Annotated in this window: 52 protein-coding genes and 1 pseudogene (2 of these 53 running past the window's edge); 32 read left to right on the plus strand and 21 right to left on the minus strand. The window is 59.6% G+C overall.

The window, feature by feature from the left end:
* The 5 genes from ACYZTZ_RS14945 to ACYZTZ_RS14965 all read right to left on the minus strand — a co-directional run.
* Positions 1–193, minus strand: partial view of an HlyD family secretion protein gene (locus tag ACYZTZ_RS14945; protein ID WP_056745169.1) — the start only. The gene continues 923 nt to the left of window position 1, outside the view; 193 of the gene's 1116 nt are visible here — the first part of the coding sequence; it begins with the start codon at positions 191–193; the stop codon falls past the left edge of the window.
* A gap of 6 nt (positions 194–199) precedes the next feature.
* Positions 200–1048, minus strand: a complete 849-nt coding sequence (locus ACYZTZ_RS14950) for a hypothetical protein (RefSeq protein ID WP_461998766.1) — start codon at positions 1046–1048, stop codon at positions 200–202.
* A gap of 2 nt (positions 1049–1050) precedes the next feature.
* Positions 1051–2379, minus strand: coding sequence for a glycosyltransferase family 2 protein (locus ACYZTZ_RS14955; protein ID WP_461998767.1), 1329 nt, complete (start codon positions 2377–2379; stop codon positions 1051–1053).
* 5 nt (positions 2380–2384) lie between these two features.
* Positions 2385–3722, minus strand: a complete 1338-nt coding sequence (locus tag ACYZTZ_RS14960) for a TackOD1 domain-containing metal-binding protein (RefSeq protein WP_461998768.1) — start codon at positions 3720–3722, stop codon at positions 2385–2387.
* A gap of 534 nt (positions 3723–4256) precedes the next feature.
* Positions 4257–5147, minus strand: coding sequence for a LysR family transcriptional regulator (locus ACYZTZ_RS14965; protein ID WP_461998769.1), 891 nt, complete (start codon positions 5145–5147; stop codon positions 4257–4259).
* Between the two features lie 134 nt (positions 5148–5281).
* Between ACYZTZ_RS14965 and ACYZTZ_RS14970 the strand changes: the two genes are divergently transcribed.
* A complete protein-coding gene (locus tag ACYZTZ_RS14970; RefSeq protein WP_461998770.1) occupies positions 5282–6712 on the plus strand; it encodes an MFS transporter in 1431 nt (476 codons plus the stop codon).
* Between the two features lie 13 nt (positions 6713–6725).
* Here ACYZTZ_RS14970 and ACYZTZ_RS14975 read toward each other — a convergent pair whose 3' ends face one another.
* From ACYZTZ_RS14975 to ACYZTZ_RS15005, 7 genes are all read right to left on the minus strand, one after another.
* Entirely contained in the window at positions 6726–7166 is a 441-nt protein-coding gene (locus ACYZTZ_RS14975) for a cupin domain-containing protein (RefSeq protein WP_461998771.1), read from the minus strand.
* 561 nt (positions 7167–7727) lie between these two features.
* Positions 7728–8663 (minus strand): Ppx/GppA phosphatase family protein, encoded by a 936-nt coding sequence (locus ACYZTZ_RS14980; RefSeq protein WP_461998772.1) that lies wholly within the window; start codon positions 8661–8663, stop codon positions 7728–7730.
* A 192-nt stretch (positions 8664–8855) separates the two neighbouring features.
* Entirely contained in the window at positions 8856–9674 is an 819-nt protein-coding gene (locus tag ACYZTZ_RS14985) for a CHAD domain-containing protein (RefSeq protein WP_461998773.1), read from the minus strand.
* A 73-nt stretch (positions 9675–9747) separates the two neighbouring features.
* Entirely contained in the window at positions 9748–10596 is an 849-nt protein-coding gene (locus ACYZTZ_RS14990; protein ID WP_461998774.1) for a sugar phosphate isomerase/epimerase, read from the minus strand.
* A 1-nt stretch (position 10597) separates the two neighbouring features.
* A complete protein-coding gene (locus tag ACYZTZ_RS14995; protein ID WP_461998775.1) occupies positions 10598–11839 on the minus strand; it encodes an NAD(P)/FAD-dependent oxidoreductase in 1242 nt (413 codons plus the stop codon).
* A gap of 18 nt (positions 11840–11857) precedes the next feature.
* On the minus strand, positions 11858–12178 hold the full coding sequence (locus ACYZTZ_RS15000) for a MocE family 2Fe-2S type ferredoxin (RefSeq protein ID WP_461998776.1): 321 nt from the start codon (positions 12176–12178) through the stop codon (positions 11858–11860).
* 37 nt (positions 12179–12215) lie between these two features.
* Positions 12216–13328 (minus strand): fatty acid desaturase family protein, encoded by a 1113-nt coding sequence (locus ACYZTZ_RS15005; protein ID WP_461998777.1) that lies wholly within the window; start codon positions 13326–13328, stop codon positions 12216–12218.
* Between the two features lie 180 nt (positions 13329–13508).
* Here ACYZTZ_RS15005 and ACYZTZ_RS15010 point away from each other — a divergent pair, with 180 nt between their 5' ends.
* Entirely contained in the window at positions 13509–14558 is a 1050-nt protein-coding gene (locus ACYZTZ_RS15010; protein ID WP_461998778.1) for a substrate-binding domain-containing protein, read from the plus strand.
* On the opposite strand, the gene ACYZTZ_RS15015 is transcribed toward ACYZTZ_RS15010, so the two are convergent.
* Positions 14538–16547 carry a sigma-54 interaction domain-containing protein gene (locus tag ACYZTZ_RS15015; protein WP_461998779.1) on the minus strand — a complete coding sequence of 670 codons (2010 nt, stop codon included), beginning with the start codon at positions 16545–16547 and terminating at the stop codon, positions 14538–14540. The two genes, ACYZTZ_RS15010 and ACYZTZ_RS15015, sit on opposite strands and share 21 nt — an antisense overlap.
* Positions 16548–16740: 193 nt before the next feature.
* On the opposite strand from ACYZTZ_RS15015, the gene ACYZTZ_RS15020 reads away from it, so the two are divergent.
* The 3 genes from ACYZTZ_RS15020 to ACYZTZ_RS15030 all read left to right on the plus strand — a co-directional run bounded on the left by ACYZTZ_RS15020 (position 16741) and on the right by ACYZTZ_RS15030 (position 19723).
* Positions 16741–17763 carry a Gfo/Idh/MocA family oxidoreductase gene (locus ACYZTZ_RS15020; protein WP_223433065.1) on the plus strand — a complete coding sequence of 341 codons (1023 nt, stop codon included), beginning with the start codon at positions 16741–16743 and terminating at the stop codon, positions 17761–17763.
* Positions 17760–18548, plus strand: a complete 789-nt coding sequence (locus ACYZTZ_RS15025; RefSeq protein ID WP_461998780.1) for a TIM barrel protein — start codon at positions 17760–17762, stop codon at positions 18546–18548. Before ACYZTZ_RS15020 ends, ACYZTZ_RS15025 begins: the two co-directional genes overlap by 4 nt.
* Positions 18549–18796: 248 nt before the next feature.
* On the plus strand, positions 18797–19723 hold the full coding sequence (locus ACYZTZ_RS15030; protein WP_056745199.1) for a sugar ABC transporter substrate-binding protein: 927 nt from the start codon (positions 18797–18799) through the stop codon (positions 19721–19723).
* Between the two features lie 57 nt (positions 19724–19780).
* Here ACYZTZ_RS15030 and ACYZTZ_RS15035 read toward each other — a convergent pair whose 3' ends face one another.
* From ACYZTZ_RS15035 to ACYZTZ_RS15045, 3 genes are all read right to left on the minus strand, one after another.
* Positions 19781–21184, minus strand: coding sequence for an MFS transporter (locus ACYZTZ_RS15035; protein ID WP_056745201.1), 1404 nt, complete (start codon positions 21182–21184; stop codon positions 19781–19783).
* A gap of 625 nt (positions 21185–21809) precedes the next feature.
* Positions 21810–22247 (minus strand): DUF1801 domain-containing protein, encoded by a 438-nt coding sequence (locus ACYZTZ_RS15040; protein ID WP_462000678.1) that lies wholly within the window; start codon positions 22245–22247, stop codon positions 21810–21812.
* A 42-nt stretch (positions 22248–22289) separates the two neighbouring features.
* Entirely contained in the window at positions 22290–22526 is a 237-nt protein-coding gene (locus ACYZTZ_RS15045) for a hypothetical protein (protein WP_046049268.1), read from the minus strand.
* Positions 22527–22698: 172 nt separating this feature from the next.
* On the opposite strand from ACYZTZ_RS15045, the gene ACYZTZ_RS15050 reads away from it, so the two are divergent.
* The gene (locus ACYZTZ_RS15050) at positions 22699–24462 is read left to right on the plus strand and encodes an L-lactate permease (protein WP_461998781.1); all 1764 of its coding nucleotides are present in this window, start codon (positions 22699–22701) and stop codon (positions 24460–24462) included.
* 840 nt (positions 24463–25302) lie between these two features.
* Here ACYZTZ_RS15050 and glcC read toward each other — a convergent pair.
* Complete coding sequence (gene glcC, locus ACYZTZ_RS15055) at positions 25303–26070, minus strand: transcriptional regulator GlcC (RefSeq protein WP_461998782.1); 768 nt, start codon at positions 26068–26070, stop codon at positions 25303–25305.
* Positions 26071–26304: 234 nt separating this feature from the next.
* On the opposite strand from glcC, the gene glcD reads away from it, so the two are divergent.
* The 6 genes from glcD to yghX all read left to right on the plus strand — a co-directional run bounded on the left by glcD (position 26305) and on the right by yghX (position 33904).
* Positions 26305–27804, plus strand: a complete 1500-nt coding sequence (gene glcD, locus ACYZTZ_RS15060) for a glycolate oxidase subunit GlcD (RefSeq protein WP_461998783.1) — start codon at positions 26305–26307, stop codon at positions 27802–27804.
* Positions 27804–28868, plus strand: coding sequence for a glycolate oxidase subunit GlcE (glcE, locus tag ACYZTZ_RS15065; protein WP_461998784.1), 1065 nt, complete (start codon positions 27804–27806; stop codon positions 28866–28868). Before glcD ends, glcE begins: the two co-directional genes overlap by 1 nt.
* A gap of 3 nt (positions 28869–28871) precedes the next feature.
* The gene (gene glcF / locus ACYZTZ_RS15070) at positions 28872–30089 is read left to right on the plus strand and encodes a glycolate oxidase subunit GlcF (protein WP_461998785.1); all 1218 of its coding nucleotides are present in this window, start codon (positions 28872–28874) and stop codon (positions 30087–30089) included.
* A gap of 20 nt (positions 30090–30109) precedes the next feature.
* Positions 30110–30511, plus strand: a complete 402-nt coding sequence (locus ACYZTZ_RS15075; RefSeq protein WP_008157093.1) for a heme-binding protein — start codon at positions 30110–30112, stop codon at positions 30509–30511.
* A gap of 55 nt (positions 30512–30566) precedes the next feature.
* Entirely contained in the window at positions 30567–32747 is a 2181-nt protein-coding gene (locus ACYZTZ_RS15080; protein WP_461998786.1) for a malate synthase G, read from the plus strand.
* A gap of 269 nt (positions 32748–33016) precedes the next feature.
* Positions 33017–33904 carry a YghX family hydrolase gene (yghX, locus tag ACYZTZ_RS15085; protein ID WP_461998787.1) on the plus strand — a complete coding sequence of 296 codons (888 nt, stop codon included), beginning with the start codon at positions 33017–33019 and terminating at the stop codon, positions 33902–33904.
* Here yghX and mug read toward each other — a convergent pair.
* Together mug and ACYZTZ_RS15095 are read right to left on the minus strand one after the other, a co-directional pair.
* Positions 33901–34422: a G/U mismatch-specific DNA glycosylase gene (gene mug / locus ACYZTZ_RS15090; protein WP_461998788.1), complete on the minus strand. Its 522-nt coding sequence runs from the start codon at positions 34420–34422 to the stop codon at positions 33901–33903. The genes yghX and mug overlap by 4 nt on opposite strands.
* An 8-nt stretch (positions 34423–34430) precedes the next feature.
* Positions 34431–35057, minus strand: coding sequence for a TetR/AcrR family transcriptional regulator (locus ACYZTZ_RS15095; RefSeq protein ID WP_461998789.1), 627 nt, complete (start codon positions 35055–35057; stop codon positions 34431–34433).
* Between the two features lie 226 nt (positions 35058–35283).
* Here ACYZTZ_RS15095 and ACYZTZ_RS15100 point away from each other — a divergent pair, with 226 nt between their 5' ends.
* From ACYZTZ_RS15100 to ACYZTZ_RS15120, 5 genes are all read left to right on the plus strand, one after another.
* Positions 35284–36420 (plus strand): HlyD family secretion protein, encoded by a 1137-nt coding sequence (locus tag ACYZTZ_RS15100; protein WP_461998790.1) that lies wholly within the window; start codon positions 35284–35286, stop codon positions 36418–36420.
* Entirely contained in the window at positions 36420–37904 is a 1485-nt protein-coding gene (locus ACYZTZ_RS15105) for a DHA2 family efflux MFS transporter permease subunit (protein WP_461998791.1), read from the plus strand. Before ACYZTZ_RS15100 ends, ACYZTZ_RS15105 begins: the two co-directional genes overlap by 1 nt.
* Positions 37905–37923: 19 nt before the next feature.
* Positions 37924–39414: an efflux transporter outer membrane subunit gene (locus tag ACYZTZ_RS15110; RefSeq protein ID WP_461998792.1), complete on the plus strand. Its 1491-nt coding sequence runs from the start codon at positions 37924–37926 to the stop codon at positions 39412–39414.
* A gap of 23 nt (positions 39415–39437) precedes the next feature.
* Entirely contained in the window at positions 39438–40388 is a 951-nt protein-coding gene (locus tag ACYZTZ_RS15115; protein ID WP_461998793.1) for an aldo/keto reductase, read from the plus strand.
* Positions 40389–40454: 66 nt separating this feature from the next.
* Entirely contained in the window at positions 40455–41393 is a 939-nt protein-coding gene (locus tag ACYZTZ_RS15120; RefSeq protein WP_461998794.1) for a LysR family transcriptional regulator, read from the plus strand.
* A 63-nt stretch (positions 41394–41456) separates the two neighbouring features.
* Here ACYZTZ_RS15120 and ACYZTZ_RS15125 read toward each other — a convergent pair whose 3' ends face one another.
* Positions 41457–41729: a DUF2790 domain-containing protein gene (locus tag ACYZTZ_RS15125; RefSeq protein WP_461998795.1), complete on the minus strand. Its 273-nt coding sequence runs from the start codon at positions 41727–41729 to the stop codon at positions 41457–41459.
* A gap of 238 nt (positions 41730–41967) precedes the next feature.
* Between ACYZTZ_RS15125 and ACYZTZ_RS15130 the strand changes: the two genes are divergently transcribed.
* The gene (locus ACYZTZ_RS15130) at positions 41968–42420 is read left to right on the plus strand and encodes a hypothetical protein (RefSeq protein ID WP_461998796.1); all 453 of its coding nucleotides are present in this window, start codon (positions 41968–41970) and stop codon (positions 42418–42420) included.
* A 23-nt stretch (positions 42421–42443) separates the two neighbouring features.
* On the opposite strand, the gene ACYZTZ_RS15135 is transcribed toward ACYZTZ_RS15130, so the two are convergent.
* Entirely contained in the window at positions 42444–42761 is a 318-nt protein-coding gene (locus ACYZTZ_RS15135; protein ID WP_095132606.1) for a carboxymuconolactone decarboxylase family protein, read from the minus strand.
* A 212-nt stretch (positions 42762–42973) separates the two neighbouring features.
* Between ACYZTZ_RS15135 and ACYZTZ_RS15140 the strand changes: the two genes are divergently transcribed.
* The 14 genes and pseudogenes from ACYZTZ_RS15140 to kdpD form a co-directional block, all read left to right on the plus strand.
* Positions 42974–44347: a glutamine synthetase family protein gene (locus ACYZTZ_RS15140; RefSeq protein WP_461998798.1), complete on the plus strand. Its 1374-nt coding sequence runs from the start codon at positions 42974–42976 to the stop codon at positions 44345–44347.
* A gap of 10 nt (positions 44348–44357) precedes the next feature.
* Entirely contained in the window at positions 44358–45749 is a 1392-nt protein-coding gene (locus tag ACYZTZ_RS15145; protein WP_461998799.1) for an aldehyde dehydrogenase family protein, read from the plus strand.
* 3 nt (positions 45750–45752) lie between these two features.
* Positions 45753–46913 carry an iron-containing alcohol dehydrogenase gene (locus ACYZTZ_RS15150; protein ID WP_461998800.1) on the plus strand — a complete coding sequence of 387 codons (1161 nt, stop codon included), beginning with the start codon at positions 45753–45755 and terminating at the stop codon, positions 46911–46913.
* 154 nt (positions 46914–47067) lie between these two features.
* Positions 47068–48633: an amino acid permease gene (locus ACYZTZ_RS15155; protein WP_056745251.1), complete on the plus strand. Its 1566-nt coding sequence runs from the start codon at positions 47068–47070 to the stop codon at positions 48631–48633.
* 217 nt (positions 48634–48850) lie between these two features.
* On the plus strand, positions 48851–49306 hold the full coding sequence (locus ACYZTZ_RS15160; protein WP_461998801.1) for a VOC family protein: 456 nt from the start codon (positions 48851–48853) through the stop codon (positions 49304–49306).
* A gap of 156 nt (positions 49307–49462) precedes the next feature.
* Positions 49463–49621: a cellular communication/signal transduction gene (locus tag ACYZTZ_RS15165; protein WP_461998802.1), complete on the plus strand. Its 159-nt coding sequence runs from the start codon at positions 49463–49465 to the stop codon at positions 49619–49621.
* A 54-nt stretch (positions 49622–49675) separates the two neighbouring features.
* Positions 49676–49837, plus strand: a complete 162-nt coding sequence (locus tag ACYZTZ_RS15170) for a DUF2986 domain-containing protein (RefSeq protein ID WP_461998803.1) — start codon at positions 49676–49678, stop codon at positions 49835–49837.
* 349 nt (positions 49838–50186) lie between these two features.
* Entirely contained in the window at positions 50187–50792 is a 606-nt protein-coding gene (locus ACYZTZ_RS15175; RefSeq protein ID WP_461998804.1) for a hypothetical protein, read from the plus strand.
* Positions 50793–50851: 59 nt separating this feature from the next.
* Positions 50852–50917: pseudogene (locus ACYZTZ_RS15180) on the plus strand (hypothetical protein); the annotation flags it as partial.
* Positions 50918–51128: 211 nt separating this feature from the next.
* Positions 51129–51221 (plus strand): K(+)-transporting ATPase subunit F, encoded by a 93-nt coding sequence (gene kdpF / locus ACYZTZ_RS15185; RefSeq protein ID WP_103316005.1) that lies wholly within the window; start codon positions 51129–51131, stop codon positions 51219–51221.
* A complete protein-coding gene (gene kdpA / locus ACYZTZ_RS15190) occupies positions 51218–52990 on the plus strand; it encodes a potassium-transporting ATPase subunit KdpA (protein WP_461998805.1) in 1773 nt (590 codons plus the stop codon). Before kdpF ends, kdpA begins: the two co-directional genes overlap by 4 nt.
* Before the next feature lie 10 nt (positions 52991–53000).
* Positions 53001–55079, plus strand: a complete 2079-nt coding sequence (kdpB, locus tag ACYZTZ_RS15195) for a potassium-transporting ATPase subunit KdpB (RefSeq protein ID WP_461998806.1) — start codon at positions 53001–53003, stop codon at positions 55077–55079.
* A 12-nt stretch (positions 55080–55091) separates the two neighbouring features.
* Positions 55092–55664, plus strand: coding sequence for a potassium-transporting ATPase subunit KdpC (gene kdpC, locus ACYZTZ_RS15200; RefSeq protein WP_461998807.1), 573 nt, complete (start codon positions 55092–55094; stop codon positions 55662–55664).
* 26 nt (positions 55665–55690) lie between these two features.
* Positions 55691–57671, plus strand: the 5' portion of a protein-coding gene (kdpD, locus tag ACYZTZ_RS15205) for a two-component system sensor histidine kinase KdpD (RefSeq protein ID WP_461998808.1). Its footprint extends 719 nt past the window's final position; 1981 of the gene's 2700 nt are visible here — the first part of the coding sequence; it begins with the start codon at positions 55691–55693; its stop codon lies off the right edge, out of view.

Raw genomic sequence — 57671 nt, forward strand, 5'->3', positions numbered from 1 at the left:
GCGCCGGTGCGTCGATCATCAACATGCCGTAAGCCAGCTTCCCTCCCAGCCAAAGCAAGGGACTCGCGACCAGGAACAGGATTAAATACCAACGCACGCGAAACGCCATGCGTTTGCCCGGCGCGTAGAGCACAGTCAAACCCTGTTCCTGGGTGGGGTTCAGTTCTTTGCGACTGTCGAATCGAATCTTCATGACGGCTCACCGTTTTGGAAAGTCTCGCCAGGCTTGCCAGTCAATGCCGGCAATCCCCCGTGGTTGCAGCTGTTCGCGCCAGACACTGGTCTGGTGCTGCAACTGCTCAGGTGACGCGCCGGCCCAGGATTCTGTGGCATCCAGTTGCGGCTCCGTGCTTTGCGCCAGGCGAAACTGCAGATCAGGCCAACGTTGGGCGATCTGTTCTGCCATTCGTGCGCTGTTTTTCGGGTTACGGGTGTAGATCATCAAGCTGACCTGACGCACGCCCGCCTCGGGAAGCGCGCACGGCAGACAGGTTTTTCCGGGTTTTGCCTCAGCGAACCAGCGATGGTGGCTGGAAATCTCTACCGGCCAAGGGCTGGCTGCGGAGGCGGCGCGCAAGGTGTCGAGCAAGTCTTTCACGCGCTGATCCGGGACCGGCACGCCCAGTTGTTCGAGTTCCAGGTCCAGGTGCAGGCTGGTGAATGAAAGCCCCTTCAGCTTGGCCAGTAAATCGGTGAGCTGATGGCGGTCCTGCGGTTCGATCCAGGCCGAATCGCCGAGCAACAGGCTGACTTGCACCCCCTTGCCGGCCGCGTCCTGCAGCAATTGCTCCAGCCGTTGGCGCGTCGTTGCAAGGTCTTTCAACTGGGCGGACTTGAGGCCAAGGTAGATCTTGTCCATCCCGGCTTTACGCAGTTGCTCGAGCTCCGCCTTACGTTGATCGGGATCGAGCAACGCTTCGCTGTCCCAGACATAGCTGGCCTGGGACCATTGGCTCGACGGCGCCCCCACCGCCTGAACCGAAAGGGGTTGTGCGGCCAGTATCGTCGGGGGCAACGACAGCGTCAGCAGCAGAAGTATCGATCGCATAATCAAAACCTCGTGGCTCGTTTAAGCACCCACCACGGTGCCATAGAGCTTTCTTCGTGGCCCCGGCGAAAGATCTCGTTGAGCATGGCCACTGCGCTCCAGCACCGCAGGAGTAGCATGAACAGCGGAAAAAAAGGCACCAACAACCCCAGGACCATGTCCTTTGCAGGTCGGTCGGACACCATCAACAACATGGCGCTGAACAACATCGCGGTGATCGTCAGGTACAGCGCATAAATCAGTACAAACAGAAACAGCAGCGTCTTGCCCGGCAGAACAAACAACGCCAGCAAGGTGTAGCTGAAGATGAGGAACGGCAGCACCAGCTGAAAAAAGAAGCCGCTGAGCAGGATCATCAGAAAGGTCGGCCAGCCCAACAAGTTGGGGTTGATGTTGCGGTTGTGCTTTCTGATGTACAGAAAAAACAGGTCGCCATCCCAGCGCAAGCGCTGCATCAGAAACTGACTGAGCGTCGACGGTGCATCGGTGTGTCCAATCGCTTCCGGTTCGAAGGGAATCCTCAAGTCGTGTCGCTTGAAGTAACTCTTGATGCGCAACGTCAGGTCCAGATCCTCCGCGGTGTGCGTGTTCCAGCCACCGATTTTCACCAGAAAGCTGCGGCGGAATGCCCCGAAGGCCCCCGAGACGTTATTGACCAGGTTCCATTCGGCCAGACCGATTTTCGACATGTGGATGGACAACAGGTATTCCAGCGCCTGCATTGCGGTCACCCACGAAGCCCAGACATTGCGCACTCGCAGGCTACCGGCGACCGCAGGCACCGACGGGTCCGCGAAATGGCGCACGATGGAGCTGACCATGTTGTTGTCGAAGGACGTGTCACCGTCGAGCGCCATCACGATTTCACCGCTGGCAAGCGACAGGCCGGCGTTCAACGACGACACCCGCCCGCCCCTCTGCCACTTGGCAATCGGGCGCAAATGACGCCGGGGGTACAACTGCGGATCCACGTTGAAACTGCGCACGGCGCTGAGCGTCGGCTGGTTCACCGTGGCCCCGTCCACCACCGGAATCATCTCGATGTGGCCGGGGTACGTCTGCTCGCACAGGCTTAACAGCGTGGTCTGAACGTCCATCCCTTCGCTGTAACAGGTAATGATGCAAGAGACCTTGGGCCGATAGAGACTGATCTTCGGTACACGGGTGCGCCGACGTGTGAACCAGCGCAAAACACCCAGCATCACCATGATCATCAGGGGCAATTCAAAGATCAGAAACAAAGGGAAAAGCATGAAAAACACCCGGCTCAAACCATCCGGTCCCATGATCCCGCTGAGTGCGTTGAGGAGTTGCTCCAGGAAAGGGCTCATGGCGGTCACGCCAACTCACTGGCCAGACGGGCCAGTAGTAGTTCGCCATCTTCCTGCTCGAGCAGATCCTGGGGCGCCGTGATGCTGACGACACGCAAGGAAATGTCGCTGACCTCCGGTGCTGAAAACAACTCGGCGACCCGGCTCAAGCGTTGTTTGACGGTTTCCAGGCCGTTGCCATCGGTATGGGGAAGCATGATCCAGAAGTACTCTTCGGTACTTCGAGAGCAGCGGTCTGTATCCCTGACGGTTTCCTTCAATCGCTCAGCCACGCTATCGATGAAGGCATGGCCGTGGTGTTCACCCAGGCGAGTCAACGTACCGGCCAGGTTGACGAAGCGCAGACCGAGCAGTGAGAAGGCAGGCGACTGGTAGCGGCGTACGACCTGCATCTGCCAGGTCAGCAGGTCATAGAAATCCTTGCCGCCTAACAGATTGAGTCGACCGAAGTGATGGGCCTTTTGATCGCTGAACTCCTGGCGGCAGCGGAAACGGCCGGCCTCGGCCAGGCGGAAATCTCTGACCTCGCGTACTCGCAACTTGTCAGGCGTGTGTGACAGGCCGCAGTCCAGGCAGCGCGCCTGCACGTCGGCATCGACAAAAAACGCCTGACATGACCGACAGCGATAGTTCTCCATCGGGCGGTCGTAATCAGTGCCGATATGGCGCAACCGGTTCAAGCAGTTGGGGCACAACAACACCCCGTCTTTGAGAAAGGATTCCTGTGGCCCCACATGCCCACAGGTAAAGCAGTGCAATGAAGGCTGCCGTGAAATGTCCAGGGCCTGACATTCGGCACACACATCAATGTAATTGAGCCGGCCCGAGCCACACTCCGAACACAGGCGAACGCGATCGACCAGAACCCCCTCTTCCAGCCAGTCCTGCTGCACCATCAAACTGAGCCAGACAAACGAGTTGACCTGCTCGTTATCAGCCAGGGCGTCCAGCAACGGATAACGATAATGCTGAGGCACCTCCGGGTCTCGAAGGGCATAGATGTGGGCGTTGTCGCGCAACCACAACCATGAAAGCACCCGACTTTCAAAATGCTCGGGGGCAGAACCCTGTTTGAACAACCTGTAGCGTTCTCGCCACACCCCCCAGAGGGCTCTTGTTTCGCTGGAATCGACAGGGCATGCGCCATCACCCAAGGCTTCACACCAGCCGTTCTGATCACGGCAGCAGTAAATGAGGCTGTAGCGATAAGGGGGAATGGCGCGCAACTTTCGAAGCACCCGCCCGGCATAAACCGCTGGCAGGTCCAGCAGCAGGACATCAAAGGCGGGTGCAGCCAACAAGCGGCCCATTTCGGCGAAGTGCTCAAGCTCCGGAAGATTCAAGCTTGGAACTCTATTACCCAGTATCGCAATCCGTGGAGTTGGAGTCGGCATGACGCATGGCCTCTGCAGACAGGCAAGTACGATTAAAAGGAGTTAGAAACACTAGCACCGCATCAGAAAAACGTCAGCATTATTATGAAGTTATTTTTTGATATATAGACCGCCAATATATCGCCATTGATTTTAATTGGATCCCGCCTTGTTCATCGAGTTTCGGCGCGATAACGCGCCTTATCACCAGAAAAAATAATTACTTATATTTCATAAAGTTATACACACTAAGTAACTTAATCATTACAGCTATACTCACTACTAGTTAATGGCCACCATTGATAGCGTTGCGCCATTTAATGGTATCAGCAGTTAATTCCCATTTGCGACAAATGGCTTTAGCTACCGTCTGGACATTAACAAGTTCAAAGTATTTTTATACCAAAATTACTCACTTATAGAACCAGAATAATCATGCAATAGTTACACGAGTGAAACATCCCTGTTTCAACAATGAACAATAGATCAAATCTGCCAACTTTCTTACTCGGCACAAACCTCCCGAAGGCAACCCCGCAACCAGCGATGCACAGGGTCGGCATCCAGCCGCGGATGCCAGAGCATGGCGACGGTGAATGCCGGCAAAGACAACGGCAGTGCAAAGCTGTGCAGGCCGGCGCGCAGGCTGGCAGTGTGGCGTTCGGGAACGCTGGCGATGAAGTCAGTCGCTCGGGCGAGCGCCAGCGCAGTGGAGAAGCCTGCAACGATTGTTGCTATGTGCCGATCCAGTTCCAGGAGCTCAAGGGCTTCATCAATGGGCCCCTTGTCGAGCCCCCGCCGAGAGACGCTGATATGGCTGCCCGCCGCATAACGCGCGGGGGTTATCTCGCCTTCGCTCAACAGATGCCCCATTCGCACGACGCCAATAAATCGATCCCGAAACAAGCCCTGGGTACGCAACTCCGGGCCAGCGGCTGTCCCCACCACACCCGTTTCCAGATCGACCGTGCCGTCGCGCAGTGACGCACTGTCTTTGTCGGGTTTGTGCATAAAGCGCAGCCGCACGCCAGGGGCCTGCTCGGCGACGCGGGCAATCAGGTCCGCGCCAAAATTCTCGACAAAGCCTTCACTGGTGCGCAGCGTGAACGTGCGGCTCAGCTGGCTGAGGTCGGGTTGCTCGGCAGGCCGAAGGACCGCTTCGGCGTCCTGCACCAGTTGGCTGACCCGCTCGCGCAGTTCGAGCGCTCGCGGAGTGGCAACCAGCCCCCGCCCGGCCCTGACCAACAGCGGATCGCCGGTGGTTTCACGCAATCGCGCCAATGCCCGGCTCATGGCCGACGGGCTCAGGCGCAAGCGCTTGGCGGCGCGTGCCACGCTGCCTTCGGCGAGCAGCACATCAAGGGTGATCAGCAAGTTGAAATCGGGAGTGGACATGCGGCGCCCCGTGGCAGAGTGATATGGCGTTGAACGCACGTATCAAGTGCAAACGGTGCGCCTTCCGCCATGTTAGGCCGGGGCGTAGATTTCTGATAGCTCCGCTTCGGGAGTGGCCAGAAAAGAGGAACAGCATGAAATCAATCAGTGCAGTCGCAGAGCGTGCACAACAGACACCGTCGGTTCGGTGGGCGCTGGCCAGTCTTTCGCTGTCGATGTTGCTGTCCTCGCTCGGCACCAGCATCGCCAATGTGGGTTTGCCGACCTTGGCCCAGGTGTTCAACGCCTCCTTCCAGCACGTGCAGTGGATCGTCCTCGCCTACCTTCTGGCCATTACCACCCTGATTGTCAGTGTCGGTCGGCTCGGTGACATCACTGGCCGTCGGCGGCTGCTCTTGACCGGCATCGGCTTGTTCACCCTGGCGTCGGCCCTGTGCGGCTTTGCGCCCACGCTCTGGCTGCTGATTGGCGCCCGGGCGCTGCAGGGAATCGGTGCGGCAATCATGATGGCGCTGACCATGGCCTTTGTCGGTGAGACGGTGACGAAGGCAAAAACCGGCAGCGCCATGGGCTTGCTCGGGACGATGTCGGCGATTGGCACCGCGATGGGGCCGTCGCTCGGTGGCCTGCTGATTGGCGGGTTTGGCTGGCGGGCGATCTTCCTTATCACCGTACCGCTGGGCTTACTGACGTTAGTGCTCGCGCATCGCTACTTGCCCGCCGATCGCCAAAAGCCCAAGACCGATCGCGCCGGCTTCGACCCGCTGGGCACGCTGCTGTTGGCGTTGACGCTCGCCGCTTATGCGCTGGCCATGACCCTTGGGCGAGGCAGTTTCGGTCCGTTCAACATCGCCTTGCTGTTGGCGGCGGGCGGCGGCGCCTGCCTCTTTGTATTCACCGAGGCTCGAGTCACCTCACCGTTGATTCGATTGGCGATGTTCCGTGATCCCGTGCTCAGTGGCAGCCTCGCCATGAGCCTGCTCGTCGCGACAGTGATGATGGCGACGCTCGTGGTCGGCCCCTTCTATCTCGCGCATGGGTTGGGGCTCGATGCCGTTCTGGTTGGACTGGTCTTGTCAGTCGGGCCGTTTGTCGCGGCACTGACGGGTGTGCCCGCCGGCCGGATTGCCGACCGCTTTGGCGCCCAACGCATGACCCTCGCCGGGCTCATCGCCATGGCGACCGGGTGTCTCACGTTATCGGTATTGCCAGAGACGTTCGGCATCGGTGGCTACCTTTTGCCGATGGTCGTGATGACCCTCGGCTATGCCCTGTTCCAGACAGCCAACAACACGGCGGTCATGGCGGATGTTCAGCCGGACCAGCGAGGCGTCATCTCCGGCCTGCTCAACCTGTCGCGCAATCTGGGACTCATCACGGGGGCGTCCGCCTTGGGCGCGGTGTTCGCGCTCGCATCGGCCTCGGTCGACATTGCAACGGCGCGACCCGAAGCGGTTGCCAGCGGTCTGCGGATCACCTTCGCCGTGGCGCTGGTGCTGATCGCTGTCGCACTGGCCATCGCGTTGGGAAGCCGCGCGCTGGCAGTGCGTCGTGACCGTCGGTAAGTCGACAGGTCGTTTACTTTTTCAGCACGACCAGTGGCGTGTCTTTTTTCACAATGTACGTCGCCAGCTCAGACGCTTTGTTCGCGCCGATATTCTTCGCGACGTGCGCAGTGCCTGCGGGGATGTACAAGGAATCGCCAGCCTTGAGCGTTACAGGAGGCTGACCCTCGAGTTGATATTCAAACGTGCCCTCGATCACGTGGGCCACTTCCACCCCGGGATGAGAATGCTTGGGTGATACCACACCCGGCTCAAAATCAACGAGAACCTGGATCACTTCACGCCCCGCGACATCGAGATCCTGGCGCAGCAGATCGGTACGGTGAAGACCCGCCTGCCAGCTTTTTGCTGGAGGCGCCTCTTGTGCTTGAGAGAGACCCGCGAAGGCGGTGAGTGCCGCGGCAACGGCGACGCCGAGCATGCCAGCAGAAATACGGCGGTTGAAACGGGACATGGCATTTCTCCAATCAGTGCGCGGGAATGCGCGCGGAGCTTGCCGCGGATGCGGTGGCTCTATTTGGAGGCCGCCGTGTATCGCGCAAGTGTCGCCAATGCCCTGGTTTTGTAAGCGAAGGTAGCTGCAGGTGCGCGGGATACGTTCCGATACAAACAGATCCTGCGGACACGAAAAAGCCCGCACAAGGCGGGCTTCGTAAATCGAGTAGGTGGCCGGCGCTGGTCTCCGGCTTACAAGGTTTATCAGGCCTCCCACAGAACAGTTTTGTGCTGTCCTGCTTCACACGGCATAAGGGCTGGATCTCAGCGCGGAGATCTTTCTAACCGTGTACCCTTCGGAACGCGCCCCACGTTTCCTCGCCATCCGCTTGCGCATCAGTCTGCGTCTTCACCTACATCTTCAAGAGTAGTCCAAAGTCCAAAGCGCAAGGCGGGCTTTTTAGAACGATTTTGCCCTTTGGGAAGCGCGGCAGGATGGAAAAACACTAACTCCAGTGACACACCTCACTGGGGCCAATGACGACCGGGCCTTCATCGAGGCAAGGTTGCTACGGGCTGATCAGTGTTTACTCATCAGGCCATGCAGAACGCCGAACCTCAGACCCGGCTCGGAAGGCGTCATCTGCGAGACACCAAACACCTTGAATGCCGCCAGCATGAGCACCAGACCGCCTGGCAAGATGCTCTGGCGATGGGTTTGCAAGCCCGCCAGGCCGAGCTGTTTGACATGCCCCACTTCAAGCAGGCGCAACGACAAACGCAACAGGCCGCTGTAGGTGATGCCGCTTTCGCCATCGTCGTTCAACCCGTTGGCCTTGAGGACTTTGGCCAGCATCCGTGCGGTGCCTGAAGAGCCAATCACCTGCTGCCAACCCAGCGCGCGATAACGACGCGCCACTTTTTCAAATTGTAGAGTGGCTACGCGCTCAGCTTCCAGGAGCGCCTGAGCCGTGATACAGCCACCCTGAAAGTAGCGTGCGCCGAAGTTGCCGCTGCCTATGGCAATACTCTCGGTCATCAAGGGCTGAGCGCCCTGCCCCAGAATCAATTCAGTGGACCCGCCACCGATATCCACGACCAGTCGCCTGTTTTCGGTACCGGGTATCGTATGGGCAACACCGGCGTACACCAGTCGGGCCTCTTCATGCCCAGAGATGACATCAATCCGAAACCCCAGGTGCCGCTCCGCGCTGGCTAAAAACAGTTGCGCATTGTCGGCTTCACGGACGGCGCTGGTCGCCACCGCCCGCACTCGACCGGCCTCGAAGCCGCGTAACTTTTTGCCAAATCGCGCGAGCGCTTGCCATCCCCGATCCAGAGCCAACTCGTCCAGCGCGCCACCTTGAAACCCCTCTGCCAAACGGACAGGTTCACGCAGGGTTTTCACTTCCTGGATCACGAACCCCTTACGCCCTCGGACTGACTGGCCGATCATCATGCGAAACGCATTAGAACCAAGGTCAATGGCTGCAAATAGAGAGGCGTCTCCTTTCATGGGGCGATTCCTTGCAAGCTGAGCGCGCTAGGCGGTTTGCGAGGATCTTGCCATGGGGTCGATGACGCTAAGATGACACCCGCTGCCCTTTACGAATGAGCAGACATCAGGATCGCGGGTCTTGAGGATGTGATCTTCGAAGGACGCAAAAAATCTGTCATCGTGCTGTAACCTTCGACAGCCATACTCAGGCTATACAACGCGTGCTTGTTCTTCTGCTGCCCCTTTAGGCGGCTTTTTTTTGCCTGATGATTTTGGCAGCCGTTTTGACAGATCGACCAATTGGATCTCTGCTTTTTCGAGAGCGGTTGCCGCGCAGTCTTGCCAAACCTTTTCCAGCGGACGCAGGTCGGATTCGATCAGCGCCTTTTGGCACCATTGATAATGGTCATGCCAGGCGCCCAAAGCCGATTGCAGTGCCTTGAGCGCACTCGCAGCTTTACGCGAAAGCGGTGAAAGACTGGGAAACGCTTCCGTGAGGTAGCGCGTTCGCTTTACCAGAATTCTCAACTCGTGCCGATCAAACCCAACGTCATCCACAGCCGCATGCAGCCGGTCAATCTGCTTTCTCAGCGCTTTTTCGATTTGAGGCTGGATGTGTTTTAAACCGCCGCTGACTTCAACTGAGCGAAAAGTGGAAGGCCACATATCCAATTGAATGAACAGGTTCTTGAGGGCCGGGCTTTTTAGAATCCTGGAGTAGTGAGAAGCCAAGCGCGCTTTTCTGGGTTGAACCAGGCCAGGAAAGCCCCTGTCCTCCAGTTCCTGAATCATCACCTCCAGATCGCGAGCTGGTGTAGTCAGCCTTCCCACTTCAGCCGCAGCATTATTCAGAGCCACCACCGCGCTCAGGGTGCGCATCGGTCGAAGCAAACTCCTGATACGCCTCACGGCGATCCGGAGATCATGCAAAGCTTCGCTATCAGTTCGTGCCTCCAACCGAGCACGGGCGTGATACAGGGCAACCTGAAGCGCCAGTATCTCGGCAACGAACTTGTCGACGAACGCCATTGGGTCATCTCATTGAAACGGAATTGACACGAGCTTAGCACTGGCCAGTGCGTTCGACCGGTCTTGCATTAAATCAGTGCCCCTTGTGTGGTCGCACCTGACACTCCTTCCAGACCTTGCGTATCAACTCCTTGAGCATCAACGCCTCGGCCCAACGATCGGTAATATCGCCTCCGTCGGCACCCGTAATTGCATACGGCGGTGGGCCGAGTTCACAGGTGAAGGACAGGCTGGCGGGTGTGTTCGGTCGGGCCAGCCAATCCTCGATCCCATAGCGCCACCAGCCGAGGAAACGCTCCAGCCAGGGTCGATGCTGGGCGAAGCTCAACGGCACCTGGACCTGTTCGCCGTTGGCGACGCGACCATGGAAACCCCAACTGTGACGCAGGATGGTATGGATCTGCTCGTCGTCCTCGGCGGTGGCCAGCTCTGGCAGTTCGCGGCCCACGACATAGTGGGACAAGTCGGCCAACAGTTTGAGATCGGGCATTTCAGCGAGGATGTCGAGGGTGAACAACAGGTCGCTGGTGAGGCGATAACGGTGGGTTTCCAGCAGGATCGGAAAGTCCACCTGTTCGGCCAGTCGCTGCCAGCCTTCGATCAACTTGATCGCTTGCGTCAACGTACGCGGCCGGACGTCGGCTTGCAGCGTGAGGTGGTGGCAGCCGTAGCAGGAAGCGACATCAATCGCCGCCGCCAGATCATCCACCGTGCGGGGGAACAGCTGACCTTCGATTTGCAGGCCCTGCGCCTTGGCGGCGGCACTCAGGCGTGCCGCATGTGGCGCGACCCAGAAATGGTCGGTGATCCCATCGAAGCCGGCGGCGGCGATTTTCTCCAGCTGCGCTTCCATGGGAAGGTCGCATTGGCCATGTTGATTTTGCATGGCCCACAGGGACTGAAATACCAGAAATTCACGCATGTCAGCTCCTGAGCAGTTGTTTGAGCGGCACACCGGCATCGGCCAACGCGTCCACCGAGAGGGGGTTATGGTTGGCGATCAGCCTCTCGCACAATTTGATGTCCTTCGCGACGCTATTGCCCTGGCCCCAACCGCAAGCACCTTGCAGACGTTGCTCGGCATCGAGGTAGAACAACAGGAATCCGCCATCCGGGGTTGCCCGGCTCGCCGTGGGTTCGGCGTTCGAAATCACGCCCACGATCTGCAATCCCCAGTCGTACTGATCAGACCAAAAACCGGGAATGACCTCGAAAGGTTGCTCGCCGCCCAAGAGATTCAGGGCGGCGTGATGGCCTTGGGTCTCGGCGTTGCGCCAGGTTTCCTGACGCTGGAAAACCCCTTGCGGGTGCAGCTGAAATTCACAGACATCGCCCGCCGCAAAGATGTCGAGCGCGCTGGTGCGCAACTGAGCATCGACACGGATGCCCTGCCCGACCTCGATCCCAGCGGCTGCGGCCAGTTCAATGTTGGGTTGCATGCCGATGCCCACTACCACCAGGTCGCAAGGCAGAGGCTCGCCGTCGACCAGTTGCACCGCCTCGACGCAAGCGTTGCCTTGCACCGCCTCAATGACCACGTTCAAGCGGACATCCACGCCCTGGCGGCGATGCAGTTCCAGCAGGACACTGGACAGTTGCTCCGGCAACACCCGCCCCGCAAGGCGCGGTCCGGCCTCAAGCAAGGTTACCGAGCACCCCAAGGCACGGGCAGTCGCGGCGACTTCGAGTCCGATGAAACCACCGCCGATGATCACCAACCGAGCACCGGGCCGCAACGAAGCGCGCAGTGCCAACGCTTCGTCATGGGTCCGCAGATAAAGCACGTTGCCCAGATGTTCGGGCATAGAGCTCAGTCGCCGCGAGCGCCCTCCCGTCGCGAGCAACAGACGCGCATAGGCCAGCCAGCTACCGTCGGCCAACTGCAGACGATGCTGCTGCGGGTCCAGGTTTTTCACCGGATTGCCGGCCAGGTGTTCGATGTCCAGTTCGGCGAGTCGAGCGCTGTCGCACAAGCTGTAGCCCGCCAGATCTACCGTGCCCTGCAACAATCCCTTGGACAGCGGCGGACGTTCATACGGAGGGTGGGACTCGTCGCCTATCAGAATCAGGCGACCGCTATAACCTTCAGCACGCAGGGTCAGCGCGGCGCGGCCACCCGCATGCCCGGCGCCGACGATGACCAGTGGAGCATTGGTAGAATTCATGGCACAGACTCCCTGCAATTAAACCGTAATGGCGAGCAGGACACGCCCCGCCTCGACCCGCACCTGATAGGTCTTGAGGTTGACGCACACCGGTGCGCCAAGGGCTTTGCCGGAGCGGTAGTCGAAACGCCCGTTGTGCTTGGGGCACTCGATGACATGCTCCATCACCAGGCCATCGGCCAGGTGAATGGATTCGTGGGTGCACAGGCCTGCGGTGGCGAAGAACTCGCTGTCGGCGGAGCGGTAGACGGCATAGGTGTGCTGGCCATGGTTGAAACGAATGACATCTTCTTCATTAATCTCGCCCACGGCACATACATCGATCCATTGATCGGTCATGGCGTTTTCTCTTGTTAGGGGTACAGACAGGACGGTGTCAGGCCGGCGTTACTTCAGCTTCCGCCCGGGCGGTTGCGGCAGGCTCTGCGCGTTGTGGCAAAGGGCGACGGATGAAATAAGTCGGGTCTTTGCGCTGCTTCCAGATGGTCGGGAGGATTTCTTTGAAGGCCTCGAACAGGCTGGTGTAAGGCGGCGGGCAGTCGTGGCGAATCTCTTCGTGAAGCTGCGCCAGCGCATGAAAAGGCACCATCGGATACATGTGATGTTCGAGGTGATAGTTCATGTCGAGGTACATAAAGCGCAGCACTGGGTTCATGTAAATCGTGCGGCAGTTGCTGCGGTGATCGAGTACGTCTTCAGCAAGGCCGACATGCTGCGTCAGGCCGAACAGGTAGGACAGCCAGCCGCCGTAAAGGGTTGGCAGACCGATAAACATCAGCGGCAACCAGCTTTGCAAATACAGTGCAGTGCCCACGACAAGCCCATAAATCACCAGCCAGACGCGCGCGTCCCTCACCACCTTGGGCCACTCGGATTCCGGGATGAACGTCTGCTCTTCTTCATCCATCCGCCCCATTGCATGCCGGCAGACTGACCCCATCGTCTTCAACGCGTAAGGCATCCTGAACAGGCTCAACACCATATTGATCAGGCTCGGCGGACGCGGCTCGACGATCTCAGGATCGCGGCCGACGATGATGGTGTCGGTGTGGTGCCGCGCGTGGCTCCAGCGCCAGACCTGGGGTTCGAACATGAACATGAAGCTCGACAGCTGGTAGACCGCATCATTCATCCAGCGGGTTTTGAACGCCGTACCGTGACCCGCTTCGTGCCAGCGGGCATTGGACGCCGTGCCGTAAAGCAGCCCATAGACGAAGAAGAATGGAACGCAGGCCCAAGAGCCCCAGAACCAGTAACCGCCTAAGCCGGTGACGACCATCGACAGCAACCAGATCGCGGTATCGCGCAAGGCCGGGCCGTCCCGGCGCTGCATCAGTTCCTTCATGCGTTTACGGGAAATGGGCGATTGGTACCAGTTGGCCGACACCAAGCCTTTTTGCGCCGCTTTGGCGGCTTCGGGACCGATCAATCGATAATCCCGAGGCACGGGTTTACCGCGGTGTTCATAGGCTGCGTTTTGTTCAGGCATTTTATTGTTCTCCGCAAGCTTGATGGTTTCAGGCACTTTTCGACGCGGGATCACATCGTTGGAGAAAAGATAGAGAGCCCAATGATTACCCTCAAGCCCTTGAATACATTCCCTATCAAGCTATCATCCAGGCCCAGCAAGGCTTGATAGTTTTCTATCAAGGCGTTTTCGGGACCCGCCATGACCAACACTAAACGCCCCACCATCGCCACGGTCGCCGAGCACGCTCACTTGAGTGTCGCCACCGTCGACCGGGTACTCAACGCCAGGGCGCCGGTCAACCCGGCCACTGCCGAGCAAGTATTCCAGGCCGCCGAAGCCGTTGGTTATTTCGCCGCCAGGCTGATCGGTCAGCGGATCCGCGAACGGCGTCCCAGCTATCGTTTCGGCATCCTGCTGCTCGGTACTGCCCAGGCGTTCTATTCCAATGTTGCCGCCGCCATTACCGAGGCGGCGCAGCGTCAGACCGGCGCCAACCTGAGCTGTCAGTTCGAGTACGTATTCGATCGCACACCGAGCGCCATCGTTGCTCAGATCGAACAACTGGCGGTGCAGTGCGATGGCCTGGCGGTGGTCAGCTTCGCTCACCCGCTGATCAATGCCGCCATCGCCCAGATCAGAGAGGCCGGCGTGCCGGTGATCGCGTTGCTGTCCAACATCGATGAGGCCGCGAATGAGCCTTACGTCGGCCAGGATAATCATGAGGTCGGCCGCACCATGGGCTGGCTGATGGCTCACACCTGCGGTGCGCGCAAAGGCAGCATCGGGGTCCTGCTCGGCGGCCACCGTTTTCTCGGCCATCAGGCGCGAGTCGAAGGGCTGCGCAGTTACCTGACGGAACACGCACCGGGGTTGCGGATGCTTGAAGCGGTGATCAACCTGGACAACTGCGACATCACCGAAGAAGCGACGCTGGAACTGCTGGCACGGCATGACGATTTGCGGGGTTTGTGCGTGGTCGGCGGTGGCGGCGACGGGATCATCAGTGCGCTGTCGCAGTTACCGAAGCGGCCGTCGCTGTGCTGCATCCTGCAGGAATCGACCGAGCTGTCGCGCCAGGCTTTGTCGCAGGGCTTGATCAGTTTGCTCATCGATTCCCAGCCGCGATTGTTGGCGGCGGCGCTGGTCGACTTGCTGGTGGAATTGCAGACCGCGCCGGACTTCGATCCGGCCCGGCATCGCATCCATATTCCCTTGCAGATCGTCACGTCAGAGAATGCCCGGCCCTGAACGGAAAGCCTCGGCACTCAGTCCGAACCGATTCATTTTGTTGTACAGCCCGCCACGAGAAACGTTCAGCTGTTTGGCGGCCAGGCGGATGTTGCCGCGGGTATCCTTCAGGGCCGCAATGATCGCATTCATTTCATGGGCGCCAAGGTCCAGGGCGGCCCGGGGTTCGGGCACATTTCCCGACGCTGACGGCCGCTGCCTTTGCTTGATTTCAAGCGGTAGATCACCCGGCTGGATCAGTTCGGTAACGGCCAGGTTGGTCGCCCGTTCAATGGTGTTTTCCAGCTCGCGAACATTACCCGGCCAGTGGTAGGCCGACAGAATATCCAGTGCCTCTGGCGAGATGCCCTGCACCGACTTGCGCAGGGAGCGGGCGCAGCGGCTGAGAAAATGTCGCGCCAGCAACGGCACATCGTCCCGGCGCATTCGCAGCGGCGGAACCGTCAGGTTCAGGACGTTGAGCCGGTAGTAAAGATCCTCGCGGAAGGCACCCTCGGCCACTGCTTGGCTCAGGTTACGGTGAGTGGCGGCGATGATGCGAACGTTCACCTGCTGCGATTTTTTCGCGCCAACGCGTGTCACCTCGCCTTCTTGTAAGACGCGCAGCAGGCTGACCTGGGCATCAAACGACATGTCACCGATTTCATCGAGAAAGATCGTTCCGCCATCGGCCAATTCGAACTTCCCGGCAGAGCCTCCGCGCGCCGATCCGGTGAAGGCGCCTTCGACATGACCAAACAGTTCGCTCTGCACCAGATCTCGCGGAATGGCCCCGCAATTGACGGCCACGAAAGGACCGCTGCAACGGTCACTGGCGTTATGAATCGCCTGAGCGAATAGCTCTTTGCCGGTACCGCTTTCACCCAGAATCAGCGTGGTCGAATCACTGCGACTGGCAATCCGCCCCAGGTGCAATGCATCCTGTATCGCTCGCGAACTGCCCTGAATGGTCTCGAAGGTGTAACTGGCCTGGGTGCCGATGATTCGCCGGGTAATTTCCCGGATGCGTCGGTTCTCCCGCAACGAGACGATGCGTCCACCCTGCTCCAACGAGCACACGGACACCAGGCACGCCAGTTGACTGCGATCATGCAATTCAAACGTGCAGTCCAGGTCCCGTAGCCCTTCCCCGCCGCGCAGCAGAATCTCATCGGTCAGTTCACTCTGGCCCAGACGCTGGAACGGGCTGCCCAGCAGATCCCGGCCCACGCGGAACAATTGGCGGGCATAACGGTTGAGCGCCTTGATGCAGCCCCGCTCATCCAGCACCACCAGTCCTTCGTTGAGGACTTCAAGCACAGTTTGTTGCTCTTCCAGCAATGCTTGCAGCGCCATCTGCCGCGAGACCGCTTCGGCCGCTGCCTGCACGGTGCCCAGCGTATGAAAATGAAACCAGCCCGGCTCTGCGGTCAGGGTCAGCATGGCCTGTGTCCGGCCCTGCGCATCCCGGATCGGCGCAGCAGCACAATGCATGCGCCGCCGACGCAGGCCGATCCCGAAGTTTTCCTCGGCCAGCACATACACCAATCGGTCTTCGGCAAGCGCCAGCCCCGTGCAGTTGGTGCCCTGCACCGACTCCAGCAGCCGGCTGCCCACCGGCGTGAGATCGAGGCCGCAGAAATACAGCGTCGTCCCTTCGGCATCGGTCAGATTGATATGGCCCCGGGGGTTGTAGGCCAGCAACCCGCGCATGACCTCCGCCGCCGCCGTGATCAACACACGATTGGCCGCCAGTGTTGCGGTCAGCACGTCGGGGCTGACAAATCGGTACTGACCATCATCAGGGTCGAGGCCGGCACTGACGCTGCGTAGCCAGGAGTCCCAAATCACCTGCCTGACCTCGGCAGGTCGATCGGTGCGACCGTTCAGACACGCCAGCCAGGCCTGCTCCAGCTCAGCGATCGGTCCTTCGTTCAGCGACGCCGGACCGAGCGCCGTAATGTAATCGAGGTCTTGCACGCTGAAGGCCATTGGCTGTGGGATCACCATTTGCTCCTATGTTCATATTTTCGACATGTCAGTATAGACATGTCATAAAAATGAACACTTATTACAAACACCTTTAAATATTCCCTTAAGTATCAATGATTTAAATATTGGCACAGCCCTTGCTCCCTGCTTTGTACCAGCGAGGACATTCCTGCTGTCGAGTCATTGAACAACAATAAAAGGGAGTCATTTCATGAGTACGTCCAAGATCATCCGCCTGGGTCTCATCGGTGCTGGCCGCATGGGCAGCTTTCACGGCCTGACTGCCGCCCGGCACATTCCCGGTGCCTGTCTGGCCGCCATCGCCGACCCGACACCCGGCCAGGCCGCCCGCCTCGCGGCAGAGTTGGGTGTGCAGCGGGTCTATACCGATCCACAGCAATTGCTCGATGACCCGGAAATCGACGGCGTGTTGATCGCTGCCCCAGCCCGCAGCCACGCCGAACTGGTGATCAGTGCAGCCCGCGCCGGCAAAGGCGTGTTTTGTGAAAAACCCATGGCCATCACCCTCGACGAGGCCGACCGCGCCATCGCCGCCGCTGCCGACGCACGGGTGACGCTGCAAGTCGGTTTCAACCGGCGCTTTGCCAAAAGCTTCCGCACGGCTCATCTGGACGTGGTCGCCGGTCGTATCGGTACGCCGCAACTGCTGCGCTCGCTGACGCGCGACCCGGCGCTGAACAATCCGGCCGCCTCGCCGCAGTGGGTGATTTTCCTCGAAACCCTGATTCATGACTTCGATACCCTGCGCTACCTGAATCCCGGTGCCGAAGCGGTCGAGGTTTTTGTCATGGCCGATGCGCTGATTGCACCGGACTTCAAGGACAAGGGCTTCCTCGACACCGCAGTGGTGACAATCCGTTTCGACAACGGCGCCATCGCAACGGCCGAGGCCAATTTCCAGGCGGTCTATGGCTACGATGTTCGGGGGGAAGTGTTCGGCAGCGCGGGCATGCTGACCATGGGCAGCGTCAATGAGTCTGACCTGGTTCGCTATTTGGCCAATGGCATCCAGGCCGACACCCAGCGCCTGGACACCGACCTGCTGCGTGATGCGTATGTAGCCGAACTCAACCACTTTGTCGACTGCCTGCGTACCGGCGAAAAACCACTCGCCAGCGGCGAAGATGCCCGGGCGGCATTGGCCATTGCCCGCGCGTGCATCGAGTCCTTCCAGCAAGGCAAAGCGGTGCGCGTGCAAGGAGCCCGCTCATGAGTTTCATACCGTTCAAACTGGCGATCAGTGCCGAGATGGTCTTCCTCGACCTGCCGTTCACCGAACGCGTCAAACAGATTCACGCGTTGGGCTTCAGCGCCGAACTCTGGGACTGGACGCAGAAAGACATTCCAGCCCTTGTTGCCACGGGTGCTGACTTCACCTCCATGACCGGCTACATCTCGGGCAACCTGACCGATCCCGACGACATCCAGCACCTGCTCGACAGCGCACGGGAATCTCTAGCCGTCGCCGCCCAACTGAATTGCCCGAGCCTGAACCTGCATGGCACCGGCCTGGGCGACAAAGGCTTGCCAGTCAAACCCGTGGCCCTTACCACTGGACGCATGTGGTTGAGCGCCTGCAAGACCCTGGAAAAAATCGCCCGTCTGGGCGAAGAGGCAGGCCGGGTATTCTTGCTGGAGAACCTCAATACCGAAGTGGACCACCCCGGCACCCCGTTCGCTCGCGCCGACGATACCCTGGCGTTGATCGAGGCCGTTGGCAGCCCGCATTTGAAGATGAACCTGGACCTTTACCATGCGCAGATCGGCGAAGGAAACCTGATCGAACTGATCCAGCGCGCAGGCAGCGCCATCGGGGAAATTCAGGTCGCCGACGTCCCCGGCCGCATGGAACCGGGCACCGGTGAAATCCATTATCCGGCCATTGCCAAAGCGTTGTTTGGCATGGGATACACCGGAGTCGTCGGGCTCGAGGGCTGGGCCAGTGGCGACAGCGAAGCGGCACTCGAACGCTTCCGACAGGCCTTCACGCTGGATTGAGCCTTAAGCGACGCACTCTTTGTAGCAGCTGTCGAGCCTGCGAGGCTGCGTTCGGCTGCGAAGCAGTCGTGAATCCGGCTGATGCGGTCTGTCTGATACACCGCAAGTTCTGGTTTGACGACTGCTTCGTCCGAACGCGGCCCGAACCGAACGCAGCCTCGCAAGCTCGACAGCTGCTACAGATCGCATTACGGCTTGACTGACTGAACTTGATGAATTTCAACTCATAACAAAAAAGGAAAACCATCATGCGTCGTTGCACACTGCTTTTTGCCACGCTGTTACTACTGTTCAGCCAATGGGCCGCCGCCAGCTATCGCATCGGCGTCAGCATTGCCAGGGTCGATGACAACTTCATGACCTACGTGCGCAGCGGCCTGGAAGAGGCCGCGAAAAAGGAGAATGTCCAGATCCAGTTCGAGGACGCCCAGGGTGATGTGGTTCGCCAGCTCAATCAGGTCGAGGGCTTCCTCAGCCAGAAAGTGGATGCCGTCATCGTCTTGCCGGTGGACACCGCCGCCACCGCCAACATGACGCGCGCCGCCGTCGAGGCGAAGACACCGCTGGTCTACGTCAACCGCCACCCGGATGAGCGTGTCCTGCCCAAAGGCGTGGTCACGGTGGCGTCCAATGACATTGAGGCCGGGCAACTGCAGATGCGCTATCTGGCCGACAAGCTGGGGGGCAAAGGCAACATCGCGATCATCATGGGCGACCTGGCGCAAAACTCCACGCACGACCGTACCGAAGGCGTCAAACAGGTACTCAAGGACTATCCGGGGATCAAGATCGTCGAACAACAAAGTGCCGAATGGCAGCGCAACAAAGGGATGGACCTGACCAGCAACTGGCTGCTGGCGGGCACCAGTTTTGATGCCATCGTTGCCAACAATGACGAGATGGCCATCGGCGCCGCCATGGCATTGCAGCAAGCCGGCAAAGCCAAGGGCGAGATTGCGATTGTCGGTATCGACGGCCTGCCCGACGGCCTGGCGGCCATCAAGCGCGGGATGCTCGTCGCCTCGGTATTTCAAGACCCCAAAGCGCAAGCGACGAGCGCGCTGCAAGCGGCCATCAAAATGATCAAAGGGGAGCCGGTCGAGACGGATGTCTGGGTGCCCTTCCAGCTGATCATGCCGGAGCAAGTGGCCGTGTTTGAGCAACGCTACAAATAGCGTCAAACAGGCGCATGACCTGCCGACAGGACGTCAGCAGGTCAATCGCGTCGCCGTTTACAGGTCGGTGATTTCCTTATGGCGCGGCACCAGCGCCTTCATCACGCTCCACGCCACCAGATAGGCCAGCGCACAGATGGCAAACATGATCATGTAGCCGGTATGGATATCGCCGATCAGTTTGTAATGGTCGATCACCCAACCGCCGGTCTTGGTCATCACCACGCCGCCCAAGCCGCCGGCCAAACCGCCAATGCCGACCACCGACGCGATGGATTTTTGCGGGAACATGTCAGACACGGTGGTGAAGATGTTGCACGACCACGCCTGGTGCGCCGATGCGCCGACGCCGATCAGCAGCACCGGCACCCAGAAACTGATGTAACCGAATGGCTGCGCCAGCAGCACCAGCAGCGGGAAGAAGGCGATCACCAGCATGGCTTTCATACGGCCGTCATACGGCGCATCGCCGCGTGACATGAAATAGCTCGGGAACCAGCCGCCGCCGATGCTGCCCACCATGGTCATGCTGTACAACACGGCCAGTGGTAACACGATGGCCTGGCCTTTCATGCCGTATTGCGCCGACAGATAGGTCGGAAGCCAGAACAGGAAAAACCACCAGACGCCGTCGGTCATGAACTTGCCGAAGGCAAAGGCCCACGTCTGGCGGTAGGTCAGCAACTTGAACCACGATACTTTTTTGGCAGCTGCACCCGAGTCTGTGCCGGTGAGCGCTTGTGCGCCCTGATCGCTGCGGATGTAGGCCAGCTCTTGCACCGACAGACGCTTTTGCTGCTCAGGTTTTTCGTACAGCGCAATCCATACCGCCACCCAGACGAAACCCAACGCACCGATCACGATGAACGCCGCTTCCCAGCCCCATATACCGGCGATCAGCGGCACGCAGATCGGTGCCAGGACCGCGCCCACATTGGCGCCGGAGTTGAAGATACCGGTGGCGAAGGAACGCTCCTTCTTCGGGAAATATTCGGCGGTGGCCTTGATCGCAATCGGGAAGTTACCCGCTTCGCCGATCGCCAGCACGGCGCGCGACAGCATGAAACCTGCGATCGAAACCGGGATGACGGCAAGGCCCAAGGCGCTGCTGATGCCGGCAATACCCTCGCCCATCGGCACCGCAAAGGCGTGCATGATCGCGCCGGTCGACCAGATGCCGATCGCTACCACATAGGCGGTCTTGGTGCCGATCTTGTCAACGAAGCGGCCGGCGAACAGCATGGAAATCGCGTACACAAACTGAAAGACGGAGGCGATGTTCGCGTAATCGGTGTTACTCCAGCCAAATTGCGTCGACAGATCCGGCGCCAACAGACTCAGTACCTGGCGGTCCAGGTAATTGACGGTGGTGGCAAAAAACAACAGCGCGCAAATCGTCCAGCGGTACTTGCCGACGGCCTGGCCGATTCGTTGCGGATTGATGGGCTCGTTCAGATTCATGGCATCACTTTATTGTTGGATTATGGTGATGATCTCTCGGTTTCAAGCGAGATCGATTGTGTCGTAGAGCATCGCCAAAACGCGATGAGTCCACACCACTGTATTGCGGGCTCGAAAATGGGTACTCCATGCTCAGTGGCTGGAGTCGGACATTTGGCAAGAGCTATCGGGCGTTTGGTGGGACAGTCGTATGCAACAGGCCTGACTGTGGGGATGGGCAAGCAGTCAAGGTCGAACCATAGGAAGCGGCATTCAGGGCGATGCGCGGGCGGGTTGTGTTCATGATAGGCCGACACTCTTTTTTATTTTTAGGGTTCAACAGTCGGTGATCGTCTGTCGTCGTACAACTGCGCCTTTTATATCGAGTTCACTACCGGGCTGTCAATCTGAAAAAACAGCCGTTCGTCTCGACAAAGGCTGCTCGATAGAAATTCGATCAGGTCCAGAGGACGTAGTCTGTGGGCCAGTTAGCGCTGGGATGTATCGGGTGTTGTCAGCGAGATATGAAGGTTTTGAAGATTAAACATTGTTGTACGACAACGCACTTAAAAAGCTCATGACGAGAGACATCGATAGCAGTCATCTCGTCAGAGTGGTTTTCGACTGCCAGGTCGGCGAAGACGGATCAGGATTTCGCAGCCGGTTTGGTGCGAGCGGCCGCTGTCGATGTGTTGAGCGCCACGGCAGCGAGAATGAGCGCCTTCAAGGCTTTCTCATCGGGCGTGTCGCCCTCATGCAAATCAATGGCACGTCGGGTGTTGCCTTCGAGGCTGGCGTTGAAAAGGCCTGAAGGGTCGTCCAGCGAGGCGCCCTTGGCGAACGTCAGCTTCACGACCTGCTTGTAGGTCTCACCGGTGCAGATGATTCCGGCGTGCGACCACACTGGAACGCCCCGCCACTTCCATTCCTCGACCACGTCGGGGTCGGCCTGCTGGATGAGCGTTCGGACCCGAGCGAGCGTCTCGCCTCGCCAATCGCCCAGCTCCTTGATTCTCGCGTCTATCAGCTGAGTGGCCGAAACGCCTCCCTCTTCTTCCTTTGCACCGACCTGCTCTTTCTTCATGGTGGTTGTCGCCTGCTTCATGAGGGTGTCCAAAACCGGGCTTTACAGCGTTTTTTGACTGTTGCCGAGGGTCTTGGCCTTTTCGATCCCCCAGTCAAAGGCAGCCTCCATGTCCAGCAGATGCGGTTTTGGATCATGGTCCTCAAAAATGGCCGTGCCGTCCGGCCGGTAAACACCGATGAACATCCCCAGTGAGCCGTCCTTCAAGATCTCGGTTTTGACCTCGATCTTGCATCCGTTCGACAGCGTTTCCTTGTGGTGCATATGGCGTTCAGTCATGGCTGCATTTCTCCCGTCGTTGAAGTCCGAGTAGCACATTTACCCATTGGCCATGTTAGCTCAGTACGGCCCACTCAAAGGCCTGCCAGGACAGCGGCGTAATGCCACCTATACTAGAAGCCACCGCCCCCACGGGGTCTGCACTCCCAACAATAAAAAGCAGAGGTGGAACATGGTCTGGCAGCAAATCTACGATCCGTTCGGTAACCCGATACTTTCAACCCTCATGGCAGCAGTGCCGGTCGTGGTGATGTTGGCAGCCCTGGCGTTTTTCCATGTCAAGGCGCATCTGGCCGCATTGATGGCCCTCGCGTCTGCACTGGTGATCGCGATCTTCGCCTTCGGCATGCCGGCGAACATGGCTGGCTCGGCCGCACTTTACGGCGCCGCCAACGGCTTGCTGCCCATAGGCTGGATTGTGCTCAACATCATCTTCCTGCATCGGCTGACCACCGAGAACGGCTCGTTCAAAGTGCTGCAGGATTCCCTGGCGCGCATCACAGACGATCGACGCCTGCAACTGCTGCTGATTGCCTTCTGCTTCGGTGCTTTCTTCGAAGGGGCTGCCGGATTCGGCACGCCGGTGGCGGTGACCGGGGCGATTCTGATCGGGCTGGGCTTCTCGCCTCTGGCCGCGTCTGGCCTAGCGTTGATCGCCAACACCGCGCCCGTGGCGTTCGGTGCGCTGGGCACGCCGATCATCACCCTGGCCAAGGTGACCGGGCTAGATGAAATGGAGCTGTCGATGATGGTCGGCCGGCAATTGCCGTTCTTCTCGGTGATCGTGCCGTTCTGGTTGATCTGGGCCTTCGCCGGCTGGCGCAAGATGCTGGAAATCTGGCCGGCGATTCTGGTGGCCGGGGTCAGTTTCGCCGTGCCGCAGTTCCTGGTGTCCAACTACCACGGACCGATGCTGGTGGACGTGATCGCCGCGCTGATTTCCATGGCCTGCCTGACCGGCTTCCTCAGGGTCTGGAAACCGGCCACCGTGCACACCTCCGCCGCGCTGTCCGGGCGCGTCGACAACTCCAAAATAGCCGAAGAGCATGACGAAAAACCCGTCGCCAGCGCGACCTTTGCCAGCGATGCCAAGCCTGCGGTAATGCGCGCGTGGATGCCGTGGATCATCCTCACCGTGTTCGTGTTTGCCTGGGGCACCCAGGGTTTCAAAAACATGTTCGATACCCGCCCGGCGATTGATCCGGCCACCCACTCGGCCAAGCTCGACCCTCAAGGCAAACCGATGCGCGAAGCAAACCCGATCTTCGCCCCGGTCGTGACGTTCACCACGATTCACCAGCAGATCGAGAAGGTTCCGCCGGTGGTGCCCGCGCCTAAAACCGAGGACGCAGTCTACAAGTTCACCTGGTTCACCAGCACCGGTAGCGGCATCCTGCTGTCGGCGATCCTCGGCGGGTTGCTGATGGGTTATTCCATTCCTCAACTGATCCACCAGTACCTGCGAACGCTGTGGGTGGTGCGCTATTCACTGATCACCATTACCGCCATGCTCGCCCTCGGTTTCCTCACCCGTTATTCGGGTCTGGACGCGACCATGGGCCTGGCCTTCGCCGCGACGGGCATTTTCTACCCCATGTTCGGCACCCTGCTCGGCTGGCTCGGCGTGGCGTTGACCGGCTCGGACACGGCGTCCAACGTGCTGTTCGGCGGCTTGCAACGGGTGACCGCCGAGCAACTGGGCCTCAGCCCGGTGTTGATGGCTGCCGCCAACAGTTCCGGCGGGGTCATGGGCAAGATGGTCGACGCGCAGTCGATCGTGGTGGCCTCGACCGCCACGCGCTGGTATGGGCATGAGGGGGAGATCCTGCGTTATGTGTTTTTCCACTCGATCATCCTGGCCATTCTGGTCGGTGGTTTGGTGACGTTGCAGGCGTATGTGGCGCCGTTCAGTCATATGGTTGTTGGGGGGCATTGATTGATGTAGTTCGGGGTGGGATGGGATGGGGGGCATATCCGTTTCTGCGGTGATGGCGACTTAGGGTTCCGCCCTGACGGCGGGTCACTTGGAAAAGCGCCAAGTAACCAAACGCTTTTGCCCCTGACGTACGGTGCCTCGCCTTGGCTCGGCATGCCCTCGCTCCGGTCCTGCTCCGTGGGCCCGCCGCCATCGGCCATCCATGGCCGGGGGCGGCTACCGCGGCATCCTTGCCGCGGTGCCCACTGCGCAGAACCTGCGCTCGGCCTTCCGACGGGGCAGATCAAGATCAAGAGCCAACGCGAGGCGGCCTGATAGCCGACCTGATGTCTGTCAAGGTCATTGGCGGTGGACACTTATGTCATGCCTGCCAAAAATCCAACTGTGGGAGCGAGCCTGCTCGCGAAGGCGGACTTACATTCAACATTGATGTCGACTGACAGGGCTTCATCGCGAGCAGGCTCGCTCCCACAGGGGGAATGCGTACGCTTTGAAGAGACAGGCCGGCCGGGAGGCCGCCTCGCAGTGTTTTTGCGGTACTCGCCCCCTCGAGAGGCCGAGTGGAGGTTCTGCGCAGTGGGCAACCCGGCATGGATGCCGGGTTAGCCGCCCCCGGCCATGGATGGCCGATGGCGGCGGGCCCACGGAGCAGGACCGGAGCGAGGGCATGCCGAGCCACAGCGAGGCACCGAACGAAAGGGGCAAGAACCCTTTGGTTACTTTGGGGTTCTTTTCCAAAGTGACTCGCTGTAAAAGCGAAACCGCCAGCAGCCGTGACCGCAGAAACGGATAAACACCCCAATCAAAGCCCCCCTGTAGCTACGTCTAAAGACCGGGCCCTTACGCCCACCCCTCAAGTCGCAGCGTGGCCCGAACCAATCGTTGTTCCTCGCTTTCGATTTCCTTGAGGTTCTCGCAGATGCTCTGGATATGCGCGATGGCCGCCTTGCGTGCTTGTTCCGGCATTCGGCCGGTGACGGCGTTGTAGAGCCGTGCATGTTGACGGTCGATCTGACGCTTTTGTGGCTCGCGGTGATAAAGGTTATTGACCGAGGCAAACACCGTGCTCAGCAGCAAGTCCGTCAGTGAGCGCAAGGTCTGCACCAGCACCGGATTGTGCGAGGCCTCGCAAATCGCCAGGTGAAACGCATGATCGAGCCGGGCATGTTCGGACGCCTCCAGCGAACGGCTGTGAGCATTGAGCAACGCCTCGTAGCTGCGGGTGATGAGGACAAAGTCGGCGTCGGTCCCGCGCAACGCCGCCAGGCGTGCGGATTCGCCTTCGAGCAGGCTGCGAACCTCGAACAAATCGTAAAGCGTGCGTGGCTGTGAGCTGAACAAGTGCATCAACGGTGACGCGGCACCGTGACCCGAAAGGTCGGCCACAAATGAACCTTTGCCCTGCTCTGTCTTGATAATCCCGCGAGCGCGCAACAGCTTCAGGCCCTCGCGAAGTGCCGTGCGGGAAACGCCGAGTTTTTCGGTCAGACGACACTCCGACGGCAACAGTTGCCCGGTCTTGAGCACCCCGTCCACGATCAGCCGTTCTATGCGTTCACAGACCACGTCTGCGACTTGCGGATTACGGCTCGTTTCTGCCCTTTCCATCGACTCTCCAACTGGTATGACCAGCCTCGCCACCAAAACCACAAATGTTCAAACACAAACATAAGCTTATGTTTTAAAACTGTTTTTTTACACCAATAAAAAACCATCGAATAAAAAACTGGTTCGACCAGCCAAACAACACATAGACAGTAGAACGCCTCAGGCCAATGATGCAAGTCAGTGGTAAACGGACACAGACCTCCTATAAAAACAACTGAGGGTCGTCAACCGACTATGAACATTCTTTACGATGAACGCGTCGACGGCGTCCTGCCTGACGTCGACAAAACTGCCCTGCTGCAAGCCCTGCAAACGCAGTGGCCGGATCTGGAAGTCCTGCATCAACAGGAAGAGCTCAAACCGTACGAATGCGACGGACTTTCTGCTTACCGCACCACGCCGATGCTGGTGGTGCTGCCGCGCCACATTGACGAGGTGCAAGGCGTGCTTCGACTCTGCCATGAGCGGCAGGTCGCGGTGGTCGCCCGCGGTGCCGGCACCGGTTTATCTGGCGGCGCCTTGCCGTTGGAAAAAGGCGTGCTGCTGGTGATGGCGCGCTTCAACTCTATTCTGCACATCGACCCCGCTGCCCGCACGGCTAGGGTTCAGCCGGGGGTGCGCAACCTGGCGATTTCCCAGGCTGCTGCGCCGTTTGGCTTGTACTACGCGCCGGACCCTTCCTCGCAGATCGCTTGTTCAATCGGCGGTAATGTGGCGGAAAACGCCGGTGGCGTGCATTGCCTGAAGTACGGGCTGACCGTGCACAACCTGCTCAAGGTCGACATCCTCACCGTCGACGGCGAACACCTGACCCTGGGTTCCCAGGCGCTCGATTCTCCGGGCTTCGATTTGCTGGCGTTGTTCACCGGTTCCGAAGGCATGCTCGGTGTCATCACCGAGGTCACGGTCAAACTGCTGCCCAAACCCCAGACCGCCAAAGTGCTGCTGGCGGCATTCGATTCCGTCGAGAAGGCCGGCCGTGCGGTCGGTGACATTATTGCCGCCGGCATCATCCCCGGTGGCCTGGAAATGATGGACAACCTGGCCATTCGCGCCGCCGAAGACTTTATCCACGCCGGCTATCCGGTCGACGCCGAAGCCATTCTGTTGTGTGAGCTCGATGGCGTTGAAGCCGACGTTCATGATGACTGCGACCGCGTACGCCAGGTGCTGGAACAGGCCGGCGCCACCGAAGTGCGCCAGGCCAAAGATGAAGCCGAACGCGTGCGCTTCTGGGCAGGACGCAAGAATGCCTTCCCGGCGGTGGGCCGTCTCTCTCCGGATTATTACTGCATGGACGGGACGATTCCGCGTCGCGAGTTGCCCGGTGTGCTGCAGGCGATCGCCGCGTTGTCGGCCGAGTACGGCCTGCGGGTGGCCAACGTTTTTCACGCCGGTGACGGCAACATGCACCCGCTGATTCTGTTCGATGCCAACCAACCGGGCGAGCTCGATCGCGCCGAAGCCCTGGGCGGCAAGATCCTCGAATTGTGCGTGAAGGTCGGCGGCAGCATTACCGGTGAACACGGCGTGGGCCGGGAGAAAATCAATCAGATGTGCGCGCAGTTCAATAGCGATGAATTGACCGTGTTCCATGCCGTCAAAGCCGCCTTCGATCCGAGCGGCCTGCTCAACCCCGGCAAGAACATTCCGACGCTGCATCGATGCGCCGAGTTCGGCGCCATGCATGTTCACATGGGTCAGCTACCCTTCCCTGAACTGGAGCGTTTCTGATGCGCAGCGAACACGATATCGACGACAGCGCCTCGCTGCTGGAACAGGTCAACCAGGCGCTGCAAAATGCTACGCCGTTACGCATTCAAGGCTCCAACAGCAAGGCATTTCTTGGGCGCATCGTGGCGGGCGAAGTGCTCGACACGCGCAGCCACCGAGGCATCGTCAGCTACGACCCGACCGAGCTGGTGATCACCGCCCGCTGCGGTACCCCGTTGGCAGAACTGGCTGAAGTGTTGGACGCGGCACAGCAGATGTTGCCCTGCGAACCGCCCTCCTTCGGCGACGGCGCGACTGTCGGCGGCATGATCGCCAGCGGGCTGTCGGGGCCACGGCGTCCTTGGTCTGGGTCCGTCAGGGACTTCGTCCTCGGAACACGGGTCATCACCGGCCACGGCAAGCATTTGCGCTTCGGTGGCGAAGTCATGAAAAACGTCGCCGGTTACGACCTGTCGCGCTTGATGGCCGGCAGTTACGGCTCGCTCGGCGTGGTGACCGAAGTCTCGCTCAAGGTTCTGCCCAAGCCGCGTCAAGCTTTAAGCATCAGACTGGAAATGGACAGCGATCGCGCCTTACTGCGCCTCGCCGAATGGGGGCAACAGCCGCTGCCGATCAGCGCCGCGTGCCACGATGGGCAGCGCCTGCACCTGCGGCTTGAGGGTGGCGAAGGCTCGGTGGCGGCGGCTCATGACCGACTCGGCGGCGAGTTGCTGGACGCTTCCTATTGGGAGGATCTCAACGAACATCGATTGAGCTTCTTCGATGAGGACCAGGCACTTTGGCGCCTGTCCGTTCCTCACAACACGCCTCGGCTTTCCCTGCCTGGCCGTCAGTTGCTCGATTGGGGCGGTGCCCAGCGCTGGCTCAAATCCGACGCAGAGGCAGGTTTCATTCGCTCGATCGTCGAAGAAGTCGGCGGGCATGTGACCTGCTATACCCATGGTCTGATCGACAGCCCGTTCCAACCGTTGCCTGCCGCATTGATGCGCTACCACCGGAACTTGAAGCAACAACTCGATCCCCGGGGCATCTTCAACCCCGGGCGCCTGTACGCGGAGCTTTGACCCATGCAGACCACTTTGAGCGAACACGCCCGCCAACTGCCCCGCGCCGAAGAAGCCGAAAGCATCTTGCGCACCTGCGTGCACTGCGGTTTCTGCAATGCCACCTGCCCGACCTATCAATTGCTCGGTGATGAACTGGACGGACCGCGGGGCCGCATCTACCTGATCAAGCAGGTTCTGGAAGGCAACGAAGTCACGCAAAAGACCCAACAACACCTGGATCGCTGCCTGTCGTGCCGTAACTGCGAAACCACCTGCCCTTCCGGTGTCGACTACCACAACTTGCTGGACATTGGCCGGGCGGTGGTCGATGCGGCGGTGCCGCGCCCACTCGGTCAGCGCCTGTTGCGCGAAGGGCTGCGCAGCGTCGTGCCCAATCCTGCGCTGTTCAAAGGGCTGGTCAGCAGCGGTCAGGTGTTCCGGGCGCTGTTGCCCAACACTTTGCAGATAAAGTTGCCTCGCCGCGTCTATCCGGCCAAACCGCGCCCGGTCACTCGCCACACCCGGCAGGTGCTGATGCTTGAAGGTTGCGTGCAACCGAGTCTGTCGCCCAATACCAACGCGGCCGCCGCCCGAGTACTGGATCGACTGGGGATCAGCGTCACGCCGACCCGCGAGGCGGGCTGTTGCGGCGCCGTGGATTATCACCTCGACGCTCAGGCGGCCGGTCTGGATCGCGCCCGCCGCAATATCGATGCGTGGTGGCCGAGCATTGAAAACGGTGCCGAAGCCATCGTGCAAACCGCCAGCGGTTGCGGCGCCTTTATCAAAGATTATGGCCACCTGCTCAGCACCGATCCGGCCTATGCCGAGAAGGCGAAAAAGGTCAGCGCGCTGGCCAAGGATCTGGTCGAAGTGCTGCGCGACGAGCCGCTGGAAAAGCTCGGTATCCACAGCGCTCAACGCCTGGCCTTTCATTGCCCCTGCACCTTGCAGCACGCGCAGAAACTGGGCGGTGCGGTTGAAGCTATTCTGACCAGTCTGGGCTTCAACCTCACGCCTGTTGCCGACAGTCACCTGTGCTGCGGCTCGGCGGGCACCTATTCGCTGACCCAACCCGAACTGTCCCGGCAACTGCGCGACAACAAGCTCAATGCGCTGGAAAGCGGACATCCCGAAGTCATTGTCACGGCCAATATCGGCTGTCAGTCCCACCTCGACGGTGCGGGCCGAACCCCTGTCAGGCACTGGATCGAACTGGTCGAAGCCGCCTTACCCTAATCGAGCACTGGAGAGTCCCCATGAAAAGCAAAGCCGTACTGAGCCAGACCGAAGTCAGCCAAATCCTCGCGGCGGCACGCACCGAAGCGCAGAACAACCAATGGGCCGTGACCATCGTGATTGTCGATGACGGTGGCCATCCCCTGGCTCTCGAGCGCCTAGACGGTTGCGCTCCGATTGGCGCCTACATCGCCACCGAAAAGGCCCGCACTTCGGCCCTGGGTCGGCGTGAATCCAAGGGCTATGAAGAGATGGTCAATGGCGGGCGCCACGCCTTTTTGTCCGCGCCATTGCTGACGTCCCTTGAGGGTGGCGTGCCGATCATCGTCGACGGCCAGGTGATCGGCGCGGTCGGGGTGTCCGGTGTCAAAGCCGAGCAGGACGCACAAGTGGCCAAAGCCGGCGCGCAATGCCTGAACTGAATTGAGCCGGGCGCGGTTTAGCGCTCGATAACACTGTGTGATGGAGATGCAAAAAGTGACCGATTTCGTGAACTGCCAAGGCCTCACGGTCGCGCCTGTCTTGCAACGTTTCGTTGATCTGGACGTGCTGCCGGGAACCGGCCTGGGCCCTCAAGCGTTCTGGGGTGGTTTCGCCGCACTGGTGCATGAACTGGCACCTATCAACCGCGCGCTGCTGGTTGAACGCGATCGCCTGCAAACCGAACTGGACACCTGGCACCGCGCCCATCCGGGGCCGGTGACGGACATGCCGGCTTATCGCAACTTCCTGAGCGGTATTGGTTACCTGCAACCGCAACCCGCAGACGTCAAGGTCAGCACCACCAACGTCGATACAGAGATCAGTGTGCAGGCCGGACCGCAATTGGTTGTCCCGGCCGTCAACGCGCGTTATGCGCTGAATGCCGCGAATGCGCGCTGGGGATCGCTGTACGACGCGCTCTACGGTACCGATGTGATTTCCAATGACGGCGGCGCCGAACCGGGCCGGACTTACAATCCCGTGCGCGGGGCGAAAGTCATCGCTTTTGCCCGCGCCTTCCTGGATCAGGCATTCCCCTTGAGCAGTGGTTCCCATGCCGAGGTGGCGCGCTACCAGATCGACAACGGCACACTGGAAGCCACCTTCAAAGACGGCAGCCAAGCCAGTTTATCGAACGCCGCGCAGTACATCGGCTATCAGGGTTCACTCGCTGAACCCACGGCCATTCTGCTGAAAAACAACGATCTGCACGTCGAAATTCAGATCGATCGGCAGAGCGTCATCGGTCAGGCTGACGCCGCTGGGGTCAAGGATCTGCTGATTGAGGCAGCACTCTCGACCATCATTGATTGTGAAGACTCGGTCGCGGCGGTCGACGCCGATGACAAGGTGCAGGTGTACCGCAACTGGCTAGGTTTGATGAAGGGCGACCTGAAAGAGGACCTGGAGAAAAACGGTAAAACCATCACTCGGCGGCTGAACCCGGACCGCGAGTACACTGCGGCCGATGGCAACTCACTGTCGCTGCACGGGCGGTCGTTGCTGTTCATCCGCAACGTCGGACACCTGATGACCAGCCCGGCGATTCTCGACAAAGGCGGACTGGAAATCCCGGAAGGCATTCTCGACGGCGTCGTCACCAGCCTGATTGCCCTGCATGACCTGCAACGTCACGGCAACTCCCGGACCGGCAGCGTCTACATCGTCAAACCGAAAATGCACGGCCCCGCCGAAGTGGCCTTCGCCGAGCAATTGTTCAGCCGCATCGAAAACCTGCTCCAGCTCGAACGTCATACGTTGAAAATGGGCATCATGGACGAGGAGCGGCGCACCAGCGTCAACCTCAAGGCCTGCATCGCGGCAGCTTCCTCTCGGGTCGCGTTCATCAACACCGGTTTTCTCGATCGCACCGGCGACGAGATGCACACCGCCATGGAAGCGGGCGCAATGCTGCGCAAGGGCGACATGAAAAACACCGCGTGGATCGAGGCCTACGAACGTAACAACGTGCTTGTCGGCCTGGACTGTGGATTGCGTGGGCGGGCGCAGATCGGTAAAGGCATGTGGGCCATGCCGGACCGGATGGCCGATATGCTCAAGCAAAAAATCGCCCACCCGAAAGCGGGCGCGAATACCGCGTGGGTGCCCTCGCCGACCGCCGCCACTTTGCACGCGCTGCATTACCATCAGGTCAACGTGCGCTCGGTGCAGGAGTCCCTTGAAACAACGGACTTCGGTGCCGCCAGCCCGGCACTTCTGGACGGTTTGCTCAGCGTGCCGGTCGTCACCGCCCCGTCCTGGTCGGCCGATGAGATTCGTCAGGAAGTCGAAAACAATGCACAAGGCTTGCTGGGGTATGTGGTGCGTTGGGTCGAACAAGGCATCGGCTGCTCGAAGGTACCCGACATCCATAACGTGGGCTTGATGGAAGATCGCGCGACCTTGCGCATATCCAGCCAACACATGGCCAACTGGCTGCGACACGGGGTGATCACCCAGGATCAGGTCGTCGAGATTTTGCAGCGTATGGCGCAGGTCGTCGATGAGCAGAACGCCGGTGATCCGATCTACACGCCTATGGCGCCGGACTTCGAGCAGTCGGTTGCGTTTCAAGCGGCCTGCGCACTGGTGTTCGAGGGATGCGCACAACCCAATGGCTACACCGAACCGCTGCTGCATAAATTCCGACGCGTGTATAAGCAGTCGAGGGCGTAAGTAGAGGGGACAAAAGAAGAGTCCCGGCCAATGCAGAACCTGTGGGAGCGAGCTTGCTCGCGATAGCGGTCTTACATTCAGCACATACGTTGTCTGCCAGTCCGCTATCGCGAGCAAGCTCGCTCCCACAAGGATCGCGGTGTTCAAATCCTTAACTGATCAGCATTAGAGGCTCCGGCCTCTTTTTTTGTGAACAGCTACGCTCGACAGGTATCGCCCACCCTGTCCAACCGACAGAGCAATCGGCCCGCCCAAGAGGAAGCGCACAGATGACCCGTCTCACTGCGAAAGACTTTGCTCCGGAACTGCTCGAACTGTACGACTACTACGCCCACGGCAAGATCAACCGGCGAGAGTTTCTGGATCGTGCGGCGCTGTTCACCTTGGGCGGTTTGACCGCCAGCGCGCTCCTCGCCGCGCTGAGTCCGAATTATGCGCTCGCCGAGCAGGTGGAATTTACCGACCCGGACATCGTCGCGGAATACATCACCTATCCATCCCCCAAGGGCAACGGGCAGGTCCGCGGCTATCTGGTGCGCCCGGCGAAAGCTACCGGCAAGGTGCCGGCGGTGGTGGTTGTGCATGAAAATCGCGGGCTCAACCCGTACATCGAAGACGTCGCGCGGCGTGTGGCCAAGGCTGGATTCATCGCCCTCGCCCCTGATGGCCTGACGTCGGTGGGCGGCTATCCTGGCAACGATGAAAAAGGCCGGGAGCTGCAGGCGACCGTCGACCCGGAAAAGCTCATGAACGACTTTTTCGCCGCCATCGAGTGGTTGATGAAGCATGACGCGACCACTGGAAAAGTCGGGATCACCGGGTTCTGTTACGGCGGTGGCGTCGTCAATGCGGCGGCCGTGGCTTATCCAGAACTGGCGGCTGCCGTGTCTTTTTATGGCCGACAGCCAGAGACCAAGGATGTCGCCCGCATCAAGGCGCCGGTGATGCTTCACTACGGCGAACTGGATACGCGCATCAACGAAGGCTGGCCCGCCTATGAGAAGGCACTGAAAGCTGCGGGCAAGACGTATGAAGCGTACATCTACCCCGGGGCCAATCATGGTTTCCATAACGACTCCACGCCTCGATACGATGAGGCCGCGGCCAAGCTGGCCTGGGACCGGACGCTCGGGTGGTTTCGACGGTACCTGGCTTAATGGTGAGGTTGCTCGCCTGTTGCCAAATAGAGTTGGCGGTACGCGCCCACCAGTTGACCAAGGGTGAACGCGCGATTTCTCCCCCTGGGATTGGGAAGGATCCATACCGAGGCATTGCCGAAGGTTTTTGGCTGAAGCCCCCATGCAATGTCTCGTTGGCCGGATAGCGCGCAATACGCCGCTTTACCGAGAAACGCCACAAAGCGTGGCGCATGACGCACGATTTTTTGTTCAAAGTCCGCAGCGGCAGCGATGAATTCATGGGCAGACAACTGATCCGCTCGCGCCGTCGGCCGCTCCACCACGGCCGTTAATCCACACTGATACTGCAAGATCGTCCGATCGTTTTCCGGGCGCACCTCCTCAGGCGTAAAGCCGGCGAGATGGAGCGTGCGCCAGAAGCGATTGCCCCGGCCCGCAAAATGGTGGCCTTGGGCAGCGGCAGTCATGCCTGGGTTGATGCCACAAAAAATCACGGCTAGCTGTTCGGCAAGAATATCGTCGAGTCCTTCACTCACCGTAAACCTCACACACCGCAGATCACGTTGACCGCACTGCGGGCAAGCTCGGTCAACTCAGCGCGGGATTTGCCCGCCCGCGCACGTATGGAAATGCTATGCAGCAGGGATGACGCGAGTACGGCAAGGGCTGCGGGGTCGACATCGCCTTTCAATTCGCCGGAACTGATGGCCGTTCGCAGACGCGTTTCGAGATCGGCATCGAGCCTGCTGAGCCGGTCCGACAGCACGTCTCGAATTTCAGAGTCCTCGACGGCTTCGGTCGTCGCCGTGCCGATCGCAAAGCACCCACGCGGCTGGCCGTCACCCGAGAAGTAGATCGACAACTGCCCCTCATAAAACCGCATCAACGCCTGGCTCAAGGTCAGTTCGCTGTCCGTCAGCGCCTCCTGCATGGCCGCAGCGGCGAAATCCCAATACTGCTCAAGCGCTTTGATATAGAGCGCGTGCTTGTCGCCGAACGCCGCATAGAGGCTTGGGCGATTCATGCCGGCTGCCGTGGCGATGCTGTCCAGAGAAGCGCCGGAATATCCGGTACTCCAAAAAACATCAAGTGCCTGCAACAGCGCTGTCTGCGGGTCATACGCGCGCGGACGGCCGCGGCCTTTCGCTTCTGTGATCTTTTTTTGTGCCATGCCGTACAAAATCCTTGAATAAAAATGAGCTCGGGGGATATTCTTACACCATCGCACAAAATTAAGGAACCAGAAATTCCTTGGCTTTGAGGTTTGTTGTAGCGGAGCTCGAACTGGGTATTGCGGCGACGAAACAGAGGCGGCGGAGCGATCCTCCTGACCGCACACGGTATGGCTGTTTTTGTGGGTGTTAGCCCGTCTTCCCGGTTAATAGGTGCATTCGATCATGACCAAACAGTTCGACATCCCAGCTACACAGACCTTCGAGCATCCAGGGCCGAACCCGTCTGACTTGCCCATCAAAAAGCCGTTAAAAGAGAAATTACGGCCAGTGCTGATGGTGGGTTTTCCTCTCCTTTTCGCTGCGGTTGGGTACGCCCACTATGTAGCGGGCGAGCCCTTTGTTTCGACCGATAACGCTTACGCCCGAGTGGCGAAGGCATCGATCAACGCGCGCATTTCCGGGCAAGTTGTCGAGATCGCCGTCGAGGACAACCAGCCTGTTCACAAGGGCCAGATTCTGTTTCGGATCGACCCGAAACCGCTGCAGATCGCCGTTGACCGTGCACAAGCACAACTGAGCGTTGCGCGGCTGCGCATCGATGGCCTCAAGGCCAGCTACCGCCAGCAGCAGGCTGAACTGCAATCGGCCAAAGAGTCGGCTGATTTCGACCAGCGGGAGTTTGCCCGCAAGAAAGCGCTGGTCGCTACCGAGTTCGTCTCGCGCGCCATTTACGAGCGCGCCGACACCGACCTTAAAGTTGCCCGGCAACGGATCGCGTCGGTCGAACAACAGATCGCCAGCACGGTCGTTGCCTTGAACGGTAATCCAAACATCGAAGCCGATAGTCACCCGACGGTTCGCGAGGCCAAGGCTCAGCTCGACGAGGCGCAGCTGTATCTCTCGTACGCGACGGTGTATGCGCCGGACGATGGCATCGTGGCCAAGGTCGACGACTTGCAGGTGGGCAACTACGTCAACAACGGTGCGCCAGCCTTTGCGCTGCTGTCCGATCGCGAGATCTGGGTTGAGGCCAACTTTCGCGAAACCGACGTGACCCACATGCGTCCAGGCCAGGAAGCGACCATCAGTATCGATACGTATCCTGATCACATCTTCAAGGCCCACGTGACCAGCATGAGCCCCGGTGCCGGATCGGACTTCGCCCTGCTGCCGCCTGAAAACGCGACCGGCAACTGGGTCAAGGTTGTGCAGCGTGTACCGGTCCGTCTCGAACTCGATGAGAGGGACCCTGCCCGGCCCCTTTTCTCGGGCACCAGCGCCACGGTCAAGGTTGATACCCGGTATCGCACGCCTTGGTGGCATCCGCTTAAAGCGCTGTTGACCGCAGGTAACTTCTGATGAACGCCAATCTTGCCGGACCTCAAAGTGCGGGAACGTTAAGGTTCGCCGCGCTGCTCGCTACCTATATGCAGTCGGCGAACCTGCCGCTTCCGAATGCGGTACTCAGGTTGATTCAAGGCAGCCTGTCGATGACCGACGACCAGGCTGGCTGGATATTCACCTCGTACCTCGCGGCGAGCGCCATCACGATGCCGATTGCGCAATGGCTCGCCGGGCGCTATGGCTTGAAGCGGGTTTATCAAACCGCGCTGGCCTTCTTCGTCCTTGGCTTGCTGCTCGCCACGCAGGCAACGACGCCGCTGGAATTCGTTGGCGCGCGCATTATTCAAGGCTTGGCGAGTGGCGTGCTGGCACCGTTGTCGATGGCGATTGCGCTGGAGACATTGTCACTCGAGAAGCGTGCGAAATTTGGCGCGACGTGGACGGCCATCGTGCTGTTCGGCATCGTCAGCGGCCCGAGCATCGGAGGTTGGGTTGGCGAACATTTCGGATGGCGCCCGATCTTCTACATCAGCCTTCCGCTGTCGGCGTTTATCTTCCTGGTGATGGCGCTGTTGCTTGCCGAGAAAAAGGCCGAGAAACGTCCATCGTTCGACTTCTTTGGTTTCGGTAGCTTCACGCTGGGTTTGATCAGCCTGCAAATGTTGCTCGACCGTGGTGAACGCCTGGACTGGTTTTCCTCGACCGAGATCTGGCTGGAAGCGATCGGCTGTGCACTGGGGCTCTACCTGTTCGCTGTGCATGTGCTGACCGCGAAGGTGCATTTCCTCAACAAACGTTTGTTCAACGACCGCAACTTCGTGCTGTCGACGGTGATCTTCTTCGCCGTGGGTTTCGTGCTGTTGTCGACCATGGCGCTGACCTCGCCGATGCTCGACGAGATTCTCGGCTATCCGCCTGACACCACGGGCTCCCTGACGATTCCGCGCGGGATCGGGCTGGTCGGTGCGTTCCTGTTGATGGGCCGTGTGCCCGAGCGTTTCGACCGTCGACTGTTTGTGGCGGCAGGCGTCGCCGTGGTGATTTATGCCAACTGGCTGATGCTCGGCTATTCGCCGTTGATGGACTGGTCGCCCGTGGCGGTGGCGGGTGCAATCCAGGGGATTGGCATCGGCATGCTGATGCCGTCGCTGACCAAGGTCGCGTTCAGCACGCTCGACCCGACGTTACGCCCCGAAGGCACCGGTCTTTTCAATCTGTCACGCGTGTACGGCAGCACCCTCGGCGTTGCGATTGTGCAGCTGTTCTTCTTCAACAACACGCAAGCGATGCACATGGCGCTGGCCAGTAACCTGACGCCGTATCGCGCCGCTGCACACTCCGCGCCGACGTCCCTGCAAGCACTGGCGGGGCTCAACGAAATGATCACCGGCCAGGCAGCGTTTATCGCGGTGGTCGACCAGTTCAAGATTTTGATGTTCGCGATGCTGGTGGTCAGCCCACTGGTTGTCTTTCTTCGCAAGCCCGTTCCGACCAACTAGTTTTCGTGGAGTTTGCCAAATGAAATCCAATGCACGCTTCATCAACAGACAGATGTTCAAAACCACGTTCGCTGCGGTGTCGGTTCTTGCATTCCTGACCGCCTGCACCGTCGGCCCTGACTATCAAATGCCGCCACCGAGCCTGTCGCAGCACTACGATCAACAGGCCGAGCAGCGTCTCGGCCAAGGTGGCAACAAACCCGGTGAACAGCGCATTGACCTGGGCAAGAAGGTCAACGGAGACTGGTGGTCTGCGTTTCGGTCGCCGAAGCTCGACAAGCTTGTACGTCGCGCCATTGACGGCAATCTTGAGCTTGTAGCTGCGGACGCGACGATCCGGCAAGCGGCTTCCTTCGTCGCGGCGGCGGAAGGCGCGCTGTATCCGCAGGTCGACTTTGGCGCCCAGGCTGGCCGCCAACGGGTGCACAACGCGAAAGAACCTTCCATCTCCAATTTCTATGCGATTGGGCCACGGGTCGGCTTTGACCTTGATGTTTTCGGCGGTAACAAGCGTCAGGTCGAACAACAGCAAGCGTTTACCGATCTGCAGACGCATCGCTACGAAGCGGCGTACCTGACCCTGACGGGCGATGTCGCGAGCCAGGCGTTGTTGCTGGCCTCGGCCAACGCGCAGATGGCAGCCGTCGAGAAGCTGCTCGCCAATGACGCAAAAAATCTCGAACTGGTGCGCATGGCGCACGCCAATGGCAGCACCACGCAGATCGACGTTTCGCTGGCCGAGACGCGGCTCGCTCAGGACCGCACGCTGTTGCCGCCCCTCGCCCAGCAGCGCGATTCGGCACGTCATGCGCTCTCAATTTTGACGGGCAAAGGCCCGGCTGACTGGATCGCACCTGACTTCACGCTCGCCGAGTTTGCCTTGCCGGCAAACGTGCCCGTCAGCCTGCCCTCTGAAATGGCCCACGACCGGCCGGATGTACGGCAAGCAGAGGCTGAACTGCACATGGCCAGCGCTGCGGTTGGCGTGGCGACGGCCAACCTCTATCCCCATGTCGAACTGTCCGCATCACTTGCACAAGCAGCTTCCGGCAATGGCGGCGCCGCTCTCTGGGGCTTCGCTGCCGGGCTCACGGCGCCCATCTTCAATGGCGGAACGCTCAAAGCTGAACGCCACGCCGCCGTTGACGGCTACAAGGCAACCCTCGCCGGTTACCAGCAAACCGTCATCAATTCCTTCGGTCAGGTCGCCGACACGCTTCAGGCCATCAATCATGACGCCGAGGAAAATCTGGCCCAGGAGGACGCGTTGCGAGCGGCGGAAACGAGCTTCCGGTTGAACCAACAAGCCTACGCGCAAGGCGAGAACAGCATTCTCCAGGTGCTGGAGGCTGAGCGTGCTTATGAGCAAGCGTTACTGGGCCAAATCAGAGTGAAGACCGCGCAGTACCTCGACACGGTGCGGCTGTACGTGGCACTCGGCGGTAATTCCGCCGGTGTGTTTGAGCAACGAGTGGCCAGTCGCGAAGACCACAAACCTTCCTATCAGTAGCCCCAGACATTGGAGTCAAAGATATGCCTTACGAATCCTTTCACGATGCACTTCGCGATACCCGATTCCCTCTGATACACGGATCCGGTGAGATGCCGGCCGTTGGATTTGGCACGTTGTTTCGGGATCTCACCGTCACAACACAAGCGGTCAAGGACGCACTGGAAGCAGGCTTTCGCCATTTCGATTGTGCAGAACGTTATCGAAATGAAGAGAGGGTCGGCGCTGCCCTACAGGAAGTGATTGAGGCGGGTAAGGTTCGGCGCGAGGACGTGTTCATTACCACGAAACTGTGGAACACCAACCATCGTCCCGAGCGAGTCGAACCTGCTTTTGAGGCGAGTTGCCGACGGCTACACGTTGATTACATCGATTGCTATCTGATCCATACGCCGTTTGCCTTTCAACCCGGTGATAATCAGGACCCGAGAGACGAGCACGGTCGAGTCATCTACGACTCAGGCGTGACGCTGATAGAAACCTGGCGGGCACTTGAGCGCCTGGTGGATGAAGGCCGCTGCAAGTCCATCGGCTTGTCTGATATCACGTTGGAGCGGTTACAAGAGATTGTGGCAGTGGCCCGGATAAAACCCGCCGTCGTGCAGGTTGAGTCCCACCCTTATCTGCCTGAATGGGAGCTGCTTGAATATTGTCAGCAGCACGGAATTATCGTTCTTGCGTTTGCGCCACTCGGCCATGGTATGGAGCCGAACGTACTGGAAGACTCGGTGATTACAGGGATCGCCAAGCGCATACAGAAGACCCCGGCTCAAGTGGCATTGGCCTGGTCGGTACAGCGGGGAGTCGCTTTCCTGACCACGTCTGCGACGCCGAGCCATATTCAGGAAAACATTGATATTTCTACCCTGCCGCACAGGGCCATGCGTGAAATTCAGGAAGAGATTACAACCCGGGTACGCTTCAATTCAGTAGTAGAAACGGGTGTACCTGGATTTATTCCGCAGAAAAAGTAATACACCACTAAGGGGCGGTCTTTTTGCAGGGCCGCCCTTTTTATTCATACCCCTGAGGTGGAAACGATGGACGTTTTCCAAACCATGCGTTTTTTTGTGGCGGTCGCTCAGAGCGGAAGCTTTACCGCGGCGGCAGAGGTGTTGGACACCACCACAACCAACGTTTCCAAAGCGGTCTCCAGCCTGGAGGCCAGGCTTCAAACTCGCCTGATTAACCGGACAACCCGACGCCTGGCGCTGACCGAAGCCGGTCTGCGCTACTTGCAACGCTGCGAGAAAATTCTTGAAGAGGTGCGCGAAGCAGATGAGGAAGCCGGCACTGCCCACACCCTGCCCGTCGGCCGGCTGAAAATTCACGCGATGTCAGCCATTGGCAATCATTACGTGATCGATGCCATCGCCCGCTATAGAGAGACTCATCCCTCGGTGATGTTTGATTTGACCCTGACCAACCGACTTCCTGACTTGCTGGAAGAAGGCTATGACATGTCGATTGTCTTAGCGCGGGATTTACCCGACTCAGGGTTTGTCGCTCAGCGGCTCGGCATGACCTACAGCATTCTCTGCGCCTCGCCTGCGTACCTGAAGAAACGCGGACACCCGGAGTCCCCGAGTGCGCTTGGCTCACATGATTGTCTGAGAATTGTGAATACCGTCATGCCAGCTGAAAACTGGGCATTTGAGGGACCCGAAGGCATGGAAACCGTCAACATCCCGCTGTCTCCCTTGCATATCAACACCGCCGATGGCATGACCATCGCGATTACAAACGGAATGGGTATCGGCATTCAGCCTATTGCTTCGGCAGTCGACGGACTCAGGGCGGGCACGTTAGTGCGGGTACTACCCGACTATCATCTTGAAGCGTTGAATTTGTTTGCAATCTACCCATCACGAAAATTCGTGGATGCAAAGATCAGGACATGGGTGGAGTTTCTTAAAAGTTATATTCCAGGCTTGTTGGCATCCGATGAAAAAATCACAGGCTCGCCCGGAAAACGATAACAACATTTGAAGTCGTCAGTGCGGCAGGCATGGAGTGTCGACCCTCCATCTTCCACACACGACTCAACCATTTGAACAGCCAGTTCCCATGACTTGATACTGCAGGATATGCCGTTGACCCTGAGAGTCTTCATACGTCATTTGCGCCGGTACTGGGCCGCACTGGTCGGGAATATCGGTCACCGTAACGACTTTCTGGATATCCAGTTTCGTGTCGTAAGTGTACGTGTCTACAGGCGTCTTGCTGTCCGCGGCAGTTGAATGGCTCTCGCCTGCAAAGGCCTGTGTACCTAAAACGCCGAGCGCAAGAACCATCGCCAGTTTTGAAATTTTCATCGTATTCACCCTCTCGTCCAAAGTTAACCTCGTGAGCGGGTTGACGCTGACTCTATTGGCTCACTCGGTAGAGACGATGCTAGGTGTTTACCCCGCCCTCAAACAGCAGCCCACTGGACAAACACTGTTGCCAGATTCCGCATGAATGGAGAATTTCGAACAGGCAACGCCAGGAAGACGATTAATGAGCTATACCCGCTAATCTCTCATTGCAGTTTTTCAGCACAGGAGGTTGGCAATGAAGCGCAGAAACTCACTTGCAGCGCTAATGGTCACCGCAAGCCTTTTCGGCTGCACCACTTCATCAAACCATGGCGTGAGCGTTACTTTGGTTGCCACGCGGCAGAACACCGGTCAGATCGGCAATGTAACGTTGGCCGACTGGGGCAAAGAAACCGGGTTCAGTTTCTTCATCAGTGGTGCTCCAAGCGGAGCGTCTCTGCCCTTGCGCCTCTACACCTTCATCAATAAAGGCAGCTGCCAGCAACCCGGGCCAGTCGCTTACGCCATGAATGATCATGTCACCACCGAACGCCAGGCCATACGCGGCTGGGCTTTCTCAAGAAGCGCACCTGTCGCACTGCCGGTCCTGCTTTCCGGTGAGTACTCGATCGTCGTTCGAAGTGCACCGGACAGTGGCAACATCGATATTTTTTGCGGAGATATCAGGCACAAAGGCTCAGGAAAATAGCCTCGGCGCTGGATCAAGCGCTTTCATGTCTCAATCACATCATCCGCCCAACTGATGGCCGCAACGACGGTCGGGAAACCGATGGTGCTGGTCAGTGAGATCAGCGTGTGACGGATCTGCTCTGGCGTAGCACCCGCCTCCAGTGCCCGTCGGGTATGACTGTGCACTGCGCCCTCAGAGCGGATGGCCGCCGCGGCACCGAGCTGGATCAGCTGGACAACGATCTCCTCCAGTGGGCCGGTATGACGCACCGCCGTACCCAAGGCCTCCACGGCAGCCAGGTAATCCGGGTACTGCTGTTCGAGACGTTGGTAGGTGTTGTGCTCTCTCTTCTTTGTCATGGTTGTTTCCTCGCGTTGGAGGGCGATCAGTTCTCGCCTTTGCGCCCGACTCATCAGGCTGCGATTTGCGAAACTTGCACACTGCAACAGTAGGCTACGCTTACAGCAGCTTATTGCACACGATGCTCGCGTCTGCAGGTTTTGGTTTGTTCTGGAGAGCGTCTGCAACAGCTATTTCAGACAGGCCCAAACAATTCACGCAGGACTACGTGATGACCGAGCCCCTCCTCAGTTTTGATCAACTCAAGCGTGCCGCCGCCTCCGGCGAGATCGATACCGTTCTTGTTTGCATGGTCGACATGCAAGGCCGACTGGTCGGCAAACGATTCCAGGTCGAGTTTTTCATCGACAGCGGCCATGAAGAAACCCACTGCTGCAATTACCTGTTGGCCGACGACATCGACATGGAACCGGTGCCGGGTTACGCCGCGGCCAGTTGGAGCAAAGGCTATGGCGACTTTGTGCTCAAACCCGACATGGCCACGTTGCGACGGGTGCCCTGGCTCGAGTGCACGGCGCTGGTGCTCTGCGATGTGCTCGATCATCACCATCGGCGCGATCTGCCGCACAGCCCGCGGGCGATCCTGAAAAAGCAGGTCGAGCGACTGCGCGAGCGCGGCTACACCGGCATGTTCGCCTCGGAACTGGAGTTCTATCTGTTCGACGAGAGCTACGAGGCGATCCACGAGCGCAACTACCACAAGCCGAAGACGGCCGGTCACTACATCGAGGACTACAACATCCTGCAGACCACCCGCGAAGAGCCGGTGCTGCGGGCGATTCGCAAGCATCTGCAGGCCTCCGGTATTCCGGTGGAAAACTCCAAGGGTGAATGGGGCCCGGGCCAGGAAGAGATCAACATCCGTTATGCCGGTGCCCTGACCATGGCCGACCACCACGTCATCATCAAGCACGCCTGCAAAGAGATCGCGCAACTGCAGGGCAAGGCGATCACGTTCATGGCCAAGTGGCGTTATGACGCCGCCGGTTCCAGCAGCCACATTCACAATTCGCTGTGGGACAAGAACGGTAAAAAGCCCCTGTTCTTCGACGCCAAGGCTGAGTTCGGCATGTCGAAACTGATGCGTTCCTGGGTGGCCGGGCAGCTTAAATACGCCAACGACATCACCTGTTTTCTCGCGCCTTACATCAATTCGTACAAGCGCTTTCAGGCCGGCACCTTTGCCCCGACCCGGGCGGTGTGGAGTCGGGACAATCGCACTGCGGGCTTTCGTTTGTGCGCAGAAGGCAGCAAATCCATCCGCATCGAATGTCGCATTGGCGGCGCCGACCTCAACCCTTATCTGGCCTTCGCCGCGTTGATCGCTGCGGGACTGGCCGGTATCGACGAGAAGCTCAGCCTCGCGCCCCCCTTCGAGGGCGATGCCTACGTCGACGAACACTTGCCTGAAGTGTCGAAGACCCTGCGCGAAGCCTGCGCCGCACTCCAGGGCTCGACCATGTTGCGCGAGGCGTTCGGCGATGAAGTGATCGACCACTACGTGCACACCGCCGAATGGGAGCAGAAAGAGTACGACCGGCGGATCACCGACTGGGAACTGCAGCGCGGGTTTGAGCGCTATTGAGACCGCCATCATGACTTCAACGATTCAACTGATCTCACCGGTCGATGGCCGGGTCTATGCCGAACGCCGCTGCGCCGATGCTGCGCCGATTGACCAGGCGCTGGCGGCGGCCGAAGCTGCCCAGGCGCAATGGAAACGCCGGCCACTGAGCGAACGCGCCGCCTTCTGTAGCGCCGCGGTGGACGCAATGTTGGCCATGAAGGCTGACATCGTGCCGGAACTGGCTTGGCAGATGGGCCGCCCGGTGCGCTTTGGCGCTGGCGAACTGCGCGGTTTCGAAGACCGTGCCCGCCATATGATCGCCATTGCACCTGAAGCGTTGGCAGCGCTTGAACCCACGCCCGTCGCCGGTTTTCGACGCTGTATCAAACGCGAGCCGGTGGGTACGGTGCTGGTTGTCGCCCCCTGGAATTACCCCTATTTGACCGCAGTGAATACGATCATTCCGGCGCTGATGGCCGGCAACAGCGTCATCCTCAAACACGCGTCGCAAACGCTGCTGGTGGGTGAACGGTTCGCCGAGGCGTTTCGCCGTGCCCACCTGCCCGAAGGATTGTTCCAAAACCTGCTCCTGAGTCATCTCTATACCGGAGCGATCATTGCCTCTGGACGCGTGCAGCAAGTGAACTTCACCGGCTCGGTCGAAGCCGGCAAGGCGATGGAACACGCGGCCGTCGGAGGTTTCCTCGGCGTGGGCCTGGAGCTCGGCGGCAAAGACCCGGCCTACGTTCGGGCAGACGCCAACCTCGAACATGCGGTGGAAAACCTGGTGGACGGCAGCTTCTTCAACTCCGGGCAAAGCTGTTGCGCCGTGGAGCGCATTTATGTCGATGAAAAAATCTATCCGGCGTTTGTCGAGCGCTTCGTTTCTTTGACCCGCCAATACGTGCTGGGCAACCCGCTGGACGAAGCCACCACGCTCGGCCCGCTGGTCACACCGACCGCCGCTGATTTCGTTCGTGGTCAGATCGCCGACGCACTGACACAGGGCGCTCGGGCGCTGATCGATCCAAAGGATTTTCCTGCCGACGCGCCGGGCAGCGCCTACCTCGCACCGCAAGTATTAGTCGACGTCACCCATCAAATGTCGGTGATGCGCGAGGAAAGCTTTGGTCCGGTGGTCGGCATCATGCCGGTGGCCAGCGACGACGAAGCCATCGCCTTGATGAACGACAGTGAGTTCGGGCTCAGCGCGTCCATCTGGACGCAAGACCTTGCCGCCGCCGAACGCCTGGGCAACGAGATCGACACCGGCACCGTGTTCATGAACCGCTGCGATTACCTGGACCCTGCCCTGGCCTGGACCGGGGTGAAAAACAGCGGGCGCGGCGTCACGCTGTCGCGCCTGGGTTATGACAACCTGACCCGGGCTAAATCCTTCCATTTGCGCCACGAGATCTGAGCCATGAGCCTGACCGCGAACTGGAACTACCCCACAAGCATCCGCTTCGGTGTCGGCCGCATCGCCGAGCTTGCCGATATCTGCCGCAGCCAAGGGATCCAGCGACCGTTGCTGGTCACCGACAGTGGCCTGGCGCGAGCCCCGATCACCGCCGCAGCGCTGGACGCCTTGCGCGCCGCCGGCCTTGGCGTCGCGCTGTTTTGCGACCTCAAACCCAATCCGGTCGAAGCCAATCTGGCGGGCGGGCTCGACGCCTGGCGCGCCGGCAAACACGATGGCGTGGTCGCCTTCGGCGGCGGCAGTGGCCTGGACATGGGCAAGCTCATCGCCTTCATGAGTGGCCAGACCCGACCGGTGTGGGATTTCGAAGACATCGGCGACTACTGGACCCGCGCGGATGAAAGCAGCATCGCCCCGATCATTGCGGTACCGACCACGGCAGGTACCGGCTCCGAGGTGGGCCGTGCCGCGGTGATCATCGATGAGCGTACGCACACCAAACGCATCATCTTCCACCCGAAGATGATGCCGCGCGTGGTCATCAGCGACCCGGCGCTCACCGTCGGCATGCCGGCCAAGGTCACAGCTGGCACCGGCATGGATGCGTTTGCGCATTGTCTGGAATCGTATTGCGCCCCCGGTTTCCACCCCATGGCCGAAGGCATTGCGGTGGAAGGCATGCGCCTGGTCGCCAATGCCCTGGTGCGAGCCGTACACACACCTTCTGACCTGGAGGCGCGCGCGGAAATGCTCGCGGCTGCCGCGATGGGCGCTACCGCTTTCCAGAAAGGTCTGGGCGGGATGCACGCCCTCTCACATCCGGTGGGCGCCCTCTACGACACCCATCACGGCATGACCAACGCCACCTTCATGCCCTATGTCCTGAAATTCAATCGCCCGGCCATCGAGGAACGCATCACCCGCCTCGCGGCTTATTTGCGCCTGCCCTCGCCCGGTTTCGACAGTTTTCTGGCCTTCGTCCTCAAGTTGCGCAAGGACATCGGCGTGCCCCATACGCTGGTTGAGCTGGGGGTGGATGACCGGCAGGCCGACCTGATCGCGGACATGGCGATTGTCGACCCTTGCGCCGGCGGCAACCCGCTGCCATTGACCCGAAATGGCGCGGCAGAAATTTTCGAAGCGGCGTACCACGGCCGTCTGTAGAGCAGTTGTCTGTCCATGGCCAAGGCGCGAATTCGCAGCATGGACGGGGTTTATCCGCAAGAAACAGGAGCAGTACGACAAGGGGTTGAAAGCCAGCCCATCCGGCCACGTAAAACCCGGATGGATGCGTATCAAAACCTAAGGGGCACACAACATGAATCCAGCAAGCCAGCCCGGCACGAGCGCGCCGCAAGACGATGACGTCAAGGTGCTGCACAGCATGGGCTATGCCCAGCAGCTCTCACGACGGATGGGCGTTTTCTCCAACTTTGCCATTTCCTTTTCGATCATCTGCATCCTCTCGGGTGGTATCAACTCACTCGCCCAGGGCACCTCAGGTGCGGGTGGTGCGTCAATCGGCATCGGCTGGCCGATCGGTTGCCTGATCTCCGGGGTTTTCGCCATGGCCATGGCGCAGATCTCCTCGGCCTACCCCACCGCTGGCGGCCTCTATCACTGGGGTTCGATTCTCGGTAACCGCTTCACCGGCTGGCTGACCGCGTGGTTCAACTTGCTGGGGCTGGTCACCGTGCTCGGCGCGATCAACGTCGGTACCTATTACTTCTTTTTCGGCGCCTTCGGACCGGCCCTGGGAATGGAGGACACAACCACTACCCGGGTGATTTTCCTGGCGATCCTGACCGGCCTCCAGGCCTTGTGTAACCACCTGGGTATCGGCCTGACCGCGAAGCTCACCGACTTCTCGGGTTATCTGATCTTCGCCACGGCGCTCGCGCTGACCATCGTCTGCCTGATCTCTGCACCCAGTTATGAGTTCGCCCGGCTATGGACCTTCAGCAACTATTCCGGCGAGGCTGGCGGCAGCGTCTGGCCACAGGTCTCGAACGGCTGGATTTTCATGCTCGGCCTGCTGTTGCCGATCTATACCATCACCGGTTATGACGCCTCTGCGCACACCTCGGAAGAGACCCGGAATGCCGCCATGTCGGTGCCACGCGGCATGGTCATGTCGGTGGTCTGGTCGCTGCTGTTCGGCTGGGTCATGCTCAGTTCGTTTGTGCTGATGCTGCCGAACATGGACGAGGCGGCGAAGCAAGGCTGGAACGTTTTTTTCTGGGCCATGAACACACAGGTCAACCCAACCGTGAAGCTCGCGCTGTACGTGGCGATTTTCATCTCGCAGTTCCTCTGCGGGCTGGCAACCGTGACCTCGGTTTCACGCATGATCTTCGCGTTCTCCCGTGACGGTGGCCTGCCCTGCTCGAAAGCACTGGCCTCGGTTTCGCCTACCTATCGCAGCCCGGTGGCGGCGATCTGGACCGGTGCCACCCTCGCGGTATTGTTCGACTGGGGATCGTCCGTGATATCGGTCGGCGCAACGCCGGTCTATACCATCGTGGTGTCCTGCACGGTGATCTTCCTGTTCTTCTCCTTCGTCATACCCATCATCCTGGGCCTGTTTACCTACGGGACGTCGAAATGGCCAACCATGGGACCGTGGAACATGGGGCGCTTCTGGTACTCGGTGTTTGCCATCCTCTCGATCCTGTCGATGGTGATCATTTTCGTCATCGGCATCCAGCCGCCGAACGATTGGGCGCTGTACATCACCATCGGCTTTCTGGTGCTGACGGCCATCGTCTGGTTCGGTTTTGAAGCCCGCCGCTTCCAGGGGCCGCCGATTGGCGACATGATCGTCAAGCGTCAGGCTGAAATTGCCGCGGCGGAAGAGGCGTTGAATAAGCGGGCTGGAAGTTGATCGCTAAAGATGAGTAACCTGTGGCGAGGGAGCTTGCTCCTGCTGGGTTGCGCAGCGGCCCCAAAAAATCGCAGCCTTCGGCAGCTCCTACAGGGGATTGTGTAAACCTGTAGGAGCTGCCGAAGGCTGCGATCTTTTAAGGCAACACCTGTCTCAAGATCAGGACCCATTTCTCATCCATAGGTCAATAGGACGTCGGTACGGCAGGAGGCATGCAATGGAACTGAAGTTCAGTCACGTCGATGTACTGGTCAAGAACCTCGAAGAAGCCTGTGCGTACTACGCGCAGATACTTAAAGCCAGGATCTCCAAAACGCTCGTATGGGAACGAGGTGGTCTGCACGTGCGCTACGCGATTGCGCTGATCGGCCAAGAGCGTTTCATGCTTGTACAGCCGTTGGCGGGGAACCTGAAGGAGCTATTGGACTCCTCGGGCGAGGGGATGATTTATCGCCACTGCTACTCGACACCGGACATCGAAAAGGCCTATGACGAATTGATGGTCGCCGGTGTTCAGCCAGAAGACGAAAACGGTAAGCCATTGGCCCGCGCGAACCTGCATTCCCCGTCCGGGACACGCATCATCTGGTTACCCAAGCGCTTCGGGCACTTCTCTATCGAGATCCTGGAAGACAAGGCGCTGGAGGCATTTATCGAGGCTGCATTTGCCTGAGAGATGCGGCGGTGAATGTCTGCTTTGGGCTGAAGCGGGTGCTGCGGGATTGGGGACTCAACAACCTGGCCACTGCCCCCGATTCACGCTTACCATACCTTCTGTTCGTCTGCCGTCGTAACCGCGGATGTTCGCTGGGCCGATGTCATCTTTGTCATGGAAAGCAAACACCTCAATCACCTGCAGGCCGAGTACGCCCGTCTGCTTGAACACAAGCGGATTCACTCTCTGGATATTCCCGATAACTTTCGCTACATGGATCCTGAGCGGGTGAACATGCTCGAAGACGCAGTGAAGCCCTATCTCACTCCCTAGGCTTCGTGCGCAAACCTCTGCCATCATTCAAGACTTACAAGCCGAGTAGAAAAAATGAACCGTCGTAAAAAAATACAGCAGTTATTAAAGGCTCACGCAAAAAAGGCCAGTGCCAAATTGGCACCGCCCAGTAAGTCTAAATACATTAGTAAAGCTGACCGATTGAAACTAGCGGCTGAACCTGGTCCAGACTCGATCATTCCCCCTGAGAGCTGATCTATTTAGCTTGAACACCACTGGAATTTACAAATCTATTTAGGCTACATCGTCGCATGGACCCTGTTCGCCTTGGGCGTCTTCCATTCCATTCGGTAATATCAAGTTCAAAACAGCATTCGCCGCCGCTGTCGACTCTGGCTTCGTTGACCCGTTCAGAGCGCACGAAGATCGGCGCAGCCCAGGCCTAGACCAGCCGCAAAGACCATACACAGTCGACTTAAAGGCACGAACAACGGCACACTGCGTGTCGGTTTGCGGGTGAGCAAAGAACACGACATAGATGCTTTTTAATGCCAGCCAGCCGCATTGCGCATCACCTTCAGAACTCCAGCTTTAAGGGCGAACGATGATTTTAGTTGTTGAGGGTATCAGCGCCAGCGGGAAAACCACTTGGTGCGCTAAACATGGAGGGCAACATGTCATTCCTGAAAACGGCCGTTTTGAAAACGAGCCGGATCGGATAAAGGATCCAGTCGGAGCAGCAACTTTTTGGGCTGAGCGAAACGTGGATCGCTGGCAAACGGCGCTAGCCATGGAAGATATTTCTTCGTGGGCTGTGTGTGACAGTGACCCTCTCAAGCTCCACTACATTTGGAGCCTTTGGCAGATCGGCGAGACGAGCGAACACGACTGGCGAATAGAGTTGGACGCCACAAGAGAAACGATCGCACAAGGACGTATTGGCTTTGCTGACTGTTACATTGTTGGTCGCATCGATCCTCAGCTCGCACGACAACGAGCCAAAGCCGACACCACCCGCCGACGGAGTAGATTCGAGCTACACGTGCGTCTCCAACAAGCTCTGCTGACCTGGTACTCAGCTATGGATCAAGTACTTCCCGGCAGAGTGCGATTCGGGCTTCCTTCAAAAATGCCCACCGTAGAAAACCTTGATGGAAGATATTCGGTAACGGCTTTTGATCAAATGATCGCATCGCTCCCCAGAAAATAATCAGCCCTCTTACCGACAGGGATTTGAGAGGCTGATGCAGAGAGCGTGAGAAGTGGTTCGAAGCACAACGCAACGTCAAGCTGATGGGGTTGACCGGGCGTTTGATGCCTGATTTCAAGACCATCGTGCGACGCCAGCCGTCCTTGAGCGGCACCTTTACAAGATCTTTATGCGCTTGCCCCCAATCCTTTTACCAACTTACCAGGCATCCAATTAGGCTTTCCTCATCGCGGGAGGAAATGCCATGGACTTCATCTTTGTGGTACTCGGTGCCCTGTTGTTCATCAGCCTGGTCGGCCTGGCGCGCGGCTGTGCGGCGCTGAACAGGAGACGGCCATGACCGGTTTCTATCTGTTTGGCGGCATCATTGCGGCCGGGTTGCTGGTTTACCTGGTCGCCGCGCTGCTGTTTCCGGAGGACTTCCTATGACGACTCAAGCCTGGGTCCTCCTTGGGGCCTTTCTGTTGGTGCTGGCTCTGTTGGCCTGGCCACTTGGCCATTGGCTGACCACTGTGATGGAGGGTCGGTTTGCCTTCGGCTCGCGCATCGAGTCGCCGCTGTATCGCCTCGCCGGGGTCAAGCCAGAAACGCAGATGGGGTGGCTGCAATACGCCCTCGCCCTGATCCTGTTCAACGCGCTGGGACTACTGGTCGTCTACGCGCTGCAACGGTTGCAAGGTGTTCTGCCGTTCAACCCGCAAGGGTTTGGCGCGGTGACGCCCGACTCTTCGTTCAACACCGCCGCCAGTTTTGTCACCAATACCAACTGGCAAGCCTATAGCGGCGAGTCGACGATGAGCTACCTCACGCAGATGCTGGCGCTGACAGTGCAGAACTTCCTGTCTGCCGCCACCGGCATTGTGGTGGCCGTTGCCCTGATTCGCGGGTTCGCCCGCCACAGTGCGACCAGCATCGGCAATGCCTGGACCGACCTCACCCGCATCACGCTGTGGGTGTTGCTGCCGCTATCGCTGATTTTCGCGCTGTTCTTCGTCAGCCAGGGCGCGATCCAGAATCTTGCCCCGTATCAGGCAGTCACCACCCTGGAAGTCATGCAATATCAGGCGCCGGTGCTCAATGATGCCGGCCAGCCGACGCTCGATGCCCAGGGCAATCCGGCGACCGTGGCCAGCAGCACGCAAACACAAACCATTGCCATGGGCCCTGTCGCCTCGCAAGAAGCGATCAAGATGCTGGGCACCAATGGCGGTGGTTTCTTCAATGCCAACTCGGCGCACCCCTACGAAAACCCCACCGCCGTCACCAATTTCTTTCAGTTGATTGCGATCTTCCTGATCCCGACCGCGCTGTGTTTCGTCTTCGGCCACATCGTCGGTGACATCCGACAAGGCTGGGCGCTGTTGGCGGCGATGACGATCATTTTCGTGATCGCCGTGGTTGCCGTCACCCATTACGAACAACTGGGCAACCCGCAGTTTTCAGCGCTGGGCGTCGATACAGCGGCGGGCAACATGGAAGGCAAGGAGGTGCGCTTCGGCATCAGCGCTTCCAGCCTGTTTGCAGCGGTGACCACGGCGGCTTCATGTGGCGCGGTCAACGCGATGCATGACTCGTTCACGCCCTTGGGCGGTGCGGTGCCGCTGATCCTCATGCAACTGGGTGAAGTGGTGTTCGGCGGCACGGGTTCGGGTCTGTACGGCATGCTGGTATTCGCCATTCTTGCGGTGTTTATCGCCGGCCTGATGATCGGGCGGACACCGGAATACCTGGGCAAGAAGATCGAAGCCTACGAGATGAAAATGGTTGCCATCGCGATTCTGATGACGCCGTTGCTGGTGCTGTTCGGTACCGCTATTGCTGTCATGGCCGAGGCCGGCAGGCTTGGGATTGCCAACCCGGGTGCCCATGGGTTTTCGGAGATCCTCTACGCCTTCACCTCGGCCGCCAATAACAACGGCAGTGCCTTCGCCGGCCTGTCGGCGAACACGCCGTTCTACAACACGATGCTGGCGATCGTCGCCTGGTTTGGCCGCTTCGGCGTGATCGTCCCGGTACTCGCCGTCGCCGGCAGCCTGGCCGCAAAAAAACGCCTGGCCGTGACCGGCGGCACGATGCCCACCCACGGGATGTTGTTTGTGGTGCTGCTGATCGGCACGGTGTTGCTGGTCGGCTTGCTGAACTATGTCCCCGCGCTCGCGCTGGGGCCTGTCGTCGAACACTTCCTCATGATCAAGTGAGACCACGAACATGACACGCAAAGCGTTCTCCTTGTTCGACCCCCAACTGATAAGACCGGCTATCGTCGAGTCCGTACGCAAACTCAGTCCGCGGATCCAGTGGCGCAACCCGGTGATGTTCGTCGTCTACACCGGCGCCATCATCACCACCGCGCTGTGGGTCCAGGCCCTGCGTGGCGAGGGTGAGGCCAGCAGTGGTTTTATCCTGGCGATCGCCTTGTGGCTGTGGTTTACCGTGCTGTTCGCCAACTTTGCCGAAGCCTTGGCCGAAGGTCGCAGTAAAGCCCAGGCGGCCTCGCTGCGGGACCTGAAAAAGGAAACCTGGGCCAAGAAACTGCGTGAACCGCACTACGGCGCCGAGTGGCAGTTGGCGCAATCGAGCGACTTGTGCAAAGGCGATGTGGTGCTGGTCGAAGCCGGCGACCTTGGGGACTCGGTCATCCCCGCCGACGGCGACGTGATCGAAGGCGCCGCCTCGGTGGATGAATCCGCGATTACCGGCGAATCAGCCCCGGTGATTCGCGAAGCTGGCGGCGACTTCTCGGCCGTGACCGGCGGCACCCGGGTGCTCTCGGACTGGATTGTCGTGCGCGTGACCACCAACCCCGGCGAAACCTTCGTCGACCGCATGATTGCCATGGTCGAGAACGCGAAACGGCAAAAGACCCCGAATGAAATCGCCTTGTCGATTTTATTGGTCGCGCTGACGATCGTGTTCCTGGGCGTGACGGTGACGCTCCTGCCCTTCTCGCTGTTCGGTGTCGCGGTGGCCAAGTCCGGTGTGCCCGTCTCGATCACCGTCCTCATCTCGTTGCTGGTGTGCCTGATTCCCACGACCATTGCCGGCCTGCTGTCGGCCGTCGGTGTGGCGGGCATGAGTCGCATGATGGAGGCCAATGTGATCGCCACGTCGGGCCGAGCCGTGGAAGCCGCCGGTGACGTGGACGTCCTGCTGCTCGATAAAACCGGGACGATTACGCTGGGCAACCGGCATGCCTCGGCGTTCCTGCCAGCGCCGGGCATCAAAGAGGCTGAACTCGCGGATGTCGCGCAACTGGCCTCTCTGGCCGACGAAACCCCAGAGGGACGCAGTATCGTCGTATTGGCCAAGCAACGTTTCAATCTGCGAGAACGAGAAATCGGCGCACTCGACGCCCACTTCGTGCACTTTTCGGCGCAAACGCGCATGAGCGGCGTCAACCTGGGCGACCGGCAAATACGCAAGGGCGCTGGCGAAGCGATCCTCAAGCATGTCCAGGGCCTGGGCGGCAGCTTTCCCGAAGCGGTGCAAACCAGCATTGAGGAGGTGGCGCGCCGGGGCAGCACCCCGTTGGTGGTGGCCGACGGTGCCAAGGTGTTGGGCGTCATCGAGCTCAAGGACATCGTTAAAGGGGGCATCAAGGAGCGCTTCGTCGAATTGCGCCGCATGGGCATCAAGACGGTCATGGTGACCGGTGACAACCGGGTCACCGCGGCCGCCATCGCCGCCGAAGCCGGGGTCGATGACTTTCTGGCCGAGGCGACACCCGAACAGAAGCTGGAACTGATCCGCCGCTACCAGGCCGAAGGCCGGCTGGTGGCCATGACCGGCGACGGCACCAACGACGCCCCGGCACTGGCTCAGGCCGATGTCGCCGTGGCGATGAACTCGGGGACGCAGGCCGCCAAGGAAGCCGGCAACATGGTGGACCTGGACAGCAACCCGACGAAGTTGATCGAGGTGGTGGAAACCGGCAAACAGATGCTGATGACCCGAGGCTCGCTGACCACCTTCTCGATTGCCAACGACATCGCCAAGTATTTCGCGATCGTACCGGCCGCGTTTGTCACCACCTACCCTCAGCTCGCAGCACTCAACATCATGGGGCTGACGAGCCCGAACTCCGCGGTGCTGTCAGCGGTGATTTTCAATGCGCTGATTATCATTTTCCTGATTCCCCTGGCGCTCAAAGGCGTGAAGTACCGCCCGGTCGGTGCCGCCCTGCTGCTGCGACGCAATCTGTTGATCTACGGGCTGGGTGGGGTCATCGTTCCATTCATTGGCATCAAGGTGATCGACATGGCGCTGTCCGCCGTCGGTCTGGCTTGAGGGAGCACTGTCATGGCTTCTTTACTGCGTCCGGCGCTGACCCTGCTGATTGTATTTTCACTGCTCACGGGCCTCGCCTATCCGCTGCTCACCACCGGGATCGCCGGCCTGGTTTTCCCCCGTCAGGCCGCGGGCAGCCTGATCGAAAGAGACGGCAAAACCGTGGGCTCCCTGCTGATCGGTCAAGGCTTCAGCAATCCGAAATACTTCTGGAGCCGCCCTTCCGCCACCAGTCCCATGCCCTATAACCCGCAGGCCTCGGCAGGGTCGAACCAGGGCCCGCTGAACCCGGCGCTGGCGGATGCAATCAAGGCCCGGATCGACGCCTTGCACGCGGCCGATCCTGGCAACACCGCGACGGTACCCGCCGACCTGGTCTACAGTTCCGCCAGCGGTCTTGATCCGCATATCAGCATCGCGGCGGCGCTGTACCAGGCAAACCGGGTTTCGCGGGTGCGCAAGCTGCCCGTCGAGCAGGTCCGCCAACTGATCAGCGAGCATTCTGAAAGCATGCTGCTCGGGTTCCTCGGCGAACCCCGGGTCAACGTATTGGCACTGAACCTGGCACTCGACGCCGCCCATTGAGCGCCAACTCACACACGGTGAGCCTGATGGCCGAACAACGTCCTGACCCGGACCAGCTACTGGCCCAGATTCGCGAAGAAGAAGCGCAAGCCAAACGCGGCCGGCTGAAGATTTTCTTCGGCGCCAGCGCAGGGGTCGGCAAGACCTACGCGATGCTGGCAGCCGCTCATACCGCGAAACTGCAGGACATCACCGTGCTGATCGGCGTGGTCGAGACCCACGGCCGCGCCGAAACCCAGGCGCTGACCGCAGGCCTGGAAACACTGCCGCTCAAGCAGGTGGTCGACAAGAACCGCACATTGTCCGAGTTCGACCTCGACGCCGCACTCGCGCATCAACCGGGCCTGATCCTGATTGACGAACTGGCGCACTCCAACGCCGTCGGTTCGCGGCACCCAAAGCGCTGGCAGGACGTGGAAGAACTGCTCAGCGCCGGTATCGATGTCTGGTCGACCATGAACGTCCAGCACCTGGAGAGCCTGAACGACATTGTCGGTGGCATCACCGGCATTCGCGTCTGGGAGACCGTGCCCGACCATGTGTTCGACACGGCCGATGAAGTGGTGATCGTCGACTTGCCTCCCGACGACCTGCTGCAGCGCTTGAAGGAAGGCAAGGTCTATCTGGCGCAACAGGCCGAGCGCGCGGTGCAGAATTTCTTTCGCAAAGGCAACTTGATTGCCCTGCGCGAACTGGCGCTGCGCCGCACCGCCGACCGTGTCGACAGCGACATGTTGCAGTACCGCCAAAGCGGTGCGGTCAAACCGGTCTGGGGGACTCGCGACTCTCTGCTCGCCTGCATCGGCCCCCATGAGCAGGCCGAAAAAACCGTACGTTCGACGGCCCGTCTGGCCGCTCAGCTCAATGTGCCCTGGCACGCCGTGTATGTCGAAACCCCAACCTTGCAGCGTCTGCCAGAAGCCAAGCGCCGTCGCGTTCTGGCGACCCTGAAACTGGCCCAGGACATGGGCGCGCAGATCTCGACGCTGGCCGGTCAGGACATTGCCGAAGCATTGGTCAAGTATGCTCGGCAGTACAACCTTTCAAAAGTCGTGCTGGGCCGCGACGAAGGTGCGCGGCGTCGACTCTGGCGGCGAGCGCTGGCCGAGCGGATCGGGGCGCTGGGCGCCGATCTTGACGTGATTCAAGTCTCGCTGCCGACCCGTCAACGTCCCCAGGCCGAGAAGACGCCTGCCACAAGCGATAGCCCGATTGTATGGCGATCCTATTTTTGGAGCGTGGCACTTTGCGCGGTGACCACCCTGGCGATCCTGCCCATGGCACATGTGCTCGAACTGGCCAACATCGTCATGATCTTCTTGCTGGCGGTGGTCGCCGTGGCCGTTCGCTTTGGTCGAGGCCCGGCCGTCCTGGCAGCCTTTGTGTCAGTGGGTGCCTTTGACTTCTTCTTTGTATCGCCGCGTTTTTCGTTCGCCTTCGCCGATGCCCAATACCTGGTGACCTTCAGCGTGATGCTCGTGGTCGCTCTGGTCATCGGGCAAATGACGGCCGGCCTGACTTACCAGGCGCGGGTGGCGCAGCGGCGCGAAGACCGCATGCGGGCGCTGTACGACATGTCTCGCCTTCTCTCTGCTGCGCTGCTGACCGAACAGGTCGCCGACATCAGCGCGAGGTTTCTGTCTGCCGAGTTTGGTGCAAGGTCTGCCTTGCTGGTGGCCGATGACAACAACAAATTGCTGCCCCCCATGGTCACCGGAGAAGCGCCGCAGGTGGACGTTGCCATTGCCCAGTGGTCTTTTGATAAAACCGAACCGGCCGGCTACGGCACCGACACCCTGCCCTCCAGTTCAACGCTTTACCTGCCCCTGTCGGCGCCCATGCGAGTACGCGGGGTGTTGGCGGTGCAACCGCGAGACACCACTCGACTGGTGGTGCCGGAACAGCGGCGCCTGCTCGACACCTGTGCATCATTGCTGGCCATCTCGCTCGAACGGATTCACTACATCAACGTGGCCCAGGACACGACCGTGCAAATGGAGTCCGAGC

The sequence above is a fragment of the Pseudomonas sp. LB3P58 genome, assembly GCF_054897895.1.

Bases quoted from the DNA above. Each gene is read 5' to 3' on its own strand.
- ACYZTZ_RS15075 (WP_008157093.1), top strand. From the start codon at position 30,110: ATGAAAAGCAAAGCCGTACTGAGCCAGACCGAAGTCAGCCAAATCCTC.
- ACYZTZ_RS15025 (WP_461998780.1), top strand. From the start codon at position 17,760: ATGAGTTTCATACCGTTCAAACTGGCGATCAGTGCCGAGATGGTCTTC.
- ACYZTZ_RS15035 (WP_056745201.1), bottom strand. From the start codon at position 21,184: ATGAATCTGAACGAGCCCATCAATCCGCAACGAATCGGCCAGGCCGTC.
- ACYZTZ_RS15175 (WP_461998804.1), top strand. From the start codon at position 50,187: ATGATTTTAGTTGTTGAGGGTATCAGCGCCAGCGGGAAAACCACTTGG.
- ACYZTZ_RS15040 (WP_462000678.1), bottom strand. From the start codon at position 22,247: ATGAAGAAAGAGCAGGTCGGTGCAAAGGAAGAAGAGGGAGGCGTTTCG.
- kdpF (WP_103316005.1), top strand. From the start codon at position 51,129: ATGACCGGTTTCTATCTGTTTGGCGGCATCATTGCGGCCGGGTTGCTG.
- ACYZTZ_RS14975 (WP_461998771.1), bottom strand. From the start codon at position 7,166: ATGTCCCGTTTCAACCGCCGTATTTCTGCTGGCATGCTCGGCGTCGCC.
- ACYZTZ_RS14985 (WP_461998773.1), bottom strand. From the start codon at position 9,674: ATGGCGTTCGTCGACAAGTTCGTTGCCGAGATACTGGCGCTTCAGGTT.
- glcD (WP_461998783.1), top strand. From the start codon at position 26,305: ATGAACATTCTTTACGATGAACGCGTCGACGGCGTCCTGCCTGACGTC.
- ACYZTZ_RS15160 (WP_461998801.1), top strand. From the start codon at position 48,851: ATGGAACTGAAGTTCAGTCACGTCGATGTACTGGTCAAGAACCTCGAA.
- ACYZTZ_RS15150 (WP_461998800.1), top strand. From the start codon at position 45,753: ATGAGCCTGACCGCGAACTGGAACTACCCCACAAGCATCCGCTTCGGT.
- ACYZTZ_RS15045 (WP_046049268.1), bottom strand. From the start codon at position 22,526: ATGACTGAACGCCATATGCACCACAAGGAAACGCTGTCGAACGGATGC.
- ACYZTZ_RS14995 (WP_461998775.1), bottom strand. From the start codon at position 11,839: ATGAATTCTACCAATGCTCCACTGGTCATCGTCGGCGCCGGGCATGCG.
- ACYZTZ_RS15135 (WP_095132606.1), bottom strand. From the start codon at position 42,761: ATGACAAAGAAGAGAGAGCACAACACCTACCAACGTCTCGAACAGCAG.
- ACYZTZ_RS15000 (WP_461998776.1), bottom strand. From the start codon at position 12,178: ATGACCGATCAATGGATCGATGTATGTGCCGTGGGCGAGATTAATGAA.
- ACYZTZ_RS15020 (WP_223433065.1), top strand. From the start codon at position 16,741: ATGAGTACGTCCAAGATCATCCGCCTGGGTCTCATCGGTGCTGGCCGC.
- yghX (WP_461998787.1), top strand. From the start codon at position 33,017: ATGACCCGTCTCACTGCGAAAGACTTTGCTCCGGAACTGCTCGAACTG.
- ACYZTZ_RS15105 (WP_461998791.1), top strand. From the start codon at position 36,420: ATGAACGCCAATCTTGCCGGACCTCAAAGTGCGGGAACGTTAAGGTTC.
- ACYZTZ_RS15120 (WP_461998794.1), top strand. From the start codon at position 40,455: ATGGACGTTTTCCAAACCATGCGTTTTTTTGTGGCGGTCGCTCAGAGC.
- ACYZTZ_RS14955 (WP_461998767.1), bottom strand. From the start codon at position 2,379: ATGAGCCCTTTCCTGGAGCAACTCCTCAACGCACTCAGCGGGATCATG.
- ACYZTZ_RS15030 (WP_056745199.1), top strand. From the start codon at position 18,797: ATGCGTCGTTGCACACTGCTTTTTGCCACGCTGTTACTACTGTTCAGC.
- ACYZTZ_RS15010 (WP_461998778.1), top strand. From the start codon at position 13,509: ATGACCAACACTAAACGCCCCACCATCGCCACGGTCGCCGAGCACGCT.
- ACYZTZ_RS15145 (WP_461998799.1), top strand. From the start codon at position 44,358: ATGACTTCAACGATTCAACTGATCTCACCGGTCGATGGCCGGGTCTAT.
- ACYZTZ_RS15165 (WP_461998802.1), top strand. From the start codon at position 49,463: ATGGAAAGCAAACACCTCAATCACCTGCAGGCCGAGTACGCCCGTCTG.
- ACYZTZ_RS15005 (WP_461998777.1), bottom strand. From the start codon at position 13,328: ATGCCTGAACAAAACGCAGCCTATGAACACCGCGGTAAACCCGTGCCT.
- ACYZTZ_RS15130 (WP_461998796.1), top strand. From the start codon at position 41,968: ATGAAGCGCAGAAACTCACTTGCAGCGCTAATGGTCACCGCAAGCCTT.
- ACYZTZ_RS15125 (WP_461998795.1), bottom strand. From the start codon at position 41,729: ATGAAAATTTCAAAACTGGCGATGGTTCTTGCGCTCGGCGTTTTAGGT.
- ACYZTZ_RS15100 (WP_461998790.1), top strand. From the start codon at position 35,284: ATGACCAAACAGTTCGACATCCCAGCTACACAGACCTTCGAGCATCCA.
- ACYZTZ_RS14965 (WP_461998769.1), bottom strand. From the start codon at position 5,147: ATGTCCACTCCCGATTTCAACTTGCTGATCACCCTTGATGTGCTGCTC.
- ACYZTZ_RS15140 (WP_461998798.1), top strand. From the start codon at position 42,974: ATGACCGAGCCCCTCCTCAGTTTTGATCAACTCAAGCGTGCCGCCGCC.
- ACYZTZ_RS15155 (WP_056745251.1), top strand. From the start codon at position 47,068: ATGAATCCAGCAAGCCAGCCCGGCACGAGCGCGCCGCAAGACGATGAC.
- glcF (WP_461998785.1), top strand. From the start codon at position 28,872: ATGCAGACCACTTTGAGCGAACACGCCCGCCAACTGCCCCGCGCCGAA.
- ACYZTZ_RS15115 (WP_461998793.1), top strand. From the start codon at position 39,438: ATGCCTTACGAATCCTTTCACGATGCACTTCGCGATACCCGATTCCCT.
- ACYZTZ_RS14990 (WP_461998774.1), bottom strand. From the start codon at position 10,596: ATGCGTGAATTTCTGGTATTTCAGTCCCTGTGGGCCATGCAAAATCAA.
- kdpB (WP_461998806.1), top strand. From the start codon at position 53,001: ATGACACGCAAAGCGTTCTCCTTGTTCGACCCCCAACTGATAAGACCG.
- ACYZTZ_RS15110 (WP_461998792.1), top strand. From the start codon at position 37,924: ATGAAATCCAATGCACGCTTCATCAACAGACAGATGTTCAAAACCACG.
- glcE (WP_461998784.1), top strand. From the start codon at position 27,804: ATGCGCAGCGAACACGATATCGACGACAGCGCCTCGCTGCTGGAACAG.
- ACYZTZ_RS15095 (WP_461998789.1), bottom strand. From the start codon at position 35,057: ATGGCACAAAAAAAGATCACAGAAGCGAAAGGCCGCGGCCGTCCGCGC.
- ACYZTZ_RS14980 (WP_461998772.1), bottom strand. From the start codon at position 8,663: ATGAAAGGAGACGCCTCTCTATTTGCAGCCATTGACCTTGGTTCTAAT.
- ACYZTZ_RS15050 (WP_461998781.1), top strand. From the start codon at position 22,699: ATGGTCTGGCAGCAAATCTACGATCCGTTCGGTAACCCGATACTTTCA.
- ACYZTZ_RS14970 (WP_461998770.1), top strand. From the start codon at position 5,282: ATGAAATCAATCAGTGCAGTCGCAGAGCGTGCACAACAGACACCGTCG.
- ACYZTZ_RS15170 (WP_461998803.1), top strand. From the start codon at position 49,676: ATGAACCGTCGTAAAAAAATACAGCAGTTATTAAAGGCTCACGCAAAA.
- ACYZTZ_RS14950 (WP_461998766.1), bottom strand. From the start codon at position 1,048: ATGCGATCGATACTTCTGCTGCTGACGCTGTCGTTGCCCCCGACGATA.
- kdpA (WP_461998805.1), top strand. From the start codon at position 51,218: ATGACGACTCAAGCCTGGGTCCTCCTTGGGGCCTTTCTGTTGGTGCTG.
- ACYZTZ_RS15015 (WP_461998779.1), bottom strand. From the start codon at position 16,547: ATGGTGATCCCACAGCCAATGGCCTTCAGCGTGCAAGACCTCGATTAC.
- kdpC (WP_461998807.1), top strand. From the start codon at position 55,092: ATGGCTTCTTTACTGCGTCCGGCGCTGACCCTGCTGATTGTATTTTCA.
- glcC (WP_461998782.1), bottom strand. From the start codon at position 26,070: ATGGAAAGGGCAGAAACGAGCCGTAATCCGCAAGTCGCAGACGTGGTC.